Annotated in this window: 56 protein-coding genes and 6 tRNA genes (2 of these 62 only partly in view); 40 read left to right on the top strand and 22 right to left on the bottom strand. The window is 63.2% G+C overall.

Translation table 11 applies throughout. The features are described 5' to 3' along the window. Positions 1-770, top strand: the 3' portion of a protein-coding gene (locus ACJRPG_RS14000) for a response regulator (protein WP_408000706.1). Its footprint begins 829 nt before the window's first position; only the last 770 of its 1,599 coding nucleotides appear in the window; the start codon falls outside the window, past its left edge; the stop codon is at positions 768-770. Here the strand turns inward: ACJRPG_RS14000 and ACJRPG_RS14005 are convergent. The 6 genes from ACJRPG_RS14005 to kynU are packed head-to-tail and all read right to left on the bottom strand — an operon-like array spanning position 767 to position 8,582. Further along, positions 767-1,222, bottom strand: a complete 456-nt coding sequence (locus ACJRPG_RS14005; protein WP_408000707.1) for a response regulator — start codon at positions 1,220-1,222, stop codon at positions 767-769. The two genes, ACJRPG_RS14000 and ACJRPG_RS14005, sit on opposite strands and share 4 nt — an antisense overlap. Before the next feature lie 11 nt (positions 1,223-1,233). After that, on the bottom strand, positions 1,234-3,471 hold the full coding sequence (locus ACJRPG_RS14010; protein ID WP_408000708.1) for an ATP-binding protein: 2,238 nt from the start codon (positions 3,469-3,471) through the stop codon (positions 1,234-1,236). Between the two features lie 48 nt (positions 3,472-3,519). Then, the gene (locus ACJRPG_RS14015) at positions 3,520-4,170 is read right to left on the bottom strand and encodes a ribonuclease T2 family protein (protein ID WP_408000709.1); all 651 of its coding nucleotides are present in this window, start codon (positions 4,168-4,170) and stop codon (positions 3,520-3,522) included. A gap of 1 nt (position 4,171) precedes the next feature. Continuing rightward, positions 4,172-6,472 carry a GH92 family glycosyl hydrolase gene (locus ACJRPG_RS14020; RefSeq protein ID WP_408000710.1) on the bottom strand — a complete coding sequence of 767 codons (2,301 nt, stop codon included), beginning with the start codon at positions 6,470-6,472 and terminating at the stop codon, positions 4,172-4,174. Between the two features lie 17 nt (positions 6,473-6,489). After that, entirely contained in the window at positions 6,490-7,332 is an 843-nt protein-coding gene (kynA, locus tag ACJRPG_RS14025; protein WP_408000711.1) for a tryptophan 2,3-dioxygenase, read from the bottom strand. An 8-nt stretch (positions 7,333-7,340) separates the two neighbouring features. After that, complete coding sequence (gene kynU, locus ACJRPG_RS14030) at positions 7,341-8,582, bottom strand: kynureninase (protein WP_408000712.1); 1,242 nt, start codon at positions 8,580-8,582, stop codon at positions 7,341-7,343. Positions 8,583-9,136: 554 nt separating this feature from the next. Between kynU and flhD the strand changes: the two genes are divergently transcribed. From flhD to ACJRPG_RS14110, 16 genes are all read left to right on the top strand, one after another. Further along, positions 9,137-9,454 carry a flagellar transcriptional regulator FlhD gene (gene flhD, locus ACJRPG_RS14035; RefSeq protein ID WP_231765577.1) on the top strand — a complete coding sequence of 106 codons (318 nt, stop codon included), beginning with the start codon at positions 9,137-9,139 and terminating at the stop codon, positions 9,452-9,454. Positions 9,455-9,472: 18 nt separating this feature from the next. After that, positions 9,473-10,015 carry a flagellar transcriptional regulator FlhC gene (gene flhC / locus ACJRPG_RS14040; protein WP_408000713.1) on the top strand — a complete coding sequence of 181 codons (543 nt, stop codon included), beginning with the start codon at positions 9,473-9,475 and terminating at the stop codon, positions 10,013-10,015. Between the two features lie 50 nt (positions 10,016-10,065). Then, entirely contained in the window at positions 10,066-10,812 is a 747-nt protein-coding gene (locus ACJRPG_RS14045) for an SAM-dependent methyltransferase (RefSeq protein ID WP_408000714.1), read from the top strand. Positions 10,813-10,906: 94 nt separating this feature from the next. Beyond that, positions 10,907-11,767, top strand: coding sequence for a flagellar motor stator protein MotA (motA, locus tag ACJRPG_RS14050; RefSeq protein ID WP_408000715.1), 861 nt, complete (start codon positions 10,907-10,909; stop codon positions 11,765-11,767). 15 nt (positions 11,768-11,782) lie between these two features. Further along, complete coding sequence (motB, locus tag ACJRPG_RS14055; protein ID WP_408000716.1) at positions 11,783-12,715, top strand: flagellar motor protein MotB; 933 nt, start codon at positions 11,783-11,785, stop codon at positions 12,713-12,715. Positions 12,716-12,756: 41 nt separating this feature from the next. Further along, on the top strand, positions 12,757-13,305 hold the full coding sequence (locus tag ACJRPG_RS14060; RefSeq protein WP_408000717.1) for a chemotaxis protein: 549 nt from the start codon (positions 12,757-12,759) through the stop codon (positions 13,303-13,305). 56 nt (positions 13,306-13,361) lie between these two features. Next, entirely contained in the window at positions 13,362-13,727 is a 366-nt protein-coding gene (locus ACJRPG_RS14065) for a response regulator (protein WP_231765572.1), read from the top strand. 41 nt (positions 13,728-13,768) lie between these two features. Then, on the top strand, positions 13,769-15,991 hold the full coding sequence (cheA, locus tag ACJRPG_RS14070; RefSeq protein ID WP_408000718.1) for a chemotaxis protein CheA: 2,223 nt from the start codon (positions 13,769-13,771) through the stop codon (positions 15,989-15,991). 22 nt (positions 15,992-16,013) lie between these two features. Further along, the gene (locus ACJRPG_RS14075; RefSeq protein ID WP_408000719.1) at positions 16,014-16,502 is read left to right on the top strand and encodes a chemotaxis protein CheW; all 489 of its coding nucleotides are present in this window, start codon (positions 16,014-16,016) and stop codon (positions 16,500-16,502) included. Between the two features lie 40 nt (positions 16,503-16,542). Then, positions 16,543-18,243 carry a methyl-accepting chemotaxis protein gene (locus ACJRPG_RS14080; RefSeq protein WP_408000720.1) on the top strand — a complete coding sequence of 567 codons (1,701 nt, stop codon included), beginning with the start codon at positions 16,543-16,545 and terminating at the stop codon, positions 18,241-18,243. Positions 18,244-18,287: 44 nt separating this feature from the next. Next, the gene (locus ACJRPG_RS14085; RefSeq protein WP_408000721.1) at positions 18,288-19,160 is read left to right on the top strand and encodes a CheR family methyltransferase; all 873 of its coding nucleotides are present in this window, start codon (positions 18,288-18,290) and stop codon (positions 19,158-19,160) included. 11 nt (positions 19,161-19,171) lie between these two features. Then, the gene (cheD, locus tag ACJRPG_RS14090) at positions 19,172-19,771 is read left to right on the top strand and encodes a chemoreceptor glutamine deamidase CheD (protein WP_408000722.1); all 600 of its coding nucleotides are present in this window, start codon (positions 19,172-19,174) and stop codon (positions 19,769-19,771) included. 20 nt (positions 19,772-19,791) lie between these two features. After that, positions 19,792-20,862, top strand: coding sequence for a protein-glutamate methylesterase/protein-glutamine glutaminase (locus tag ACJRPG_RS14095; protein ID WP_408000723.1), 1,071 nt, complete (start codon positions 19,792-19,794; stop codon positions 20,860-20,862). Positions 20,863-20,995: 133 nt separating this feature from the next. Then, positions 20,996-21,385, top strand: coding sequence for a chemotaxis response regulator CheY (gene cheY, locus ACJRPG_RS14100; protein ID WP_028104141.1), 390 nt, complete (start codon positions 20,996-20,998; stop codon positions 21,383-21,385). A 3-nt stretch (positions 21,386-21,388) separates the two neighbouring features. Then, positions 21,389-22,033: a protein phosphatase CheZ gene (gene cheZ / locus ACJRPG_RS14105; RefSeq protein ID WP_408000724.1), complete on the top strand. Its 645-nt coding sequence runs from the start codon at positions 21,389-21,391 to the stop codon at positions 22,031-22,033. A gap of 44 nt (positions 22,034-22,077) precedes the next feature. Further along, the gene (locus ACJRPG_RS14110; protein ID WP_408000725.1) at positions 22,078-23,286 is read left to right on the top strand and encodes an EAL and HDOD domain-containing protein; all 1,209 of its coding nucleotides are present in this window, start codon (positions 22,078-22,080) and stop codon (positions 23,284-23,286) included. Positions 23,287-23,365: 79 nt separating this feature from the next. On the opposite strand, the gene panC is transcribed toward ACJRPG_RS14110, so the two are convergent. The 3 genes from panC to ACJRPG_RS14125 all read right to left on the bottom strand — a co-directional run bounded on the left by panC (position 23,366) and on the right by ACJRPG_RS14125 (position 25,349). Continuing rightward, the gene (gene panC, locus ACJRPG_RS14115) at positions 23,366-24,205 is read right to left on the bottom strand and encodes a pantoate--beta-alanine ligase (protein ID WP_408000726.1); all 840 of its coding nucleotides are present in this window, start codon (positions 24,203-24,205) and stop codon (positions 23,366-23,368) included. A gap of 12 nt (positions 24,206-24,217) precedes the next feature. Next, positions 24,218-25,096, bottom strand: coding sequence for a segregation and condensation protein A (locus ACJRPG_RS14120; RefSeq protein WP_408000807.1), 879 nt, complete (start codon positions 25,094-25,096; stop codon positions 24,218-24,220). Positions 25,097-25,163: 67 nt separating this feature from the next. Next, positions 25,164-25,349 carry a DUF3460 family protein gene (locus ACJRPG_RS14125; protein ID WP_408000727.1) on the bottom strand — a complete coding sequence of 62 codons (186 nt, stop codon included), beginning with the start codon at positions 25,347-25,349 and terminating at the stop codon, positions 25,164-25,166. A 141-nt stretch (positions 25,350-25,490) separates the two neighbouring features. Between ACJRPG_RS14125 and ACJRPG_RS14130 the strand changes: the two genes are divergently transcribed. Then, entirely contained in the window at positions 25,491-26,390 is a 900-nt protein-coding gene (locus ACJRPG_RS14130; RefSeq protein ID WP_408000728.1) for a DMT family transporter, read from the top strand. A gap of 179 nt (positions 26,391-26,569) precedes the next feature. Next, entirely contained in the window at positions 26,570-27,115 is a 546-nt protein-coding gene (locus tag ACJRPG_RS14135; protein WP_408000729.1) for a hypothetical protein, read from the top strand. A 52-nt stretch (positions 27,116-27,167) separates the two neighbouring features. Here the strand turns inward: ACJRPG_RS14135 and ACJRPG_RS14140 are convergent, their stop codons facing one another. Together ACJRPG_RS14140 and metG are read right to left on the bottom strand one after the other, a co-directional pair. Further along, complete coding sequence (locus ACJRPG_RS14140; RefSeq protein WP_408000730.1) at positions 27,168-27,647, bottom strand: GNAT family N-acetyltransferase; 480 nt, start codon at positions 27,645-27,647, stop codon at positions 27,168-27,170. Positions 27,648-27,657: 10 nt separating this feature from the next. Beyond that, positions 27,658-29,790 carry a methionine--tRNA ligase gene (gene metG, locus ACJRPG_RS14145; RefSeq protein ID WP_408000731.1) on the bottom strand — a complete coding sequence of 711 codons (2,133 nt, stop codon included), beginning with the start codon at positions 29,788-29,790 and terminating at the stop codon, positions 27,658-27,660. A 112-nt stretch (positions 29,791-29,902) separates the two neighbouring features. On the opposite strand from metG, the gene apbC reads away from it, so the two are divergent. Beyond that, entirely contained in the window at positions 29,903-30,991 is a 1,089-nt protein-coding gene (gene apbC / locus ACJRPG_RS14150; protein ID WP_408000732.1) for an iron-sulfur cluster carrier protein ApbC, read from the top strand. On the opposite strand, the gene ACJRPG_RS14155 is transcribed toward apbC, so the two are convergent. Next, on the bottom strand, positions 30,988-31,308 hold the full coding sequence (locus ACJRPG_RS14155) for a helix-turn-helix domain-containing protein (protein ID WP_408000733.1): 321 nt from the start codon (positions 31,306-31,308) through the stop codon (positions 30,988-30,990). The two genes, apbC and ACJRPG_RS14155, sit on opposite strands and share 4 nt — an antisense overlap. Positions 31,309-31,392: 84 nt before the next feature. On the opposite strand from ACJRPG_RS14155, the gene ACJRPG_RS14160 reads away from it, so the two are divergent. From ACJRPG_RS14160 to ACJRPG_RS14170, 3 genes are all read left to right on the top strand, one after another. Then, positions 31,393-31,758 carry a VOC family protein gene (locus ACJRPG_RS14160; protein ID WP_408000734.1) on the top strand — a complete coding sequence of 122 codons (366 nt, stop codon included), beginning with the start codon at positions 31,393-31,395 and terminating at the stop codon, positions 31,756-31,758. A gap of 40 nt (positions 31,759-31,798) precedes the next feature. Further along, entirely contained in the window at positions 31,799-32,830 is a 1,032-nt protein-coding gene (locus tag ACJRPG_RS14165; RefSeq protein WP_408000735.1) for a WD40/YVTN/BNR-like repeat-containing protein, read from the top strand. Between the two features lie 86 nt (positions 32,831-32,916). Next, complete coding sequence (locus ACJRPG_RS14170; protein ID WP_408000736.1) at positions 32,917-33,906, top strand: alpha/beta fold hydrolase; 990 nt, start codon at positions 32,917-32,919, stop codon at positions 33,904-33,906. A gap of 133 nt (positions 33,907-34,039) precedes the next feature. Here ACJRPG_RS14170 and ACJRPG_RS14175 read toward each other — a convergent pair whose 3' ends face one another. Further along, positions 34,040-35,485, bottom strand: coding sequence for a serine hydrolase domain-containing protein (locus ACJRPG_RS14175; protein ID WP_408000737.1), 1,446 nt, complete (start codon positions 35,483-35,485; stop codon positions 34,040-34,042). Between the two features lie 85 nt (positions 35,486-35,570). On the opposite strand from ACJRPG_RS14175, the gene gltX reads away from it, so the two are divergent. The 14 genes from gltX (at position 35,571) to ACJRPG_RS14245 (ending at position 44,531) form a co-directional block, all read left to right on the top strand. Continuing rightward, positions 35,571-36,980 carry a glutamate--tRNA ligase gene (gene gltX, locus ACJRPG_RS14180; RefSeq protein ID WP_408000738.1) on the top strand — a complete coding sequence of 470 codons (1,410 nt, stop codon included), beginning with the start codon at positions 35,571-35,573 and terminating at the stop codon, positions 36,978-36,980. Between the two features lie 62 nt (positions 36,981-37,042). After that, positions 37,043-37,118 (top strand) — tRNA-Ala (locus ACJRPG_RS14185). A gap of 26 nt (positions 37,119-37,144) precedes the next feature. Further along, positions 37,145-37,220 (top strand) — tRNA-Glu (locus tag ACJRPG_RS14190). A 33-nt stretch (positions 37,221-37,253) separates the two neighbouring features. Then, positions 37,254-37,329: transfer RNA gene (locus ACJRPG_RS14195), tRNA-Ala, on the top strand. 20 nt (positions 37,330-37,349) lie between these two features. Then, positions 37,350-37,425: transfer RNA gene (locus tag ACJRPG_RS14200), tRNA-Glu, on the top strand. A 124-nt stretch (positions 37,426-37,549) separates the two neighbouring features. After that, positions 37,550-38,050, top strand: coding sequence for a hypothetical protein (locus ACJRPG_RS14205; RefSeq protein WP_408000739.1), 501 nt, complete (start codon positions 37,550-37,552; stop codon positions 38,048-38,050). 1 nt (position 38,051) lies between these two features. Further along, entirely contained in the window at positions 38,052-39,152 is a 1,101-nt protein-coding gene (locus ACJRPG_RS14210; RefSeq protein WP_408000740.1) for a cytochrome c oxidase subunit II, read from the top strand. Positions 39,153-39,174: 22 nt separating this feature from the next. Further along, entirely contained in the window at positions 39,175-40,941 is a 1,767-nt protein-coding gene (gene ctaD / locus ACJRPG_RS14215; RefSeq protein WP_408000741.1) for a cytochrome c oxidase subunit I, read from the top strand. Further along, positions 40,938-41,603, top strand: coding sequence for a cytochrome c oxidase subunit 3 family protein (locus ACJRPG_RS14220; RefSeq protein WP_408000742.1), 666 nt, complete (start codon positions 40,938-40,940; stop codon positions 41,601-41,603). Before ctaD ends, ACJRPG_RS14220 begins: the two co-directional genes overlap by 4 nt. A 2-nt stretch (positions 41,604-41,605) precedes the next feature. Continuing rightward, positions 41,606-42,265 (top strand): heme-copper oxidase subunit III family protein, encoded by a 660-nt coding sequence (locus ACJRPG_RS14225; protein WP_408000743.1) that lies wholly within the window; start codon positions 41,606-41,608, stop codon positions 42,263-42,265. Positions 42,266-42,276: 11 nt separating this feature from the next. Continuing rightward, complete coding sequence (locus ACJRPG_RS14230; protein WP_408000744.1) at positions 42,277-42,576, top strand: cytochrome C oxidase subunit IV family protein; 300 nt, start codon at positions 42,277-42,279, stop codon at positions 42,574-42,576. Between the two features lie 56 nt (positions 42,577-42,632). Further along, positions 42,633-42,708, top strand: a tRNA-Glu gene (locus tag ACJRPG_RS14235). A gap of 53 nt (positions 42,709-42,761) precedes the next feature. Further along, positions 42,762-43,889: an elongation factor P maturation arginine rhamnosyltransferase EarP gene (gene earP / locus ACJRPG_RS14240; RefSeq protein ID WP_408000745.1), complete on the top strand. Its 1,128-nt coding sequence runs from the start codon at positions 42,762-42,764 to the stop codon at positions 43,887-43,889. A gap of 66 nt (positions 43,890-43,955) precedes the next feature. Beyond that, positions 43,956-44,531 (top strand): elongation factor P, encoded by a 576-nt coding sequence (locus ACJRPG_RS14245; protein WP_408000746.1) that lies wholly within the window; start codon positions 43,956-43,958, stop codon positions 44,529-44,531. A 65-nt stretch (positions 44,532-44,596) separates the two neighbouring features. On the opposite strand, the gene ACJRPG_RS14250 is transcribed toward ACJRPG_RS14245, so the two are convergent. Next, the gene (locus ACJRPG_RS14250) at positions 44,597-46,405 is read right to left on the bottom strand and encodes a DUF4214 domain-containing protein (RefSeq protein ID WP_408000747.1); all 1,809 of its coding nucleotides are present in this window, start codon (positions 46,403-46,405) and stop codon (positions 44,597-44,599) included. Positions 46,406-46,645: 240 nt separating this feature from the next. Between ACJRPG_RS14250 and ACJRPG_RS14255 the strand changes: the two genes are divergently transcribed. Beyond that, positions 46,646-48,247: an amidase gene (locus ACJRPG_RS14255; protein WP_408000748.1), complete on the top strand. Its 1,602-nt coding sequence runs from the start codon at positions 46,646-46,648 to the stop codon at positions 48,245-48,247. 1 nt (position 48,248) lies between these two features. Here the strand turns inward: ACJRPG_RS14255 and dbpA are convergent, their stop codons facing one another. The 3 genes from dbpA to ACJRPG_RS14270 form a co-directional block, all read right to left on the bottom strand. Continuing rightward, positions 48,249-49,655, bottom strand: coding sequence for an ATP-dependent RNA helicase DbpA (gene dbpA / locus ACJRPG_RS14260; protein ID WP_408000749.1), 1,407 nt, complete (start codon positions 49,653-49,655; stop codon positions 48,249-48,251). Between the two features lie 71 nt (positions 49,656-49,726). After that, positions 49,727-49,891: a hypothetical protein gene (locus tag ACJRPG_RS14265; protein WP_408000750.1), complete on the bottom strand. Its 165-nt coding sequence runs from the start codon at positions 49,889-49,891 to the stop codon at positions 49,727-49,729. Positions 49,892-50,036: 145 nt separating this feature from the next. Next, complete coding sequence (locus tag ACJRPG_RS14270) at positions 50,037-51,671, bottom strand: acid phosphatase (protein WP_408000751.1); 1,635 nt, start codon at positions 51,669-51,671, stop codon at positions 50,037-50,039. A gap of 135 nt (positions 51,672-51,806) precedes the next feature. Between ACJRPG_RS14270 and ACJRPG_RS14275 the strand changes: the two genes are divergently transcribed. Together ACJRPG_RS14275 and ACJRPG_RS14280 are read left to right on the top strand one after the other, a co-directional pair. Continuing rightward, positions 51,807-52,073 (top strand): hypothetical protein, encoded by a 267-nt coding sequence (locus tag ACJRPG_RS14275; RefSeq protein ID WP_408000752.1) that lies wholly within the window; start codon positions 51,807-51,809, stop codon positions 52,071-52,073. After that, positions 52,070-52,468, top strand: coding sequence for a DUF7684 family protein (locus ACJRPG_RS14280; RefSeq protein WP_408000753.1), 399 nt, complete (start codon positions 52,070-52,072; stop codon positions 52,466-52,468). Before ACJRPG_RS14275 ends, ACJRPG_RS14280 begins: the two co-directional genes overlap by 4 nt. A gap of 45 nt (positions 52,469-52,513) precedes the next feature. Here the strand turns inward: ACJRPG_RS14280 and ACJRPG_RS14285 are convergent. The 5 genes from ACJRPG_RS14285 to ACJRPG_RS14305 all read right to left on the bottom strand — a co-directional run. Continuing rightward, positions 52,514-52,590: transfer RNA gene (locus ACJRPG_RS14285), tRNA-Met, on the bottom strand. A 47-nt stretch (positions 52,591-52,637) separates the two neighbouring features. Then, a complete protein-coding gene (locus ACJRPG_RS14290) occupies positions 52,638-53,789 on the bottom strand; it encodes a methyltransferase (protein WP_408000754.1) in 1,152 nt (383 codons plus the stop codon). A gap of 83 nt (positions 53,790-53,872) precedes the next feature. Further along, positions 53,873-54,724 (bottom strand): hypothetical protein, encoded by an 852-nt coding sequence (locus ACJRPG_RS14295; protein ID WP_408000755.1) that lies wholly within the window; start codon positions 54,722-54,724, stop codon positions 53,873-53,875. 62 nt (positions 54,725-54,786) lie between these two features. Beyond that, positions 54,787-54,996 (bottom strand): hypothetical protein, encoded by a 210-nt coding sequence (locus ACJRPG_RS14300; protein ID WP_408000756.1) that lies wholly within the window; start codon positions 54,994-54,996, stop codon positions 54,787-54,789. A 34-nt stretch (positions 54,997-55,030) separates the two neighbouring features. Continuing rightward, positions 55,031-55,250, bottom strand: partial view of a putative metalloprotease CJM1_0395 family protein gene (locus ACJRPG_RS14305; RefSeq protein WP_408000757.1) — the end only. Its footprint extends 260 nt past the window's final position; the window shows 220 of its 480 coding nt (coding positions 261-480); its start codon lies beyond the right edge, outside the window — the gene reads right to left on this strand; it ends in the stop codon at positions 55,031-55,033.

Raw genomic sequence — 55,250 nt, forward strand, 5'->3', positions numbered from 1 at the left:
TTGTGCTGAACCTCGTCATCAACGCGCGTGACGCCATGCCGGGCGGCGGCAAGCTGACCATCCGCGCCGCCAATTGCTGCGCCGGTGCGCCGGAACTGCGTGAAGTCGGCGAAGGCGAGTATGTGATGCTGGAAGTGGCCGATACCGGCAAGGGCATGCCGCAGGACGTGCTGCAGCGCGCCTTCGAACCCTTCTTCACCACCAAGCCCACCGGCCAGGGCACGGGCCTCGGCCTGTCGATGGCCTATGGCTTCGTCAAGCAGTCCGGCGGCGAGATCGTGCTGAACAGCGTGCCGGGCCAGGGCACCAGCGTCCGCATCTTCCTGCGCCGCTGCGCGGCCGAACCGGTGCCGGAAGAGGAGCCGGGCAGCAGCGCGCTGTACGGCGGCGTGGAAACCATACTGGTGGTGGAGGACGAGGAGGATGTGCGCAGCGCCACGTCGGAACTGCTGTCGGCGCTGGGCTACCGCATCCTGGAAGCGCGCGACGCCGACCACGCGCTGGCGGTGATGGAAAATGCGCCGCCGATTGACCTGCTGTTTACCGATGTGATCATGCCGGGCAAGACCAGCAGCCTGGAACTGGCGGAACAGCTGCGCCGCAAATACCCGGAGGCGCAGGTGCTGTTCACGTCTGGGTATGCGGAAGGGGTGCTGGTACACCAGGGCAAGCTGGATCCTTCCATCAGCCTGCTGCATAAACCCTATAACGCCGATGTGCTCAGCGCGCGCATCCGGCACCTGATGCGCCGCCGCAGCAAGGCCGCTTAGTTGGGGCGCACGTAGCGCTGCGAACCTGGAGGCGGTTCGTTCAGTACCGCCCAGAAGATGCCCAGGTCCGAAATCGCGCGCACGAATTCCTTGAAGTCCACCGGTTTCACCACATAGGCATTCACGCCCAGTTCATAGCTGCGCACCAGGTCCTGCTCTTCGCGGGAGGAGGTGAGCATCACTACCGGCAGCGAGCGCAGCTCCTGCGTTGCACGGACTTCGCGCAGCACTTCCAGGCCGTCTACCTTCGGCAGCTTCAGGTCCAGCAGGATGACCGCGGGATTGCCTTTTTGCCGGCGCGCGTATTCGCCGCGGCAATGCAGGTAGTCCAGCGCCTCGGCGCCGTCGCGGACCACGATTACTTCATTGGCGAGCTGGCTTTTCTCCAGGGCGACAAGAGTCAGTTCCAGGTCGTTGGGATTATCTTCAACGAGCAGAATTGGCTTTAACATTTCTATCCTTCTTAAACAGGTGGCAGCACATCGGGAATACTGAAATAGAACACCGCTCCCTGGTCGGGATGCGATTCGGCCCAGACCCGGCCGCCATGGCGCTCGACGATGCGGCGCACATTGGCCAGGCCGATGCCGGTGCCCTGGAAATCTTCCATGCGGTGCAGGCGCTGGAACACGCCGAACAGCTTGTGCACATAATCCATATTGAAGCCGACGCCGTTGTCGGCCACGCTGAATATCTGCTCGCCGCCGCGGTGTACGGCGCTGACGCGGATGATGGCCGGGTCCCTCGGCGCCGTGAATTTGAGGGCATTCGAGAGCAGGTTGAACACGGCCAGGTGCAGGAACGCCGGATCGGCATGCACCACGGGCAGTTCGCCCACCTGCCATTGCACATTGCGCTGGCCGCTGTCGAGCGCCAGCTTCTCGACGCAGCCCTGCACCAGCTCGCGCATATTCACCTGCACCGGGCGCAGCGAGGCACGCCCCATCTGCGAAAAGCTGAGCAGGTCGTCCACCAGCTTGCCCGCCAGCCGCGCGGATTCCTTGATATTTTTGAGGAAGCGCTGGCGCTTCTCCGGCGTGGCCGCGGAATCGGCCTCCATCAGCAGGTCGCTGAAGCCCACGATATGGCGCAGCGGCGCGCGCAGGTCGTGCGACACCGAATACGAGAATGCTTCCAGTTCCTTGTTGGCGCGGCCCAGCTCTTCGGCCAGTTCCGCCATCTGCTCGGCGCGCTCCAGCGCGATGCCCAGCAGCGCGGTACGGAATTCCAGCGCCATTTCGATCTCGCCGGGATGCCAGGGCTGGCTGGCGCCATGAATGGTTTCGCGCCAGGAGGCAAAGCTGGTGCGGGGGCTGAGCTGCAGCGGCTCGCCCGGCGCCGCCGCCTTGGCGTGAGGATTGCCGGCCCAGTCGATGTTCTGCACCAGCTCCGGCCGGAACCACAGCAGGTAATGCTTGTGGATACGCGAAATCGGCATCGCCATCAGGCCGCTGGCGTTATGCAGCCATTCGGCCGCGGGAGGGTAAACTTCGCTCAGGCGGTCGGTATGGAAAAGGTCTTCATGGGCATGCTGCTCCAGCCATGACACCAGGGGACGCACGAAATCTTCCGGCGGAGTGTCCCCATAGAGGCGAACCTGTTCATCGAGGAAAATGGCGCCGCCGCCGGCGCGCGCGAACTGCAGCAGCTGCGGGAAAACGCCGCTCATATTGTCGATGAAGTCCGGTCCCTTGGTCAGGCCGGCCAGCACGGATACCATCACGCGCCGCGCCTCGAGCCGGAATTTCAGGTCGTCCGCATCCTCGCGGCTTTCCACCCGCAGCGCAAGAATCTGTCCCAGCTGCTCACAGGCGCTGCGCTTCTCGAACGGGATATGGCAGGGCTTCGCATTGTGGCAGGAGATCAGGCCCCACAAGCGTCCCTTCACCACAAGCGATACCGACATCGAAGCCATGGTGCCCATATTCCGCATGTACTGGAGGTGGATGGGCGATACGCTGCGCAGCGCGGCAAAGGACAGGTCGTTCGGCTTGCCGGTCAGCGGATTCAGCGCGGGCTCCAGCCGCGCAGCCTCGTAGTTCGCATCGGGAATCAGGCGGATGCGGTTCAGCAGATACAGTTCGCGCGCCTGGCGCGGAATGTCGGAAGCAGGGAAGTACTGGCCCAGGCAGGACGGCAGGCTGCCGTCGTTGCTTTCGGCCAGAACGTGGCCATTGCCCTCGGCGTCGAAGGAATACACCAGTACCCGGCCGAAGCCGGTCGCCTGGTGGACTTGCACCGCCGCCGCCGCGCACATCTGCTGCACCGAGTCGGCATCGTCCAGGGATTGCAGGAAGCGGGCGACCAGCGGGTAGAGGTGGCGGAAGTCCGCCGCCGAGTGCGTGACTGCCTCGAACTCCAGCATCAGCAGCCCGTCGTAGCTGTGTGCGAGCACGTCGTAATGCCGGCCGCTGGCCAGTGCCACCGTCGCGGCAAATACCGGGCGGGAGCTTAGTTTTTCCGGCGTGATTTCGCCCGCCAGCGCGCGCATCGCTTCTTCACCGACCAGTGCCGCCAGCGGCTGGCCCAGCAGCGCCGGGACCGCCTGATCCAGGTGCTGTAAAACATTGTTGCTGGCCTGGACTACTTTTAGTTGCGGCGTAAGCGAGAGCACAAAACCGTGCGGCTGCACGCTGCCTGGAGTCCTGATCGGTTCCTGTTCACAACTGCTCAGGTCGAGGATGGGCGCCGGTTTTGTCATACACAGGATTTTAGCGGAAATGCCCGCGCTACAAACCTCGAATATTAATTAGCGCACACTTTGAAGTAAGAAAGTTTCCTGACCACAGCTTTTTCGCGAGCGGCGCACTTCAGGCGAGCTGCAGCTGCGCGAACTGCCGTCGCGCGCATAGCAGACACGCAGTTCACGCAGGAAGCGGCCGCTGCCGCTGCAGAAGGGCAATACCGAGCTCGGCTGCATACCCGGATTGGCCGCCTGGAAGGCCTGCACGAGGCCTGCGGTATCGACCCGCAGCGGTTTCACCGGCCGCTGGTAGGGCGCCGGAATCTTGAGTCCATCATGCAGTTTTGCCGACAGCGCCAGGTAGCCTTCCGGACCGAGGCCGGAGCAGGTGCCGTGTTTTTCCCATTCATGCCCGATCAGCTTGGGCGAGGGGTACATGCCGGCGTAGCGTTTGCGCAGCGCATCCGGCAGCTTCTCCTCCGAGCAGTTGGACGGGAATTTCTTGTAATCGTACTGCGGCCACAGGCCGTGCAGCACGAAGCCCAGCCGCCTGCCGGCCGCGCATTGCGCCGGGTCGCTGTCGCCGCGGCTCGCGCAATAGTCCGGCGACCAGCTCAGGGACAGGATGTAATAGTCGAAGTCGCCCGGCCGGCTTGGCTGCGCCGCGGCTGGCAGTGCGGCGCCCAGGGCAAAGAGCAGGGGCATGAGTCGGCGCATCTCAGTTGCCCTCCGTGCGCGGCGTATCGCGCATGAAGAATTCCAGCGTGCCACCCGCCGCGATATCGCGGTGGTGCAGGAAAGGCTGCTTCAGGGGCTTGCCGTTCAGGAGCATGCGGTCCACGTAGAAAGCCTTGGCGCTCAGGCCGTGCGCCACCATCGTGAAGCGCTTGCCGCCTGCCAGCTTCAGCACCGCGCGGTCCAGGCGCGGTGTGCCGATGGCATACACCTGGTCGTTCGGCGAGACGGGATAGAAGCCAAGCGCGCTGAAGATATACCAGGCCGACATCTGGCCCAGGTCGTCGTTGCCCGGCAGGCCGTCGGGGCGCGCGAAATACATGGCGTCCATCACCTGGTGCACGCGCTGCTGCGTCTTCCATGGCTGGCCGGCGTAGTTGTACAGGTAGGCGATGTGGTGGCTCGGCTCATTGCCCGCCACGTACTGGCCCACCAGGCCGGCGATGTCTTCGTGCTCCTTGATCTTGTCCTTGCTGACTTCCGTGTCGAACAGGTGGTCCAGGCCCTGCACGAACTTGTCCTTGCCGCCCTTGATGGCGATCAGGCCCGGCACGTCGTGCGGCACGTACCAGGAATACTGCATCGAGCTGCCTTCGGTGAAGGCGCTGCGCTTCTGCGCCAGCTCGGGGTCGAAAGGTTCTTCCCAGCTGCCGTCCGCATTGCGGCCGCGCATGAAGCCGATGCGGGTGTCGAAGGTGTTGCGGTAATTCTGCGAGCGCTTCAGGTAGTGCTGGTAGTCGGCCTGCTTGCCCATGGCCTTCGCCAGCTGGGCGATGGCGTAGTCGTCGTAGGCATATTCCGCAGTCTTCGAGGCGGCTTCGTTCTGCTTGTCGTGCGCCACCCAGCCCTTGTCGATGTAGTGGTCCAGGCCCGCGAAGTCGCGCCGGTTGGCGGTGTCGGTCACGGCTTTCCAGGCCAGCGCCGTATCGTAGTTGCGAATGCCTTTCGCGTAGGCGTCGGCGATCACCGATACGGCGTGGTAGCCGATCATGGTGCCGGTCTCGTTGCCGTGGAAGCTCCAGATCGGCAGCATGTTGACAGGGCTCTGCTGGTAGTGCGCCAGCATCGACGTCACCATATCGCCCACGCGCTCCGGCTGCGTGTAGGTAAACAGCGGATGCAGCGCGCGGTAGGTATCCCACAGCGAGAAGATGCTGTAGTTGGTGGTCTTGGTGCTGTGGATGTTCTGGTCCAGGCCACGGTATTTGCCGTCCACGTCGTTGAAGACCACGGGGCCCAGCACCGTGTGGTAGAGGGAGCTGTAGAACATCTTCTTGTTCTCTTCGCTGCCCTGTACGTCGAACTTGTTCAGCTCCGCCACCCATTTTTTCTTCGCATCGGCGCGCACCTTGTCGAAGTCCCAGTGCGGCACCTCGGCCTTCAGGTTCTTCATCGCGCCTTCCGGGCTCACGAAGGATATGCCGACCTTCAGCAGCACCTGCTCGCCTTCATTCGTTTTGAAATCGACGAAGGCTTTCAGCGAACGGCCCTGCAGCTCGGGCAGGGTGAGGATTTCGGCGGCTCCTTCCGCTTTGGTGCGGGCCGGGCGGCCGTAGCGTTTCTCGTCCTCGCGCACCATGCCGAACTTGTCGAAGGGTTTGGAGAACTGCATGGCGAAGTAGATGGGCTTGAACTTGGCCCAGCCGGTGGTCATGCGGTAGCCCACGATGGTCTTGTTGTCCACCACGCGCAGCTGGCTCCACAGCACCTTCTCTTCGGTGTTGTAGATGGCATGGCTCATGTCGATCAGCACGTGGGCGCTGTCCGATTTGGGGAAGGTGTAGCGGTGCATGCCCACGCGCTCGGTGGCCGTCAGCTCGGCGCGGATGCCGTAATCCTTCAGGCCCACGGCGTAGTAGCCCGGCTGCGCCACTTCATCATCGTGGCTGTAGAAGGAGCGGTAGCCCGCTTCGCCGGCGCTGCCCGGCTGCAGGTTCACCTTGCCGGTGATCGGCATCACCAGGATGTCGCCCAGGTCGGAGTGGCCGGTGCCGCTGAAATGGGTGTGGCTGAAGCCAAGGATCACCTTGTCCTCATGCCGGTAGCCGGCGGCCCAGGCGTAGCAGCATTCGGTGAAATTGCCCTTGAAGACGCCGTTCTTCGTGTCCGGGCTCAGTTGCACCAGGCCGAAGGGGACGGTGGCGCCGGGATAGGTATGGCCCTCGCCGCCGGTGCCGATCATGGGATCGGCATAGTCATACGGCGTTTTCGGCTTGTCGGCGGCGTGGGAGGAAGCGCTGAGAACCAGCAGCGCTGCGGTGATGAGGGGTTTGAAGCCTGGCATGGTTCTCCTTGAGTTTTTTAGAGTGCGGTCCTCAATGCGAAAAGTTCGGGGAACAGCACAACGTCCAGCATTTTGCGCAGATAGCTTACACCGGCTGTGCCGCCGGTGCCAGTCTTGAAGCCAATGATGCGCTCCACCGTCGTCACATGGCGGAAGCGCCAGAAGCGGAAGGCCGTTTCGAGGTCGACCAGTTTTTCGGCCAGCTCGTACAGCGCCCAGTGGTGTTCGGGATCCTTGTAGACTTCCAGCCAGGCCGCTTTTACCGATTCGTCGGCCACCGTCGGCTGTGTGGGATCGGCGTTCAGGCGCGCTTCCGAGACTGGCAGGCCGTTGCGGGCCAGCAGGCGGATCGCCTCATCGTAGACCGAAGGCTCGTTCAGCGCCTTCTCCAGGATGGCATAGGTCTCGGGCGTAGTGTTGTGCACCGAGAGCAGCCTGGCGTTCTTGTTACCGAGGATGAATTCGATCTCGCGGTACTGGTAGGACTGGAAGCCGGAGGACGCGCCGAGGTAGGGGCGGATCGCCGTGTATTCCGGCGGCGTCATCGTCGCCAGCACATCCCAGGCGTGCACCAGCTGGTCCATGATGCGCGCCACGCGGGCCAGCATCTTGAAAGCCGGGGGCAGGTCGCCGCTGCGCAGGTGCTCGCGCACCGCGTGCATCTCGTGCAGCATCAGCTTCATCCACAATTCGCTGGTCTGGTGCTGCACGATGAACAGCAGCTCATTGTGGTTCGGCGACAGCGGGTGCTGGGCCGTGAGGATCTTATCCAGCGCCAGGTAGTCGCCATAGCTCATGGACTTCGAGAAATCCATCTGTGCGCCGTGCCACTGGCCGGCCGGTTCTTTGTCGTCGCTCATAAAAGTACTCAGGTGACTGCGCCGCGTTCCGCGGCAATATCGTAGGCCTTGTTGTCGAGGATCTGCTTCAGGATCTCGACCGCGTCCCACACATCGGCAAAGCTGGTGTACAGCGGCGTGAAGCCGAAGCGCATGATATGCGGTTCGCGGTAATCGCCGATCACGCCGCGTGCAATCAGGGCCGCCATCACCGCATAGCCATGCGGATGGGCGAAGCTGACCTGGCTGCCGCGCCGCGCATGCTCGCGCGGCGTCACCAGCTCCAGCGGATGGCCGGCGCAGCGCGCCTCCACCAGCGCGATGAACAGGTCGGTCAGGGCCAGCGATTTCTCGCGGATGGCGGCCATGCTGGTCTGCGCGAAAATCTCCAGCCCGCATTCCACCATGGCCAGCGACACGATGGGCTGGGTGCCGCACAGGGCGCGGCCGATGCCGTCGGTGGGGGCGAAGTGGGGCGCCATGGCAAATGGCGCGGCGTGGCCCCACCAGCCGGACAGGGGCTGGCGGAACTGCGCCTGGTGGCGCTGCGGGACCCAGATGAAGGCCGGGGCGCCGGGGCCGCCGTTCAGGTATTTGTAGGTGCAGCCGATGGCGAAATCGGCGCCGTCGCGGTTCAGGTCCACCGGCACCGCGCCTGCCGAATGCGCCAGGTCCCATACCGTCACTGCGCCGTGCTGGCGGGCGAGGGCGGAGAGGGCGGCCATATCGTGCTGGTAGCCGCTGCGGTAGTTCACGTGGGTGAGCATCAGCACGGCGGTATCGGCGCCCAGCGCGCCTGGAATCTCCTCCGGCGTATCGACCAGGCGGAGCTGGTAGCCACGGTCCAGCCAGGAGGCCAGGCCCTGCGCCATATAGATATCGGTGGGGAAATTGCTGCGTTCGGTCACGATGACCTTGCGCTGCGCGTCGCCCGCCTGCAGCTGCAGGGCGCCGGCCAGGGCCTTGAACAGGTTGACCGAGGTGGTATCGGTGACAACGACCTCGGATGCCTCGGCGCCGACCAGCGGCGCCAGCAGGTCGCCGAGGCGGCGCGGCATCTGGAACCAGCCTGCCGAATTCCAGCTGGTGATCAGGTCCTTGCCCCATTCCTGGGCGATCACGGCGGTGGCGCGGGTGAGGGCGGCTTTGGGGCGGGCGCCCAAAGAGTTGCCATCCAGATAAATCACGCCGGCGGGGAGGTCGAACAGCTCGCGCAGCGGGGCCAGCGGGTCGCCTGCGTCGCGGTCCAGGCAGTCGGATCGGGTCAGCATAAAATTAGTTGAAGCTTGAAGAAAATGGCAGTCTAGCATGCTTTGGCGGCCCTTCCATGCGCCAGAACTGGCCGCAAACCCGCATGGATACTGGGTTTGGCGGCATTTTCAAAAAATTTTAAAAAATTTTGAAAAAACCCTAAAGTTCCCGAAATGGCTGCCGTTACCGTTCTTAGATGTCCGGGAAAAGGCCTGCTGTTCGGCACTTTGGATTGGCGAAAAAAATTTTAAAATTTTTTCGTTAAAACCCTAAAGTTCCTCAAAACGCTGCCGTTACCGGTGTAGATGTCGCAAAAAAGTCGCACCGCGTCATTTATTTTCAGCCCCCGAATCTGCATTTTTGGCAGGGGCGTCAAAAATTGGAAAGCCGCGCCATTGCTGGCGTGCAAGCCTATTGTTCAGCTTTTGTCAGACAAATGCTGACATGGGCCTTTCCGTATTCTCCGACCGCAAATACAGAAGCTCCCCTCTTCTCGCAGCCAACTTGCTCCAGCAGAATGTATCTCAACGGAAACGCAAATGCGTTCCAAGACAGAATTCAACTGGAGATGGACATGACTGCAAACGACATGATGGCTGAGATCCGCGATGCAAACCTGAGCTACCTGATGCTGGCTCAGCAAATGATCCGCGCGGACAAAGTAACCGCCATCTTCCGTCTGGGCATTTCGGCCGACATCGCCGACCTGATCGAAGGCATGAGCAACGCCCAGATCCTGAAGCTGGCAGGCGGCAATATGATGCTGGCCCGTTTCCGCTTCGACGATGGCGCGATTCTCTCCATGCTGACCAATTACAATAAGGACCGTGGCCTGGCCCAGTCGCACGCCGCCATCCTGATGGCCGGCCAGCCAGCAGAAGAAATCGTTTAAGCCACCGGAGCCCGCACCATGAGCAAGAAGAGCGTTGTCACCGAAGCCCAGGAAATCCAGCTGGCGATCGAACTGATCAACCTGGGCGCCCGCCTGCAGCTGCTGGAATCGGAAGTGTCGCTGTCGCGCGAGCGCCTGCTCAAGCTGTACAAGGAGCTGAAGGGCGTGTCGCCGCCGAAAGGCATGCTGCCATTCTCTACCGACTGGTTCCTGACCTGGCAGCCGAACATCCACTCTTCGCTGTTCATTAATATTCACAGCTTCCTCACCCAGCACGCCGGCGCCACCGGCATCCAGGCGGTGATGAAGGCCTACCAGCTCTACCTGGAGCAGATGCCGCCCGAGCCGGGTGAGGAGCCGGTGCTGTCGCTGACCCGTGCCTGGACCCTGGTGCGCTTCTTCAGCAGCAAGATGCTGGAACTGAAGCACTGCGAAAAGTGCCAGGGCAAGTTCGTCGTCAACGGCATGGACCTGAACGGCGGCTACCACTGCGGCCTGTGCCATATGCCTTCCCGCGCCGGCAAGACCCGTAAAGCGAAGGAAGAGGCGCTGGCCGCCTGAGCGTGACGGAACAACGCCGCTCCGCTGCAAAGCCGCCCGCGAGGCGGCTTTTGCGCATTCCGGCCCTGCGCGCGCTGGCCGCCCAGTGCGCCGCGCTGCTGCCAACGGCGCTGGCCGCCGCCGCCTTCGATGCGGCGGGCGCCGGGCTCACCCTCTTCACTGCCGCCTTGCTGCAGGGACTGTTCGCCATGCTGGCCGGATGGCGCCTGCGGCTGGCCGTCTGGTGGTGGCCGATGCTGCTGCTGTTCCCGCTGGCCCTGCTGAGCGCCGCGGCGCTCGGCCTGCCTTCCTGGATCTACCTGCTGGTATTCGCGGCGCTGCTGCTGGTCTACTGGTCCACTTTCCGTACCCAGGTGCCTTACTATCCCTCCGGCCCGGCGGTGTGGCGGGCGGTGGCAGCCTTGCTGCCGCAGGACAGGGCGGCGCGCGTGATCGATATCGGCAGCGGCCTGGGCGGCATGACCCTGCACCTGGCGCGGGCGCGGCCGGACTGCGACTGCCTCGGCATCGAGCTGGCGCCCCTGCCGTGGCTGCTGTCCTGGCTGCGCGCGAAGCTGGGCCGCAGCCGTGCCCGTTTTTTGCGCGGCGACTACCAGCACCTCGATTTCAGCCAGTTCGACCTGGTATTCGCCTACCTGTCGCCGGCCGCCATGGATTCGCTAATGCGCAAGTGCCGCGCCGAGATGAAAAGCGGTAGTTTGCTCATTAGCTACGAGTTCAGTCACAGCGCTTGCGAACCCGTCAAGACCATCCTTACCACAGAGGGGCGGCCCCCTCTCTATATATGGGCGTTTTAGCCGCCTTTTGCTTGCCCGTTGGGTGCATCTCACGTTATTGTAGTTCCCTGAGGAATTTATCGATTTTTGACGAATTTATGGGGAGTTGGCAGGCTTGCTAGTCATTATTGGTTATGTCGTTGTGATGGCCTCCGTTTTCGGGGGCTTCGCACTGTCAGGCGGACACCTGGCAGCGCTGTTCCAGCCGTTGGAACTGCTGATGATTGGCGGCGCCGCTGTCGGCGCCTTCTTCGTCGGTAATAGCGGCAAAGCCATCAAGGCTACCCTGGCTGCATTGCCAACCCTGTTCAAGGGCTCGCGCTATACCAAGGACCTGTACATGGAGCTGATGTCCTTGCAGTTCGACGTGCTGTCGAAGGTGCGCAAGGAAGGACTGATGTCGATCGAAGGCGATATTGAGGCGCCCGGGGAGAGTCCGCTGTTCAGCAAGTATCCGGCCGTGCTGCAAGATCATCACATCATCGAATTCATGACCGACTACCTGCGCCTGATGGTGTCCGGGAATATGGATGCCTTCCAGATCGAGAACCTGATGGATAACGAGATCGAAACCCATCATAGTGAAGGCGCGGTGCCGGGGCACGTCATTGCCAAGATGGGCGACGGCTTGCCGGCTTTCGGTATTGTGGCGGCGGTGATGGGCGTGGTGCACACCATGGAATCGGTGGGCATTCCGCCGTCCGAGCTGGGCATGCTGATTGCGCACGCGCTGGTCGGCACCTTCCTCGGCATCCTGCTGTCCTACGGCTTCGTCAGTCCCCTGGCGTCCCTGCTGGAGCAGAAGCTGGAGGAGTCGACCAAGATGTACCAGTGCGTGAAAGTCACGCTGCTGGCCAGCCTGAACGGCTATGCGCCGGCGCTGGCTGTGGAATTCGGCCGCAAGGTGCTGTACTCGACCGAGCGCCCGAGCTTCGCCGAACTGGAAGACCATATCAAGAAAGCGAAGTCCAAGTAATGATGGGGAATCACCATGGCTGAAGAAGGCCTGCGGCCGATTATCGTCAAGCGCGTCAAGAAACACGGCGGCGGCCACCATGGCGGCGCGTGGAAGATCGCCTATGCCGACTTCGTGACGGCGATGATGGCTTTCTTCCTGCTGATGTGGCTCCTGGGTTCGACCACCAAGGGCGACCTGAATGGCATTTCCGAATACTTCAAGACCCCGCTCAAGGTGGCCATGCAGGGCGGGGCCGGTTCCGGCGACAGCTCCTCCATCGTCACCGGCGGCGGCAAGGACCTCACGCGCAAGGACGGCCAGGTGAAGGGCGGCGACGATCCGCAGCTGAAGAAGACCTATAACCTCACTGCCGCCAAGGCCCAGCTGGAAAGGGAAGAGAAGGAGCGCCTGCAGCAGCTCAAGACGCGCATCTCGGCCACCATCGACGCCAATCCCAACCTGAAAAAATTCAAGGACCAGCTGCTGCTGGACTTCACCAGCGAAGGCCTGCGCATCCAGATCGTGGATGAGCAGAACCGGCCCATGTTCGCGCTGGCCAAGGCCGACCTGCAGCCCTATACGCGCGAGATCCTGCAGGCCATCGGCCCGGTGCTGAACGATGTGCCGAACAAGATCGGCCTGTCCGGCCACACCGATTCTACGCCGTATTTCACCGAGACCGGGTATTCGAACTGGGAGCTGTCGGCCGACCGTGCCGCCGCATCGCGCCGTGCGCTGGTGCAGGGCGGAATGGCCGACAATAAGGTGCTGCGCGTGGTGGGCCTGGCCTCGGTGGCGAACCTCGACCGCAAAGACCCCTTCAACCCGATCAACCGCCGCATCAGCATCATCGTCATGAACAAGAAGACGGAAGAAAACCTGATGCGCGATTACGGAAAAATGGAAGTCGGTACCGGAACCGAAGCCACCCTGGAGGCCGCCGCGGCCGCCGAGGCGAAAAAATAAGAGCAGAAAAACAGCAACACCTCCGCCAAGACGAGATTGTTATGACGAGAAAAAAAATCCTCGGCTCCCACGTCAAGCGCCTGTTATCGGGCGTGTCGGACCATGGCAAGCGCCACCTGACCGAAGTGGAAACCGACCTGCTGCAGACGAACCTGCTGCTGGAGGAAGCGATCGACAAGCTGACCCGCAATTTCATGGCGATCCATGAAGCGGTCAATGCACAGCAGGCCACGATCAGCCTGCTGCTGGAAGGCGGCACGCCAACGCCGGAACAGAAGGCGCAGCTGGCTGCGCTGAGCGCGGAGGTGGGCGGCTATGTGAACGCGGCCATCACCAGCATGCAGTTCCAGGACATGACTAGCCAGCTGATCGACCGTACCCTCAAGCGCGTGACCGGCCTGCGCGATTTCCTCGGCACCCTGGGCGCCCACGGCGCCGAGATGGTGGCGGAAAGCGACAACGAGGAAATCGTGGCCCTGCTCGGGAAAGTCAGCATGGCGCTGGCGATCCAGAGCCTGGAGCTGCGCAGCGTGCTGCGCAAGGCCGTCAGCCAGAAGCATCTTGAAAGCGGCGACATCGAGTTGTTCTGACGCCCCTCCAAAACCCCATACAACACCTGCACCAAACTTTTAAGTGAGATAAGAAGATGGCTAAAACAATTCTTGCAGTTGACGATTCGAGCTCCCTGCGCCAGATGGTGGCGTTCAGCCTGAAGGCCGCCGGCTATCAGGTGGTGGAAGCCGTCGACGGCCAGGACGGCCTGGAAAAGGCGAAGCTGCAAACCGTGGACCTGGTGCTGACCGACCAGAACATGCCGCGCATGGACGGCCTGACCCTGATCAAGCTGCTGCGCGAGCAGCCGGCCTACGCCAAGGTGCCTATCCTGATGCTGACCACCGAGTCCTCCGACGAAATGAAGTCCAAGGGCCGTGCCGCCGGCGCCAATGGCTGGCTGGTCAAGCCTTTCGACCCGCAGCGCCTGATCGAAGTAGTGAAGAAGGTCATCGGCTGATAAAGGTGAGCCCATGTGTTTTTTCTTGACGGAGTCTCGCCATGACCATCGACATTAGCCAGTTCTTCCAGGTCTTCTTCGACGAAGCCGAAGAGCTGCTGGCCGAAATGGAAAGGCTGCTGCTGGGCGTCGACCTGGAGGCCGCCACGGAAGAGGACCTGAACGCGATCTTCCGTACCGCCCACTCGGTGAAGGGCGGCGCGTCCACCTTCGGCCTGTCCGATATGACGGAAGTCACGCATATCCTGGAAACCCTGCTGGACCGCATCCGCAAGGGTGAAATGGCGCTGACCGCCGAGCACGTGGACGCCTTCCTCGCCGCCAAGGATATCCTCAAGATGCAGCTGGACGGCCATCGCCTCGGTTCCGACGTGGACCAGGATGCCGTCGGCGACGTGCGCATGATGCTGCAGCACCTGGCGCAGGACGTGCAGATGGCCGCGCTGGCGCCGGTGGCGCCGGCCTTCCACAATGTGGCCGGCGATGCCGCGGTGGACCACAGCGGCGGCAAGCGCTACCGCCTGGAACTGCCGAAGATGGCGCACCGCGAGGTGACGGCGCTGGCGGCGGAACTGGGCCTGATGGCGCAGGTGGAAATCATTCCGCTGGACGCCGAGCGCAATGCCATGGTCGTCACCACGCATGAGAGCCTGGATGACATCATCGCCATCTGCTCCTTCGTGCTGAACACCGAAGAAATGACGATCTCCGAACTGCCGGCGCTGACGCCGACGCAGGCCGCGCGCGAGCATGCCGAGCGCTCGAAGGTGGAGAACGCGCTGGGCTACGGCTTCTTCGACAACGTTGTCCCGGTCCCGGCGCCGGGTGCGCCGGCGCAGGGCGGCAAGGATGGCGACCCGGGCTACGGCTTCTTCCAGCCGCTGGACGAGATCCGTTCCAATGCTTCGGCGGCGGCGGACGATCAGCGCGGCTATGGCTTCTTCCAGCCGGTGGAGCAGATCCGCGCGGCGGCGGGCATCACGGAGCCGCCGGCAGCCGACAAGCCGGCCGAGGAAGAGAAGAAGGCAGTCAAGAAGGAAGCGGCGGAGAAGGCGGCGCCTGCCGCGGCCGGCGCCGAATCGTCCTCCATCCGCGTGTCGGTGGAGAAGGTGGACCAGCTGATCAACCTGGTCGGCGAACTGGTGATCACGCAGGCCATGATCGAGCAGCGCGCCAGCCAGCTCGACCCCATGCTGTATGAGCGCCTGCTGAACGGCGTGTCCCAGCTCACGCGCAATACGCGCGACCTGCAGGAAGCGGTGATGTCGATCCGCATGATGCCGATGGACTTCGTGTTCTCGCGCTTCCCGCGCATGGTGCGCGACCTGGCGGGCAAGCTTGGCAAGAAGGTGGACTTCGTCACCAGCGGCGCCGCCACGGAGCTGGACAAGGGCCTGATCGAACGCATCGTCGACCCGCTGACCCACCTGGTGCGCAACTCGATCGACCACGGCATCGAAACGCCGGAAGTGCGCCGCGCCGCCGGCAAGACCGACGCGGGGCGCCTGTTCCTGTCGGCCACCCACCAGGGCGGCAATATCATCATCGAAGTGTCGGACGACGGCGGTGGCCTGAACCGCGAGCGCATCCTGGCCAAGGCCAGGCAGAACGGCCTGGCCGTGCCGGACAATATGTCCGATGCCGATGTGTGGCAGCTGATCTTCGCGCCAGGCTTCTCCACCGCCGAACAGGTAACGGACGTTTCCGGCCGCGGCGTGGGCATGGACGTGGTCAAGCGCAATATCACGGCACTGGGCGGCACCGTCGATATCCGTTCCGCCAAGGGCTTCGGCACCACGATCTCGATTTCGCTGCCGCTGACGCTGGCGATCCTGGACGGCATGTCGATCCGCGTGGGCGAGGAAGTGTATATCCTGCCGCTCGGCTTCGTGATCGAATCGCTGCAGCCTTCGCCGGAAGACGTGCGCGAGATCAGCGGCAAGGGCCGCGTGATCAAGGTGCGCGGCGAATACCTGCCGCTGATTCCGCTGTACCAGATGTTCGAGATCACGCCGCGCTATACGGATCCATCCGAAGGCATCCTCGTGATCCTGGAGACGGAAGGCCGCAAGGCCTGCCTGTTCGTGGATGAACTGGTGGGCCAGCAGCAGGTGGTGGTGAAGAACCTGGAGTCGAATTACCGCAAGGTGGCCGGCATTTCGGGCGCCACCATCCTGGGCGACGGCGGCGTGTCGCTGATTCTCGACGTCGCAGCACTCATTCGTTCGTCGCGCCAGTTGGCGGATGAATCCATTTTTTCGTAAGACGCTTTAAAAGGACACCATCATGGCAGACGCACTCCAGAATGCCGGCGATCTCAACGCAGGCCAGGAATTCCTCGCCTTCAAACTGGGCTCGGAAGAATACGGCATCGATATCCTGAAAGTCCAGGAGATCCGCGGCTACGAGGCGGTGACGCGCATCGCCAACGCGCCCGAATTCATCAAGGGCGTGATCAACCTGCGCGGCATCATCATCCCGGTGGTGGACATGCGCATCAAGTTCCGCCTGGGCGAGCCGGTGTACGACCAGTTCACGGTCGTCATCATCCTGAACATCGGCGGCCGCGTGGTCGGCATGGTGGTGGACAGTGTGTCCGACGTGACCACGCTGACGCCGGACCAGGTCAAGCCCGCGCCGGAAATGGGCACGGCCTTCAGCACCGAATACATGATCGGCCTCGGCACCATCGATGAGCGCATGCTGATCCTGGTGGACATCAACAAGCTGATGTCCAGCCCGGAAATGGGCCTGATCGAAAAACTGGCAGCATAAGCCGGACGACACCTACAACAGGGCCACAGGGAGACTTCAGATGAATGTTCGCGACTATAAAATCGGCACACGGCTTGGCATCGGCTTCGGCATCATCCTGCTGATCCTTGTCGCGGTGGTGCTGTCGGCCAATGTGCTGAACAACCGTAACAAGGCCGCGCTGACGGAGGGGCTGGAGCTGATCACGGCACAGATTGCGCAGGCCCAGGCCATGAAGAGCGCGATGCTGGAAACCGGCATCGCCATGCGCAATATCGGCCTGCAGTCCGACGTGGCGCAAATGCAGGCGGAAGAAGCCAAGGTCAAGCAGCAGCGCGCGCGCTACGACGCGGCGCGCGTGAAGCTGCAGGCGACCGGCCTGAATGACAGCGAGAAGAAGGTGCTGACCGATATCGCCGCGCTGGACGCGGAAGTGGACGCCGCCTTCAAGGAAGCCATCGGCCAGGTGCTGGCCTTTAATAGCGAAGGCGCGGCCAAGGTCATCGCCAGCCGCATCGACCCGCTGAACCAGCGCGCGCTGGCCTTGCTGAACAAGCTGGTCGACATGCAGAACACGGAAGTGGTGGAGAACAAGAAGGAGTCCGCCGAAGCCGACAGCAAGGTCATGATGCTGACCATCGGCTTGTGCGTGCTGGGCGTGGCAGTCGGCGCGGGCTGCGCCGTCTTCATTACCCGTTCGATTACCGGACCGCTGCATGGTGCGGTGGAAGTGGCGCAGCGCGTGGCGGCCGGCGAACTGACGTCGCAGGTCTATGTGGAAGGCCGCGATGAAACCTCCGAGCTGCTGCAGGCGCTGAAGGACATGAACGACAGCCTGGTGAAAACCGTGAGCGAAGTGCGCAGCGGCACCGAGACCATTACCGTGGCGTCCGAAGAAATCGCCTCGGGCAATGCCGACCTGTCGGCGCGCACCGAATCGCAGGCCAGCTCGCTGGAAGAAACCGCCAGCTCGATGGAAGAACTGACGTCCACCGTGAAGCAGAATGCGGACAATGCGCGCCAGGCCAACCAACTTGCAGTTTCCGCATCCTCGATTGCGATCAAGGGCGGCAGCGTGGTGGAGCAGGTGGTGGATACCATGGGCTCCATCAAGGAATCCTCGCGCAAGATCGTGGACATTATCGGCGTGATCGACGGCATCGCCTTCCAGACCAATATCCTGGCGCTGAATGCGGCGGTGGAAGCGGCGCGTGCGGGCGAGCAGGGCCGCGGCTTCGCCGTGGTGGCCTCCGAGGTGCGCAACCTGGCCCAGCGCTCCGCCAGCGCGGCCAAGGAAATCAAGTCCCTGATCGACGACTCTGTCACCAAGGTGGATACGGGCGGCCGCCTGGTGGATGAAGCCGGCCAGACCATGGGCCTGATCGTGACCTCGATCAAGCAGGTGGCCGACATCATGGGCGAAATCACTGCCGCGACGCAGGAGCAGAGCCATGGCATCGAAGAGGTGAACCAGGCCATCACCCAGATGGACGAGATGACGCAGCAGAACGCGGCATTGGTGGAAGAGGCCGCGGCCGCCGCTGAAAGCATGAAGGAGCAGTCGCAGAAGCTGGCGGCCGCCGTGAGCATCTTCAAGCTGGCGGGCGACGAGCTGAAACGCGCCGCGCCGCGTCCGGCCCCGGTGGCAGCGCCCAAGCCTGCTGCGCCGAAGCCGGCGCCGCGCGTGGCCGCCGCCAAGCCCGCCGCACCGAAGAAGCTGGCCCCCGCCGCCACTTCGGGCGACGACTGGGAAGAGTTTTAATTTCGGCGCGGGGCTGAGGCTCCGCCGCCTGGCAGGAATGGGATATGTCCAGAGACACCGTCAAAGAGTTTGATTTCAACAGCAAGGACTTTGAACGGGTCCGCGCGATGATCTACAAACGGGCCGGCATTGCGCTGGCCGATAGCAAGCAGGAGATGGTGTACAGCCGCCTCGCGCGCCGTTTGCGCGCGACCGGCATCAATTCTTTCGTTAAATACCTGGACGACCTGGAAGCAGGGCGCCTGGGCGACGAGTGGGAATCGTTCACCAACGCGCTGACCACCAACCTTACTTCCTTCTTCCGCGAGGCGCACCACTTCCCGCTGCTGGCGGAACATGTGAAGGCGCGCCGCGGCGAGCACCTGAACATCTGGTGCTCGGCCAGCTCCACCGGCGAGGAACCGTATTCGATCGCGATCACCTGCTGCGAGGCCTTCAATACGCTGACGCCGCCGGTGAACATCATCGCCACCGATATCGACACCAATGTGCTGGCCACGGCCGCCAACGGCATCTACCCGATCGAGCGCATCGAGAAGATGGAGGCCGACCGCCAGCGCCGCTTCTTCCTGCGCGGGAAGGGCGACAAGGCGGGCATGGTGCGGGTGCGCCCCGAGCTGCGCCAGCTGATCACCTACCGCCAGCTCAACCTGCTGGAAGACAAATGGGACATCCGCGGCCCCTTCGACGTGATCTTCTGCCGCAATGTGATGATCTATTTCGACAAGAACACGCAGCGCCAGATCCTGGCGCGCTTTGTGCCGCTGATGAAGCCGGACGCGCTGCTGTTTGCCGGCCACTCCGAGAACTTCCTGTACGTGTCGGACTCGCTGAAGCTGCGCGGGAAAACGGTGTATGAGCTGGACGAGCGGCGTGGCGCCGTCGGCCGGATTGCATCGGCCACGCAACGTGCGTAAGAAAGAAGATCATGGATAAAGAACAATTCGCCACGAACGTCTACTTCGACCGCACCTTCGACTGCGACGCCGCCAAGATTCTGCCGGGCGAGTACTACTTCACCAGCAAGGACATGCTGATCGTGACCGTGCTCGGTTCCTGCGTATCGGCCTGCATCCGCGACCGCATGACGGGCCTGGGCGGCATGAACCACTTCATGCTGCCGGACGGCGGTTCGGACGCCAACAGCCCGGTGTCCGCATCGGCGCGCTACGGCACCTATGCGATGGAGGTGCTGATCAACGACCTGCTGAAGGCAGGGGCCCGGCGCGAGAACCTGGAAGCCAAGGTGTTCGGCGGCGGCGCCGTGCTGAAAGGCTTCACGGCCATGAATGTGGGCGAGCGCAATGCGGCCTTCGTGCAGACTTTCCTGAAGAACGAGAAGATCCGCATCGTGGCCGAGGACCTGAACGATATCTATCCGCGCAAGGTCTATTTCTTCCCGCGCACCGGCAAGGTGCTGGTGAAGAAGCTGATGCAGACCCATAACGACACGCTGGCGAAACGCGAAATCGAATATGCAAGCCGCCTCAAAGTGCAGCCGGTGGCTGGCGAGGTTGAGCTGTTCTAAAAATAAAATAGGGATGTACCATGAAGATCAAAGTCCTGATCGTTGATGACTCTGCGCTGATCCGCAGCGTCATGAGCGAGATTATCAACAGCCAGCCCGACATGCAGGTGGTGGCCACCGCGCCCGATCCCCTGGTGGCCCGCGAGCTGATCAAGCAGCACAACCCCGATGTGCTGACGCTGGACGTCGAGATGCCGAAGATGGACGGCCTCGATTTCCTGGAAAAACTGATGCGCCTGCGCCCGATGCCGGTGGTCATGGTGTCCTCGCTGACCGAGCGCGGCTCCGAAATCACGATGCGCGCGCTGGAACTGGGCGCGGTCGATTTCGTGACCAAGCCCAAGATTTCGATCCAGGCCGGCATGCGCGAGTATACTGACCTGATCGCCGACAAGATCCGGGCCGCGTCCAAGGCCCGCATCCGGGCCCGCACGCTGCCCCAGCCGGGCGCCGCCGGCCAGGTCCCGCTGCCGCAACTGCGCAATCCGCTCATGTCCTCCGAAAAACTGATCATCATCGGCGCCTCCACCGGCGGCACCGAGGCCATCCGCGAGTTCCTGATGCAGATGCCGTCCGACTGCCCGGGCATCCTGATTACCCAGCACATGCCGGAAGGCTTTACCTCCTCCTTCGCCAAGCGCCTGGACTCGCTGTGCAAGATTTCGGTGCGGGAGGCGGCCGGCAACGAGCGGGTGCTGCCGGGCCACGCGTATATTGCTCCAGGGCATTCCCATTTGCTGCTGGCCCGTTCCGGCGCCAACTACATGACCCAGCTGGACCAGGGCGAACCGGTCAACCGCCACCGCCCCTCGGTGGATGTGCTGTTCCGTTCCGCCGCACAGAACGCGGGTAAAAACGCGGTTGGGGTTATCCTGACCGGCATGGGCAAGGACGGCGCGGCCGGCATGCTGGAGATGAAGAACGCCGGGGCGTATAATTTTGCCCAGGATGAAGCAAGCTGTGTGGTGTTCGGCATGCCCCGCGAGGCCATTGCCGTGGGCGCCACGCATGAAGTAGGCGCTTTGCAGGCGCTGCCGGGCATGGTACTGGGCTATCTGGCGCAACACGGATCGCGCGCTTTGCGCGTTTGATACGGTATTGCCGATTTGCCGGGGTTTTGGGGGCTGTTTGTTCCCTATGGAGCAACATAAATGCTATCCTTCAACTTGCTGGTGCCAACCAACAACTATTAATAACCGCGTAAGAGCAACAACGGAGTAATTCATGGCTGATCCGAAGATGAAATTTTTGGTGGTAGACGACTTCTCGACGATGCGCCGCATTGTCCGGAATCTGTTGAAAGAACTGGGTTATGCCAATGTGGACGAAGCAGAAGATGGCGTGATGGCGCTGGCCAAGCTGCGTGCCGAGCAGTTCGATTTCGTGGTCTCCGACTGGAATATGCCGAATATGGACGGCCTGACCATGCTGCAGAACATCCGTGCCGACCCCGCGCTGGCCAAGCTGCCGGTGCTGATGGTGACTGCGGAAGCGAAAAAGGAAAACATCATCGCGGCGGCGCAAGCCGGCGCCAACGGCTATGTGGTGAAGCCTTTCACCGCGGCCACGCTGGACGAGAAGCTGAACAAGATCTTCGAAAAGCTCGGAGCCTGATCGATGGGTGAGCAACACGCTGAGGCCGGAGCGGTTCCGGCCGTGGCCAACGAAGAGTTTCTGTCGCGTATCGGTCACATGACCCGTGCGCTGCACGAGAATTTGCGCGGCCTGGGACTGGACAAGCTGATTGAAAAAGCAGCGGAAGACATTCCCGATGCCCGCGACCGGCTTGATTATGTGGCGCGCCTGAGCGAAAACGCGGCGCAGAAGGTGCTGAATGCCACCGACGAAGCCGGTCCGCTGCAGGACCAGATCAGCAACGACGCCAAGGCCCTGAAAGGCTCCTGGCAGGCGCTGCTGGATGGCGGGGCGAGCGAAGAGCAGTGGCGCGCGCTGGCCCAGCAGACCATGGCCAAACTGGACATGGCGGCGATTTCCGCTTCCAGCACCAAGATGCACCTGATGGACATCATGATGGCCCAGGACTTCCAGGACCTGACGGGCCAGGTGATCAAGAAAGTGACCGCCATTGCGCAGAACCTCGAACAGCAGCTGGTACAGACGCTGATCGACTTCGCGCCCGAACAGTTGAAGAAAGAGATCGACAACGGCCTGCTGAACGGCCCGCAGATCGACACCACCAAGGAAGGCGTCGTGGCCGACCAGAGCCAGGTCGATGACCTGCTTGACAGCCTCGGCTTCTGACGAGCGCCCGCTGCGGCGCCCCTCCAGCCTCACACAAGACAGCCATGCATCAGACCCAATTTCTTGTCCGTGAGCCGCTGCTGGATCCACAGCAGCGTGTCGTCGGTTATGAACTTTGCTGGCAGCACCTGGACGCTGCCGCCTACACCCAGGCCGAGCTGGAAGACCTGGTGAGCTTCGTCGCTGCGGAAGTGTGCGACGAAGAGCGCGGCTGGCTGCTGCGCGACAAAAAGCTCTTCATGCAGGCGGTGCCCGCCATGCTGTCGATCGACGCCCTGTATTCACTGCCGCCGGAGCACACGGTGCTCTCGATCCGCACCTCCGAACTGGCGAATGCCGACACCCTGGCCGCCGTGCAAGCCTTGCGCGCGGGCGGCGTAGGCATCCTGCTGCGCGAGGCCGACCTGCCGCGCGTGGGCAGCCGCCTTGGCACCATCGCCTCCTATGTGGAAGTGCGCTTTTCGGGCGCCGATGTGGCCTCGCAGGCGCGCACCTATGCAGCGCTGAAGCAGGCCAACCTGCGCATGGTGGGCCGTCCTGTCACCACCTGGGCCGATTTCGACGCCTGCGCGGCGCTGGGCCTGGACGCCTTCGTCGGCAAGCTGCACCTCACGCCGCGTCCCGGCACCGATGGCGCGGGCCTGAATCCGGCGCAGACCATCATCCTGCAGCTGATGCAGATGGTGAATGCGAATGCCGATATCGCCCAGCTGGAAAGCGTGCTGAAACGCGACGCCGCGCTGTCCTACAAGCTGCTGCGCTACATTAATTCGGCCGGTTTCGGTGTCGGGCGCGAAATCCAGTCGCTGAAGCAGGCCATCACGCTGCTGGGCTACCAGCCGCTGTACCGCTGGCTCACGCTGCTGCTGGCCACGGCCAGCACGAGCGGCTACTCGCCGGTGCTGCTGGAAACGGCCGTGGTGCGTGGCCGCCTGGCCGAGCTGCTGGGGCAGGCCGCACTGGGCAAGGCGGAAGCGGAAAACATCTTCGTGGCCGGCATGTTCTCGCTGCTGGACCGGCTGCTGGGCATTTCGATGAAGGAAGTGCTGGAGACCATCCAGCTGTCGGAAGAAGTGCAGCAGGCGCTGCTGACGCGCGGCGGCAAGTACGGCCCGTATCTCGCGCTGGCCGAAGCCTGCGAGCTGAACTCCAACCTGGTCGCCTCGCTGGCGGCCTCGCTGAACCTGTCCCCGGCCGAGATCAACAAGGCCCACCTCTCGGCGCTGGCCTGGACCCAGAACATCGCCACCTGAAAAAAAAGTTGCCTGAAAATTGGGGACAGACCCGGATTATACGATTCGTATAATCCGGGTCTGTCCCCAATTTTATGCATCAGATTTCGAGGTTATCGATCAGGCGGGTGGTGCCGAGTTTGGCGGCGGCCAGCACCACCAGCGGCGTGCCTTGCGCCAGGTCGCCCGCGTTCGGCGCCTGCAGGTCGCCGCGCTTGCGGATGGAGATGTAGTCCGGTTTCCAGCCGCGCTTGGCCAGGTCGTCCATCGCCTTGCGTTCCAGCTGGGTTACGTCCAGGTGGCCGCCGCGCATTTCATTGGCCACGAAGTTCAGGCTCTGGAACAGGGCTGGCGCTTCGGCGCGTTCATCGGCCGACAAATACATATTGCGCGAGGACAGGGCCAGGCCATCTTCCGCGCGGTAGGTTTCGGCGCCGATGATTTCGGTCGGCAGCGCGAACTGGCGCGTCATGTTCCGCACGATCATCAGCTGCTGGTAGTCCTTCTTGCCGAACACCGCCACGCGCGGCTGCACGCAGGAGAACAGCTTGGTCACCACCGTGCACACCCCGGTGAAGAAGCCGGGGCGGAATTCGCCTTCCAGCGTATTGCCCAGGCCATCCGGCGGCGTTACGCGGTATTCCTGCGGCTCGGGGTACATATCCTTCTCGGTCGGCGCGAACAGCACGTAGACGCCTTCCTTCTCCAGCTTCTCCACGTCGGCCTGGAAGGTGCGAGGGTATTTGTCGAAGTCCTCGTTCGGGCCGAACTGCAGGCGGTTGACGAAGATGGAGGCAACCACCGGGTCGCCGTGCTTGCGCGCCAGGCGCATCAGCGACAGGTGGCCTTCATGCAGGTTGCCCATGGTGGGAACGAAGGCGGTGCGCAGCTGACCGCTCAACTGGTCGCGCAGTTCCTGGACGGAGGTGATGATTTTCATGTTGTTGTAGTTTCAGGCAGGAGAGTAGGCCAAGCGCACATAAATCGGTGCAAAGGGCTCGGCCTGGGTAATTTCGATCAGCGTTTCCTTCGCCAGCTCCAGCATGGCGACGAAGTTCACCACCACCACGGGCGGGCCGCCGTCCGTGTCGAACAGGTCGGCGAACTCCACGAAGCGGCTGGACTGCAGCTTGCGCAGGATGATGGTCATGTGCTCGCGCACGGAGAGTTCTTCGCGCGTGATCTTGTGGTGCTGCTTGAGCGTGGCCTTCTTCATCAGGTCGCGCCATGCGGCCTGCAGGTCGTCCACGTTCACGTTCGGCCACACCGGGGTGAGGCTTTGCTCGATATAGATCTGGGTGCGCACGAAGTCGCGGTCCAGCTGCGGAATCGAGTTCAGGTCATAGGCGGCCAGCTTGATCTGCTCGTATTCGAGCAGGCGGCGCACCAGTTCCGCACGCGGGTCTTCCGCCTCGGCTTCGATATCGTGCTGGCGCTGCGGCAGCAGCATGCGCGACTTGATCTCGATGAGCATGGCTGCCATCAGCAGGTACTCGGCCGCCAGCTCCAGGTTGGACAGGCGGATCTGGTCCACATACTTCAGGTATTGCAGCGTAACCTGCGCCATCGGGATGTCGAGGATATTGAAGTTCTGCTTGCGGATCAGGTAGAGCAGCAGGTCCAGCGGGCCTTCGAAGGCGTCGAGGAAGACCTCCAGCGCATCGGGCGGGATATACAGGTCGGTCGGCATCCGCAGCAGCGGTTCGCCGTACAGGCGCGCCAGTGCGGCGACTTCGGCCTCGGCCGCCGCGCTGTTTTCATCCTGGGGAGAGGCCGCCGCATCGGCAGCAGGGGAATCGGAGGCCGGTACGTCATCCTGCGGCACGCTCATTGCGGCCGCATCCTCGGCTGCGCCTTCCGCGGCGTCTTCTGGCAGCATCGGGTGCCGTCCTGGCGTATCAGAGCTTGGTCTGGTACACGTAAGCTTGCTGCTTGATCGCGGACTCCTTGGCGCGCGCGATCTCTTCCAGCGAGGCTGGTGCTTTGTCCCACAGCAGGGCGCGGCCTTGCTGCTGGCCGGCTTCCAGCGCCGGATTCTGTTCCTTCAGCGATTTGATGAACTTGGTGTGATCCGACTCGTACATGCGGTGCTGCTTAAAGAAGAGTTTCATATCGTGAAAAAGTGGTGAGAACCAAGGGCCTATTTTACCGCGCCGCAGCGTGCCGATGGGAATTTCTGTCTCCCGCCAGCGACGATGCGCCGATTCGGTTATGCTCTGTTGCCAATGAATTCACGACTCTCGCCCCGTACCGCTTTCCTCCTCACGCTGCCGCCTGTGCTCTGGGCGGGCAACGCCATTGTGGGCCGCATGGTGCACGACATGGTGCCGCCCATCATGCTCAATTTCCTGCGCTGGGCACTGGCCTTTGTGATCCTGCTGGCGCTGGCCGGCCCGGTGTTCCGGCGCGACAGCGGCTTGTGGCAGCACTGGCGCCGTTTCGCGCTGCTGGGGCTGCTTGGCATCGGCATGTATAACGCGCTGCAATATATGGCGCTGCAGACCTCCACGCCGATCAATGTGACGCTGGTCGCGGCCGGGATGCCGGTGTGGATGATGCTCACCGGCTGGCTGTTTTTCGGCGCGGGCGTGAAGCGGCAGCAGGTCATTGGCGCCGTGCTGTCGATTGGCGGCGTGCTGGTAGTGCTGGCGCGGGGCGAGCTGGCGCACCTGCTGGAGCTGCGGCTGGTGGCGGGCGATATATTCATGATCCTGGCCACGATTGCGTGGTCTTTATATAGCTGGCTGCTGATCCGCACGACGGAGCCGGCGGGACTGCGGGCCGACTGGGCCGGGTTCCTGCTGGCGCAGGTAGCGTTCGGCGTGCTGTGGTCGGGCGGCTTTGCGGTGGGCGAACTGGCGCTGAGCGATGCCGCCATCCACTGGAACTGGCAGCTGGGTGTGGCGCTGGTCTATGTGGCCGTAGGGCCGGCCGTGATTGCTTTCCGTTGCTGGGGCGAAGGGGTGCGCCAGGCCGGTCCGGCAATTGCCGCATTCTTCAGCAACCTGACACCGCTGTTCGCAGCCCTGATGTCGTCTTTGATCCTGGGCGAAGCGCCGCACCTCTACCATGCCGCCGCTTTCCTGCTGATTGTTGGCGGCATCATCGTCTCCTCCCGCCGCTGAGTCCGTGTCCACCCTGGGGTCAGGCACCATTGTGGACACGAGCTCAAGCGCTACACGGTCCAGGTCGTGTCCACTAAGGTGCCTGACCCCAAGGTGGACACGGACTCGGCCGTTAGGCGTGCGCCCAGGGGATTGTGTTTCTGCTATTGTGGATTCATTGCGTCGAAAGGGAGTTTGTTATGCGTAAGCTTGTCCTTGCGGCAGGCGTGGCCGTCTTGTTTCTGACGGCTTGCGATAAGGCGCCGCCTAAACCACCGACACCCATTGCAGCAGTTGAACAGCCGGCAGCGCAAGCGCCGGCTGTTTTATTGTCGGCGTCCGGTGTCGGGCCGGTGGTATTCGGTATGACGCTGAAAGATGCGGAGCGGGCTTTAAATGCGAATGCGCAGCAATTGGGCGCCGCCGATCCGAATTGCAGTTCAGTGCGTTTTGAATCGATCCCGAATGTCCGCTTTATGGTGGAGAAGGGCGTTATTACCCGCGCCGATGCGGAACAGGGCGTGCCCAATATTCTCGGCATCGATATCGGCGCCACCCCGGAGCAGGTAAAAGCCAAATTCCCCAATGTGCAAATAGGCCCGCATAAATACCTGCACAACGGCCATTACCTCACCATTCCTGGCGATGGCAATACAGCTTTTGTTCTCGAAGATAACGGCCGCAGCATTCTCAAGCTGCGCGCGGGCATGCAGCCTTCCGTCGCTTACGTTGAGGGCTGCCTTTAAGCCAGCTTCTGGCGCGATCGCGTCAGAAGCTGGCTCGGCGAGGGCAAAAAAATCAGCCGCGCAGCAGGCGGCGCATCACCAGGGGCGCGGGTTCCAGCGGGTTGGCGTGGGTGTACTCAAGCTCGGGAGCAAGTTCGAATTCGAAGGCGGAGTAGAAGTCGATCAGGCGCGGCTGGTCGGCCCGCACCGCAAGGCGCAGCTCTTCCACATCGCAGGTGAGGCTGTGGTGAATCACGGCTTCCAGTAAATGCTGGGATAAATTACTACCCCTGTATTCGGCAATAACGCCCATGCGGAGTATTTCCCAGATCTGCTGTTCCGAATCAAGGGGCAGCCAGCGTACAGAGCCTACCGGAATATCATCGGCCAATAAAACAAAACCGCCGCCGTTGCGCAAATCATCTGCGCAGCGGACGGCGGTTTCACGGTGGCCACTGGAGGTAACGGCCACTTTATTGGACCATGCAGCGCGGGTTAAATCGGCCAGTAATTGAGCATCTTCGCTGGTCGCTTCCCGCACTACGATATTCATATGCAGGCCTTTAACGGATTCGCATGCCCGGTTCAGCGCCCGGCCACGGATTCAGAATATAAATGCCCGGATTGGCTTTTTCGTCGGCTGCCGAAGCGGCCAATACCATGCCTTCCGAGACGCCGAACTTCATCTTGCGCGGCGCCAGGTTGGCCACCAGCACCGTCAGCCTGCCGACCAGGTCTTCCGGCTTGTACATCGATTTGATGCCGGAGAAGACGTTACGGTGGCGGCCTTCGCCCACGTCCAGTGTGAGGCGCAGCAGCTTGTCCGAGCCTTCCACGTGCTCGCAGTTGACGATTCTGGCGATGCGCAGGTCGATCTTCACGAAATCGTCGATCTTGATTTCGGGCGCCAGTTCCTCGATGCCGGCGGCCGCAGGAGCTTCCACGGCAGCCGGGGCAGTTTTCGCTGCGGCAGCCTGCTGCGAAGGGGCATCGAACAGATCTTCGATCATCTTGGCGTCAACGCGCGTCATCAGGTGCGAATAGGCGCAGATCGTGCGGCCCAGCATCGTGTTATACACCGCGCCGGTGGACAGCTCGGTATCGGCCCACACCAGCTGGTCGTCGTTCAGGAAGTTCTTCACCTGGCCGGCCACACCTGGCAGCACCGGCGACAGCAGGATGGTCAGCTGGCGGAACAGGATCAGGGCGGTGGTGCAGACATCATGCAGTTCGGCGGTCTTTTCCGCATCCTTGGCCAGCACCCACGGCTTGTTCTCGTCCACGTACTGGTTGGTGACGTCGGCGATCTCCATGATCTCGCGCAGCGCCTTGCCGAACTCACGGTTCTCGAAGTTGGCGGCGATCGACAGCTGGCGCTCGGCGCCGTCCGCGTTCAGCAGCGCGCGCTTGATCCATTCCTGTGCCGTCGGCGACAGTTCGGAGGCCAGCTTGCCGTCGAATTTCTTGGCGATGAAGCCTGCGCAGCGGCTGGCGATGTTCACGTATTTGCCGATCAGGTCCGAATTCACGCGCGCCACAAAGTCTTCGCCGGTGAAGTCCAGGTCTTCCACCTTGGAGTTCAGCTTGAAGGCGATGTAGTAGCGCAGCCATTCCGGATTCATGCCCAGGTTCAGGTAGCGCAGCGGCGAAATGCCGGTGCCGCGCGACTTGGACATCTTCTCGTTGTTCACGGTGAGGTGGCCGTGCACGTTCACTTTCAGCTTGTCGATCACCGGATGGCCGGAGAAGTTCAGCATCGCAGGCCAGAACAGCAGGTGGAAGGAGACGATGTCCTTGCCGATGAAGTGCACCTGCTCGGTGCCCGGATCGCGCAGCAGGGCGTCGTAATCCATGCCGGTTTTGGCGCAGTAGTTCTTCAGCGAGGCCAGGTAGCCTACCGGCGCGTCCAGCCACACGTAGAAGAATTTGCCCGGCGCGTCCGGAATCGGGATGCCGAAGTAGGGCGCATCGCGCGAAATATCCCAGTCGGCCAGCTTTTCGCCGGCTTCGCCCAGCCATTCGCTGACTTTGTTGACCATTTCCGGCTGCAGGCGGCCCGGCGTGTTCAGCCAGTCGCGCAGGAACTCGAAGCAGCGCGGGTCCGACAGCTTGAAGAAGTACTGTTCCGAAGGCTTCAGCACCGGCGTGGCGTTGGTGAACACCGAATACGGGTTCACCAGGTCGGTCGGCTGGTAGGCCGCGCCGCACACTTCGCAGTTGTCGCCGTACTGGTCCTTGGCGCCGCATTTCGGGCATTCGCCCTTGATGTTACGGTCGGCCAGGAACATGCCTTTCACCGGGTCGAAGAAGCGGTCCACGGTCTTGGTCTGGATCAGGCCATTGTCGCGCAGCTTGCGGTAGATGCCCTGGGACAGCTCCACGTTTTCCGGCGAATCGGTCGAATACCAGTTGTCGAAGGCGATGTGGAAGCCGTCCAGGTACTGGGCGCGGCCGGCGGCGATCTTGGCCACGAATTCCTGCGGCGTGATGCCTTCTTTTTCAGCAGCGATCATGATCGGGGTGCCGTGCGTGTCGTCGGCGCCCACGAAGTGGACTTCGCGCAGGCCGGCGCCTTCGCGCTGCATTCGCTGGAAACGGACCCAGATGTCGGCCTGGATGTACTCCATCATGTGGCCGATGTGGAAGGCAGCGTTTGCGTAAGGCAGGGCGGTGGTGACGAACAGCTTGCGAGTCATAGTGATTGATGCGCTGGTTAAGTGGTCAAAACAAGCATTTTACCAGCGGATGCGGTGGGTGCGCATTCTGCCGGTTTTGCGCTAGACTGCGGCATCGCACACGGAGAACACTATGAGCACCACGGCAGAAGATGTGAAAGCAGCGTTATCGAAGGTGATTGACCCTAACACGGGCAAGGATTTCGTCAGCACCAAGTCGGTGCGCAACCTGAAAGTTGAAGGCGGCGACATTTCGCTGGACATTGAACTGGGCTATCCGGCCCGCAGCCAGATCGACGCGCTGCGCAGCGCCGTGCTGGCCGCCCTGCAGCCGCTGGCGGGCGGCGGCAAGATCCATCTCAACGTTTACAGCAAGATCATTTCGCACACGGTGCAGCGCGGCCTGAAGCCCCTGCCCAATGTGAAGAATATTATTGCGGTTGCTTCCGGCAAGGGCGGCGTGGGCAAATCCACCACGGCGGTCAACCTGGCGCTGGCGCTGGCGGCCGAAGGCGCGAACGTCGGCATCCTGGATGCGGATATCTACGGGCCGTCGCAGCCGATGATGCTGGGCGTGAGCGGCCGCCCGATGTCGAATGACGGCAAGACCATGGAACCGATGGAAGGCCACGGCATCCAGGTGTCCTCGATCGGCTTCCTGATCGACCCGGACGAGCCGATGGTGTGGCGCGGCCCGATGGTCACGCAGGCCTTGCAGCAGCTGCTGGACCAGACCAACTGGCGCGATGTGGATTACCTGATCGTCGATATGCCGCCGGGCACCGGCGATATCCAGCTCACGCTGTCGCAGAAGGTGCCTGTTACCGGCGCCGTGATCGTGACCACGCCGCAGGATATCGCGCTGCTGGATGCCCGCAAGGGCTTCAAGATGTTCGAAAAGGTCGGCATTCCTATCCTGGGCGTGGTGGAGAACATGAGCACCCATATCTGCTCGAACTGTGGCCATACCGAAGAGATCTTCGGCGCGGGCGGCGGCGAGAAGATGTGCGCCGACTTCGGCACCACGCTGCTGGGCAAGCTGCCGCTGAAGATGGCGATCCGCGAACAGACCGATTCCGGCAAGCCGACCGTGGTGGCCGATCCGGACGGCGCAGTGACTGCGATCTACAAGGATATCGCGCGCAAGGTTGCCATCAGCGTGGCCGAAAAAGCGAAGGACATGAGCAGCAAGTTCCCGAGCATCGTCATCAAGCACGATTAAGCCGTCGTATTGCGACCGTGCTGCAGCCGTTGCCACGGCTGCAGCACGCGCCGCAAAGGCTCGGTGACGGTGGCCTCCACCGCCGCATCGAGCAGGCCGCGCCGCTTCAGGCGGCGTAACGCAATCTGCACGGCCGATTTGGACAGTCCCGTCTCGGTGGCGATGGTCTGCAGGCTGGCCGACACCGTGTCGCGCTTCGCGCGGTTCGCCTTCCCCAGTAAATACAGATAGACGACGAAAGCTGCAGGACTGCGGTCATGCCCCACGAGGTCGGGCATCAGCACGTTCAGCACATAGGGATCGAAATGGTCGTTCATGGTAATAAATACTATAGCACCAATTACCACGTGGGCCGGCGCAGCGGCGCTAGAATGGCTGCCATCGGAATATGAGGAGACATCATGATCACCATGGTCAAATTCGTTGGCATTCCCGTCAGCGACCAGGATCGCGCGCTGCGCTTCTACCACGAGCAGCTGGGCTTTGAAATCGCCACCGACCAGCCGATGGGCCCCGGCCAGCGCTGGATCGAACTGCGCATCGCGCATTCGCAAACCCGCGTGGTGCTGTTCACGCCGGATGGCCACGAAGACCGCATCGGCACCTTCTTCAACGGCTCGCTGGCCTGCGACAACGTGGAAGCCACGTACCGCCAGCTGAGCGCACGCGGCGTGGAGTTTGTCGAGCCGCCGACCAGCCAGCCCTGGGGCACTTTCGCCAAGTTCCGCGACCCGGACGGCAATACGTTTGTGCTCTCGTCGAGCTAATGCATAATGGGTGCCGCCTTAATGCACAGGAGACGACACCTTGAAAACAGCAGTATTGATGATAGCGCTGGCGGCCTCGCCGGCCATGGCCGAATCGTGGCAGCCGCAGTCCAGCGGCATCGACAGCGAGTTGCGCGGCCTGTCGGTCGTGAGCGAGAGCGTGGCCTGGGCCAGCGGCGCCAAGGGACGCGTGCTGCGCACGGTCGACGGCAAGACGTGGAAAGCGATGACGGTGCCCGGCGCCGAGAAGCTCGACTTCCGTGACATCCACGCCGTGGACGCAAATACCGCCGTCATCATGAGCGCGGGGCCGGGCGATGCATCGCGCATCTACCGCACCACGGACGGCGGCGAAACGTGGAAACTTGCCCTTACCAATCCTGATCCTGCCGGGTTCTGGGATGCGATTGCGTTCTGGGATTCGCGCAACGGCATCATGTTCGGCGACGCGGTAAACGGCGCCTTCCAGGTGCTCGTCACGGCCGACGGCGGCGCAAGCTGGCAGCCGGTGAGCGATCCGGGCCTGGCCGCGCTGGCGAATGAAGGCGCGTTTGCGGCAAGCGGCACCTGCCTTACCGTCTCCGGCAACAACGATGCATGGTTCGCCACGGGCGGCGCCGCCAATGCGCGTGTTTTCCATTCCGCTGACCGCGGCCGCACCTGGCGCGTGAGCACCGCGCCGATTCCTGCCGGGGCGCCGGCGCGGGGCATCTTCTCGGTCGGCTTCCGCGACGGCCGCCACGGCATTGCGGCGGGCGGCGACTACAAGGAAACGGCGCTGGCCGAGGTGAATGGCGCGCGCACGGAAGACGGCGGCGCCACATGGAGCGCCGCGCCAATCCTGCCGGCGGGGTATATGTCGGTGGTGGTGCCGGTCAAAGGCACCGTGCAAAGCTATGTGGCCGCAGGACTGGCCGGTTCCGGCTACAGCAACGATGACGGCAAAAGCTGGACGGTGCTGGACCGCACGCCGATGAACACCGTCGGCTTCGCGTCACCGTCGGTGGGCTGGGCGGTGGGGCCGAAGGGGCTGCTGATGAAGTACGCCGGCCCGGTGTTGGGCAAGAAGTAGGGCGCATCCATACTTCGGCCACGGCCGAATTGTTGAATGGTGTCGCGCGTTAGCATGGGCTTTTCCACTGCCGGGGCGCCGACACCATGCACAAATTTTTTCTCCTGTTGACCGTTCTTGCAGGCTGCGCCAGCGCCATGCCTGCATCTGCCGCCGCCGTGAGCGAAGTGCTCACGGCGCAGGGGCACCGCGAGCGGCTGAAGCTCGGCATCCGCCATAAAAAGACCGATGTGAAGGCCGGCACGGATCCCGTGCTGTTCCTGCACGGCTCTTCGTTCCCGTCCGCGCTGGCCTTCGACTTCCAGATGGAAGGTGGTTCGTGGATGGACCGGTTGGCCACGCAGGGCTTCGACGTGTACGCGCTGGATTTCCCGGGCTATGGCTTGTCTGGCCGCTATCCCGAAATGTCATCGGGCGCCGCGCATCCGGTGGGGCAGGCGAGCCAGGTCGCCGATGATGTCGGCCGCGCGGTGGATCTTATCCTGCGCATGACCGGAAAGCGCCGCGTTATCCTGGTCGGCCATTCCTGGGGCGGTTCCGTGGCCGCGCGCTATGCCGGCCTGCATCCGGAGCGGGTGTCGAAGCTGGTGCTGTTCGCGGCGATCACCGCCCGCAGCGGCGGGACACCGGAGGCCGTGACAAGCGCCTACGAGGAGCTGACGCCAGAGCAGCGCATCACGGGCATGAACAGCCTTGCGCCGCAGGCCGAACGCCCGCAGCTGGCGCCTGAAGTATTCAGCCGCTGGGGCGCAGAATGGCTCGCGTCGGATAAAGCGGGCGTCAACGGCAGCAAGGACAAAGTGCGCTTTCCTTCAGGGCCAAGCCAGGACGTTGCGGACCTGTCGCAAGGCCGCAGCTACTACGACCCGGCCGCGATCCGCGCCCAGGTACTGCTGGTTCGCGGCGAATGGGACACCTGGCCGAGCCACGACGACTACACCGCGCTGCTCGGCAGCCTGCGCAACGCCGCCGGCAAGGACTACCGCGTGATCCGCAAAGGCTCGCACGTGGCGCACCTCGAAGCCTCCCGCCACGAACTCTACGCCGAAGTGCTGCGCTTCCTCGCCGCCCCCTGAGTTGCCGCAGACGCATGACACCATGGGGTCAGGCACTGCGGTGTCAGTAATGGCTGAGTCAGCGACAGCAGGGGCCTGGCCCCAGGGTGTCGCAGACTCAGCCATTGACACCATGGTGCCTGACCCCAGGGTGTCAGGGTTGTTTGATGCGGGTGAAGGGGGCGTTGAAGCTGCCGGCGGTGAGGCGGCCGCTGTTGTTGGGGCCGTCGAAGCGGAGCTCGGCGTCCATCGAGGTGACGAAATAAACACCGCCCGGGCCTGCGTACAGCGGCTCGGTGGCGCCTTTTTTCAGGGCCACGCGCAGGCCGTCGCCGGCGCGCTCGATGGTGAAGTCGCCCAGGCCGGCGATGCCGTAGGTGCCGGGCAGGGCGTCCAGTGCCGCTGCGCTCACCGGCACGGATTCGCGCACCCTGGTGCGCTGGGTCGGCCAGTTGTATTCGGCCGCTACCGCGCGCACCATCGCGCCCGCCAGTTCGCCGCCGCGGTCGCCGTTCGTCATCACTACCACGCCATCGCCGCGCTCGGTATAGGCGACCATCATGTTCTGGTAGCCCGCATTCGAGCCGCCGTGGCTGAAGCTTTGCTGCTGGCCGCTGCCATCAATCTGCAGGCCGAGGCCGAAATTGTTCATGACGGGCGTGAGCATCAGGTTGGTCATCGACTGCGACAGCACTACGTTGGACTGGCCGGCCGCCGAGCGCCGCGTTTCGATGGCGAAGCGGGCCAGGTCGGACGGCGTGGTCCACAGGCCTGCCGCCGCCTGCTCGGGATAGGTGTGCGGGCCGCCCGCGATCGGCTTGCCCGCCGCATCGTGCGGCAGGGCGGCGCGCGGCAGCAGCTCGGCAGGGAGGGGCTGGGCGAAGGTGCTGTCCTTCATGCCCAGCGGCGTCAGGACGGTGTCGCGCAGCAGCTGGGTGAAGCCGATGCCGCTGCGTTCGGCCAGCACATACTGGATCACTTCGTAGCCGCCGCCCGAATATTGCCACTTCGTGCCGGGCTTGCCGCGCGACTGCACGCCGCGGGTATTGGCGGGCGCCGCGCCGTTCAGGATCTGCACCAGCGTCGGCACCGGCTTGCCGGCCGCATAGCCGGGGAACCCGTGCACCGTCACGCCGCCCGTGTGCGACAGCAGCTGGCGCAGCGTCACCGGCTGGTCGTCGTACTGGCGCGGCAGTTTCCATAGTCTGGTGTAGCTGTTGATGTCGCGGTCCAGCGCAAGGGCGCCGTTTTCCACCATCTTGAGCGCGGCCATCGCCGTGACCGGCTTGCTGATGGAGGCTGCCTGGAACAGGGTGGCGGGCGTTACCGCCGCGCCGCCCGGCGTCACCACGCCGTAGCCTTTGGTCCATTCGATCTCGCCCGCGTGAATCACGGCGATGCTGGCGCCGGGCACGCCCAGCCGCGCCATTTCATCGGCCAGCTTCTTGCGCTGCAGCGGCGCACCCTGGACGACGACGGCGGGTTCCAGCCCTTGCTCGATGTTGGCGATGCGTTGCGCCAGCGCGTCGTCCGCCGCAAAGGCGGTGCTGCTCGTGGCGAGGAGGGTGGCGATGGCCAGCAGGCGGGCATTCGTTCTCAAGAGGCGGCTCCCTTATTGTTGTGACATCCGAGTATATGCCAGATACGGGTAAAATATCGCCTTTACCCTATTGCTTTGTACTGAGATGACCACTGCTCCAGCAACTCCCGTCCGTACCCGGTTCGCGCCCAGCCCGACCGGTTTCCTGCACCTCGGCGGCGCGCGCACCGCGCTTTATTCCTGGGCCTTCGCACGCCATTTCGGCGGCACTTTCGTGCTGCGAATCGAGGATACCGACCTGGAACGTTCGACGCCGGAAGCGGTGCAGGCCATCCTCGACGGCATGAAATGGCTGGGCCTGGACCACGACGAGGGCCCGTTCTACCAGATGCAGCGCATGGACCGCTACCGTGAAGTGGTGGCCCAGATGCTGAAGGAAGGCACGGCCTACCACTGCTATTCCTCGCCGGAGGAAGTGGAAGCGATGCGCGAGCGCATGCGCGCCGCCGGCGAGAAGCCGCGCTATGACGGCACCTGGCGTCCGGAAGAGGGCAAGACCCTGCCGCCGGTGCCGGCCGGCCGCAAGCCGGTGGTGCGCTTCAGGAACCCGCTGGATGGCGACGTGACCTGGCATGACGTGGTGAAGGGCGAGATCACCATCTCCAACAAGGAGCTGGACGACCTGGTCATCGCGCGCCCGGACGGCACCCCCACCTATAACTTCTGCGTGGCGGTGGACGACTGGGACATGCGCATCACCCACGTGCTGCGCGGCGACGACCACGTGAACAACACCCCGCGCCAGATCAATATCCTGCGCGCCATCGGGGCGCCGCTGCCGCAATACGGCCATCTGCCGATGATTCTCGGTTCCGATGGCCAGAAGCTGTCCAAGCGCCACGGCGCCGTCAGCGTGATGGAATATCCGGCCCAGGGCTACCTGCCGGAAGCCATGCTGAACTACCTGGCCCGCCTGGGCTGGAGCCACGGCGACGACGAAGTGTTCTCGATGGCGCAGTTCTGCGAGTGGTTCAACCTGGAGCACCTGACCGCATCGGCCGCCCAGTTCAACAACGAAAAACTGGCCTGGCTGAACAACTACTGGATCAAGCAGGCCGACAACAACCGCCTGGCCGGGCTCGCCAAGCCGAAGCTGGAAGCCGACGGCGCCGATTTCAACGGCGCGCCGGAGCTGCCGGTGGTGCTGGCCCTGCTGAAGGAGCGCACCAACACCATCAACGAGCTGGCCGATGCCGCCATGCTGTTCTATCGCCAGCCGCAGCCGGACGCAGCCCTGATGGCCCAGCACTTCACGGATGCGGTGAAACCGGCCCTGGCCGCATTCGCCGAGCGCATCAAGACCGTGGAATGGAGCAAGGAAGCGATCGCCGCCATGATCAAGGAAGTGCTGGCGGCCCATGGCCTGAAGATGCCGCAAATCGCCATGCCGCTGCGCCTGATTATCACCGGCCAGCTGCAGACGCCGGCCATCGACGCCGTGCTGCAGGTGTTCGGCCGTGACACGGTGAGCGCACGTCTCGCAAAATATCTCTGAAACTTGCAAATGTGCATTTGCATTTCCCGGAAGAGCTGCTATACTTCTGTCTCTTCGCAAACGGGGGTATAGCTCAGCTGGGAGAGCGCTTGCATGGCATGCAAGAGGTCAGCGGTTCGATCCCGCTTACCTCCACCAGTTTGCAGAAGGAAAAGCAGTCCGCGGTCCCCATCGTCTAGAGGCCTAGGACATCACCCTTTCACGGTGAGTACCGGGGTTCGAATCCCCGTGGGGACGCCAGAGTGCGAAGCAGTAAAGCTTGTTTGTATGCGAGGGGGTATAGCTCAGCTGGGAGAGCGCTTGCATGGCATGCAAGAGGTCAGCGGTTCGATCCCGCTTACCTCCACCAGCTACAAACAATCGTCCAGGGTCCCCATCGTCTAGAGGCCTAGGACATCACCCTTTCACGGTGAGTACCGGGGTTCGAATCCCCGTGGGGACGCCAGAATTCGAATGAAAAAGCCGCCTTGTGCGGCTTTTTTATTTTTATTTTCAGTTTTCATTTGACGGAACTCCAAGCGTGACCTACGTTCTAAAGAGGACGCAGGTAAACACCTGAGGAGGCGCAAATGGAACTTCGACTGCATTCGCATCGCTGGATCCCGCGTCAGGCGGACATGGTTGTGGCTGCTATCGCCGGCTTCGGCGCGGGCGGCATCCTGATGCTGGCTGAACTCGCCTTTTCCGCGGCCATGGGCCTCGACCCCTGGCGAGCGCCGCGCCTGATCGCCGCGCTGCTGATGGGGCATGAGGTGCTGCAGGACGGCGGCTACAGCCTCAGCGTACTGACCTCGGCGCTCATCGTGCACTACCTGCTGGGCATGGCCTTCGCCATGGTGCTGGCCGCCGTGATTGCGCCGTTCCGGCTCGATTCGAGCCTGGGCATGGTGCTGATGGCGGGCTTCATGTTCGGCCTGCTGCTTTACCTGTTCAATTTTTACCTGATGACGAGTGTGCTGCCGTGGTTCGTGGAACTGCGCGGCGGCTACACGCTGCTGGGCCATGTGGTGTTCGGCATGGCGGCGGCCTTCATCTACCGGATGCTCGAACGGCCAGGACGGCAGGCCTGAAATGGCCACCGCACTGGCGCTGGCGCTGGTGGCCATTGCCATCGGCGCGCTGGCCTTCCATTTCGCCAGCCCCTGGTGGCTCACGCCCATCGCCTCCAACTGGCATGCGATGGACGATGCCCTCATGCTCACGCTGGTCGTGACCGGCGTGGTGTTTATCGTCCTGCACCTGTTCATTGCCTGGGCCGTGCTGCGCTACCGCCACCGGGCAGGCCGCATTGCGTCGCCCGAACATGGCAACCGCAAGCTGGAATGGTGGCTGATCGGGCTCACCACCGCCGGCATCATCGGCCTGCTGGCGCCGGGGCTGACCGTATATGCGCGCCTGATCGACCCGCCGCCGGATGCCATGGTGTTCGAGGTCATGGGCCAGCAGTGGCAATGGCATTACCGCCTGCCGGGCAAGGATGGCAAGCTGGGTGTTACCGATGTGCGCTTCATGCAGCTCGCCAATCCCTTCGGCATCAACCCGGAAGACCCGAACGGCCAGGACGACGTGCTGGTGGACGGCCAGGAGCTGCACCTGCCGCTGCACCGTCCCGCGCTGGCGCAGCTGCGCGCGCAGGACGTGCTGCACGACTTCTATGTGCCCCAGTTCCGCACCCGCATGAATATGGTGCCGGGCATGGTCACGCATTTCTGGTTCACGCCCACGCGCGCCGGCCGTTTCGAGGTGCTGTGCGCGCAGCTGTGCGGGGTGGGGCATTCGAATATGCGCAGCGCAGTGGTGGTGGAGGAAATGGCGGCCTATGAGGCCTGGCTGGCGCGCCAGCCGACCTTCGGCGGCGGCACTCCGGCGGGTATGGGCGGTCCGCCCGAACCGGGCAAGCAGGGGCGGCTGCTGGCGCAGGCCAAAGGCTGCATCGCCTGCCACAGCGTGGACGGCAGCCCGGGCGTGGGGCCGAGCTGGAAGGGGCTGTACGGTCGCAGCGAAACCATGGCGGACGGCGCCCAGCTCAAGGTGGACGATGCCTACCTGCAGGAGGCGATCGCGCAGCCGCAGGCCCGCATCGTCAAGGGCTATGCGCCGGTGATGCCGCCGGCCGAGCTGAGCGAGGCGGAGCTGGCCGCGCTGGTCGATTACATCAAGTCGGTGCATTGAGGACGGATGCGAAGGAGGGGCGATGGCATACGGCAGCCACACGCATGCGGAGCACGGCGCTCCGGCCAGCTTCTGGACGCGCTATGTCTGGAGCCAGGACCATAAGGTCATCGCCGTCCAGTACACGCTGACCGCGCTGGTGGTGGGCGTGATCGGCATTATCCTGTCCGACCTGATGCGGCTGCAGCTGGGCTATCCCGGCAAGTTCTCCTTCATCGACCCGGCCAGCTATTACCAGTTCATCACCATGCACGGCATGATCATGGTGATCTACCTGCTCACGGCCATCTTCCTCGGCGGCTTCGGCAATTACCTGATTCCGCTGATGGTGGGCGCGCGCGACATGGTGTTCCCCTTCCTCAACATGCTGAGCTATTGGTTCTACCTGCTGGCCGTGCTGATCCTGATCGGCAGCTTCTTCGTGCCCGGCGGCCCCACCGGCGCAGGCTGGACCCTGTACCCGCCGCAGGCCATCCTGCCCGGCACCCCGGGCGTCGAAATGGGCATCATCGTCATGCTGGTCTCGCTGCTGGTGTTCATTGCGGCGGCCACCATGGGCGGCCTCAATTACGTGACCACCATCCTGCAGGCGCGCACGCGCGGCATGACGCTGATGCGCATGCCGCTGACGGTATGGGGCATCTTCATCGCCACCATCCTCGCGCTGCTGGCTTTCCCGGCCCTGTTCGTGAGCGGCGTGATGATGCTGCTGGACCGCACCCTGCACACCAGCTTCTTCATGCCCGCGCTGCTGTCGATGGGGCAGGCCTTGCCCTACAAGGGCGGCAGCCCGCTGCTGTTCCAGCACCTGTTCTGGTTCTTCGGCCATCCGGAAGTGTATATCGTGGCGCTGCCGGCCTTCGGCATCATCTCCGACCTGATCAGCGTGCACGCGCGCAAATGCATCTTCGGCTACCGCATGATGGTGTGGGCGATCGTGGTGATCGGCGCGCTCAGCTTCGTGGTCTGGGCCCACCATATGTATGTCAGCGGCATGCATCCCTGGTTCGGCTTCTTCTTCGCCGTTTCCACGCTGGTGATCGCGGTGCCCACCGCCATCAAGGTGTATAACTGGACGCTGACCCTGTGGCGCGGCGATATCCACATGACGGTGCCGATGCTGTTTGCGCTGGGCTTCATCAGCACCTTCCTGATCGGCGGCCTGACCGGGCTGTTCCTGGGCAACGTGAGCGTCGATATCCCGCTGTCGAACACCTATTTCGTGGTGGCCCACTTCCACATGGTGATGGGCGTGTCGCCGGTGCTGGCCGTGTTCGGCGGGCTGTATCACTGGTTCCCCAAAGTGAGCGGACGCATGTACAGCGAACGCATGGGGCAGGTGCACTTCTGGATCACCTTCCTCGGTTCCTACGCCATCTTCTTCCCCATGCATTATCTCGGCCTGCTCGGCATGCCGCGCCGCTACTACGCCTACGAGAACTACCAGTTCATTCCGCCCTCGGCGCAGTGGATGAATGAATTCATCACGGTGGCCGCCCTGGTGGTGGGGCTGGCCCAGCTGCTGTTCCTGTTCAACCTGGGCTGGAGCAGTTTCCGCGGCCGTGCCGCGGGCGGCAACCCCTGGCGTGCGGCCAGCCTCGAATGGCACACGCCGCAGACCCCGCCCGCGCACGGCAACTGGGGCCCGGAGCTGCCCGTGGTCTACCGTGGCGCCTACAGCTACGGCCGCAGCGGCGAGCAGGGGGATTATGTGCCGCAGAATGTGGGCCCGGAAGAGGACGATGAGGAAGCTTATGCGGCGGCGCCGGGCAAGGGAGCGCCATCGTGAGCTGGCTGCCGCCCCTCGCCCCGCTGGCGCCGCATTTCCGCGCGGAGCCGGATTACCGGCCGCCGGCACGGCCGGCGCGGCCCGGCGCCGCGCAGATCGGCCTGTGGGTCTTCATGGCCGTGATGTGCTCCTTGTTCCTGCTGTTCGGCCTTGCCTATGTGATGCGCATTACTTACGCGGACTGGCGCATGATGCCGTCCGTGCCCTGGCAGCTCTGGTTTTCCACCGCGCTGCTGGCGGCGGGCAGCATCGGCTGGCAGCGCGCCGCGGCGCATGCCCGCAGCGGACGGCGCGGTGCAGCCGGCTACTGGAGCGTGCTGGCGCTGCTGTCCGCGCTCGCCTTCATCGCCAGCCAGCTGGCGGCATGGCAGATGCTGTCGCAGGCTGGCCATCTGGTCGCGGCGCATCCGGGCAGCAGCTTTTTCTACCTGCTGACGGCCATGCATGGCCTGCACCTGCTGGGCGGCATCGCAGCCGCTGCCTGGGTGCTGCTGCGGCTGCGGCACGGTCCCGCGCAATATGCGGCACAGGCGCTGGGCCTGTGCGCCCAGTACTGGCACCTGCTGCTGGTGCTGTGGATCTATCTGTTCCTGTTGCTGTTTGCGCTGACGCCGCAGCTGGTGGTGGACTTGTGCCGCAGCGTGGGCATTACCCTGAGGTAGCCATGGACTCTGTACAGCAAGGCTGGCGCGGCGCAGCCGAGGATCTCGCCGGCGACCGCGAGGCATTCCGTGTCCCCTGGGGCAAGGCGATGATGTGGATTTTCCTGCTGAGCGACACCTTCATCTTCGGCACCTTCCTCACCGGCTATATGTCGGTGCGCATGGCGAGCACCACGCAGTGGCCCAATCCCAGCGAAGTGTTCGCGCTGACCATCGGCGGCGTCAACCTGCCCCTGATCCTGATCGCCATCATGACCTTTGTGCTGATCAGCAGCAGCGGCACCATGGCCATGGCCGTCAACTTCGGCTACCGCCATGCAAGGCGCCAGTGCGCCATGCTGATGTTCGTGACCGCAGCCTTTGGCGCCATGTTCGTGAGCATGCAGGCCTTCGAGTGGAGCAAGCTGATTGCGGAGGGCGTGCGGCCCTGGGGCAATCCCATGGGATCGCCGCAGTTCGGCGCCTGCTTCTTCATGATTACCGGCTTCCACGGCCTGCACGTGTCGGCCGGCGTGATCTACCTGTGCATCATCGCGCGCGGCGTGCTGGCCGGGCGCTACGAGAAGAGCGGCGACTACGGCATCGTCGAAATCGCGGGGCTGTACTGGCACTTCGTGGACCTGGTCTGGGTGTTCATCTTTGCGCTGTTCTACCTGTGGTGAGGGGAGGGCCTATGCAAACCTCGAATCTGGGCATCTACTTCAAGGTGTGGGGACTGCTGTTCCTGCTGAGCGCCTTGTCCTACCTGGTGGATTTTTTCCATGTGCAGAGCTACCTGCGCTGGAGCCTGATCCTGATCCTGATGATGGCCAAGGCGGGCCTGATCGTCGCCATCTTCATGCACCTGCGCTGGGAGCGGCTGGCGCTGATCTGCGTGGTGCTGGTGCCGCCCGCCGCGCTGCTGGTGCTGGCGGGGATGATGGTGGCCGAATCGGACTATGTGTTCCTCACGCGCAGCCTGTATTTCCGCTAGCCTGCCCTTGTAAGGAAAAAATGCCCTGTGCTATAATTCGCGCACGCTTTTACGACGTCCCCATCGTCTAGAGGCCTAGGACATCACCCTTTCACGGTGAGTACCGGGGTTCGAATCCCCGTGGGGACGCCAACAGAATTCATCGCAGACGAGCCGCCTAGTGCGGCTTTTTTGTTCTGGCGCCCATGACTTTTCCCCGCACCCTTACCATTTTCTGCCGCGTGGTCGACAACTTCGGCGATATCGGCATCTGCTGGCGCCTGGCGCGGCAGCTGCAGTCGGAGCACGGCATTGCCGTCACCCTGTGGGTGGACGACCTGGCCAGCTTCCGCCGCATCTGCCACGAAGTCGATGTGGCCGCCGCCCGGCAACAGGTGCAGGGCGTGCAGGTGCGGCACTGGGCGTCCATGGACGGCGTGTTCACGCCGGCCGATGTCAGCGATGTGGTGATCGAGTTCTTTGCCGTCGATATTCCGCCTTCCTATGTGGAGGCGATGGCGCAGTGCGAACCGCGTCCCGTATGGCTGAATCTCGAAGGCCTGACGGCGGAGGAATGGGTGGAGGGCTGCCACAAGCTGCCCTCGATGCATCCGCGCCTGCCGCTGACCAAGCATTTCTTCTTCCCCGGCTTCACGGACAAAACCGGCGGCCTGCTGCGCGAAACCGGACTGCTGGAAGAGCGTGCGCGCTTTGCCCCGGCTGCATTCCTGCGCGGCCTGGGCCTGGGCGAAGGCGAGATCGCGATGCAGAAGGTATCGCTGTTCTGCTATCCCCATGCCCCGGTGGCGCCGCTGCTGCAGGCCTGGCAGGAGGGCGGCCGGCCCGTGTGCTGCCTGGTGCCGGAAGGCGTGGCGGCGGACGCCGTGCAGGCCTTCCTTGGCGCCGCGCCGCAGGCGGGCGCCGTGGCCACGCGCGGCGCGCTCACCCTGCGCGTGCTGCCTTTCGTGCCGCAGCCGGACTATGACCGCCTGCTGTGGTCCTGCGATCTCAATTTCGTGCGCGGCGAAGACTCCTTCGTGCGTGCCCAATGGGCGGGCAAGCCCTTCATCTGGCATATCTATCCGCAGGACGAAAACCTGCACCACAAGAAGCTGCGCGCCTTCCTGCAGCGCTATGCGGGCGGCCTGGATTCGCTGTGGGCCTTCGCCCTGGCCTGGAACGGCGCCCAGGCTGGCGATATGGGCAAGTTATGGCCGGCCCTGCAAGCAAGCCTGCCCGCAGCAGCGGCGCGTGCCGTGCAGTGGGAGTGCGATATGTTGGAAATTGGCGATCTGGCCGCGAATATGCTCACATTCTGCCGCGCCATCCGGTAGGCGGCAGGCCATAAACATGTTATGATGAGCGGTTACTGCAACCCTCTTTAAAACCGTACACTCTCTATGAAACCCGCAAAAGAAATTCGTGTTGGCAATATCATCATGGTTGATGCCAAGCCATTCATCGTGCTGCGTTCCGACGTCAATGGCTCGAGCCGCACGGGCTTCACCTACAAGTGGAAGATGAAGAATCTTCTGACGAACGCTCCGCTGGAAAACGTGTTCCGCGGCGATGACAAGTTCGACGTCGTCGTGCTGGACAAGAAGCCGGTAACTTACTCCTACTTCGCTGATCCACTGTATGTGTTCATGGACGAAGAGTACAACCAGTACGAAATCGAAGAAGAAAACCTGGGCGAAGCCATCAACTACCTGAAAGACGGCATGGAATGCGAAGCCGTCTTCTACGAAGGCAAGGCTATTTCCGTCGAACTGCCAACCACCATCGCTCGCCAGGTTGTTTACACCGAGCCTGCAGTGAAGGGCAACACCTCCGGCAACGTGCTGAAAGAAGCCAAGCTGGAAAACGCCATCGAAGGCAAGCAGTTCACCATCCAGGTGCCGCTGTTCGTGAGCAATGACGACGTGATCGAAATCGACACCCGTACCCACGAGTACAAGAAAATCGTCCGTAACTGATCGTTCCGCGACCAATAAAAAAAACGCTGCCTTCCGGGCAGCGTTTTTTTTCGCCTGAAGCGCGTTCAGAACGGCGTATAGGCGAAGCCGTTCTCCATCACGCCCACCAGGGCGGTGCGGTTCTCGATACTTTCGCTGAACTCCACCAGCATGCCTTCCGCCTTGAGGCCACCGATCAGGCGAGCCTGCCAGTAGGCGGCGCCGCTGATGTCCGGCGTGCGGTGCAGGACGTTGTCGTACATGGCCGTGATCAGCGTGTTGGCGTCCGGGTTTGCGCCATATTGGGCCTGCGCTTCAGGGGAGGCGAAGAACTGGCGTGCCACTTCGTTCAGCGTCATGCCATTGTCCATCTGCGCGATCCAGTAACCCAGTCCGCCGGTGTCCGGCGTGCGGTCGAAAGCGGCCTGGTAAAGACGGTACACCTTGCCCGCCGTGCCGTCGATGTCCAGCGATACATTGAAGTCCGCGAAACGCAGCAGCTCCACATTGCCCACTGTGTCCACACCGTCCGTGCCGCGCGCGTCGGTGATGACCATGCCGGCCTCGGTTTTCCTGATGGTGTAGTCCGACAGCCTGCCGCTGTAGATGGCAACGTCCTTGCCTGCGCCGCCGTCGATCAGGTCATTGCCGCCGTTGCCGGTAAAGGTGTCGCTGCCTGCTGCGCCGAGCAGCGTGTTGCGGCCTGCATCGCCCTTGTAGGTGGCGTTGGCCGTGCTGGCAAAGCCTTCGCCCAGGGCGCTGTGGATGACGTCCACACCGCTGGCGCCGGTGCCCAGGAAGATGGCATCCATGCTGCTGCGTGCGAAGCCGCTGTAGCCGATGCCGGTGTCCTGCGTTGCGCCGGCGGACAGGCGGGTGATCGAGCCGGTAACAGTGTCCTTGAGGAAGATGTCGTTCTTGCCGTCGCCGTCGCCGGGCGTCAGGTTGGACGTCGATTCGAACATCACGTAGCGGCCGTCGGAAGAAATGACGGCCATGTCCGAGTTGCCCTTGCCTGAGTGGCCGCTGGCGTCCGTGGAGATCAGCATGATGGCGCCCGTTTGCATGTCCTTGCGGTAGATGCTGGAGGCCAGGATGGGCGCGTCGGGCGCGAGATTGAATGCCTTGCTGGTGAATACCACATAGCGCCCGTTGTCGGACACGGAGGCGTGGTAGCTGGCGCCGTTCGCCAGTTCGCCGCTGGCCGAGGTGGACGCGATGGCCAGCGCCCCGGTGGCGGCGTTCTTCACATACACGCGTTCCTGCACAATCTTGGAGCTGCTCAGGTTCGTGGCGGTGGAGGTGAATACGACGGCGCTGCCGTCGCCCGACACCGCAATATCGGTGGTGGCGCGGTCGGCCTGGGTGCCATCGGCGAGCATCGAAACGTTGATGACATCGCCCGTGGCCAGGTTCTTGAGGAAGCCGTCCTTGACATCGTTTTCGTCCAGCGTCGCCAGGTTGGTGCCTGCACTGAGGAAGGCCAGGTACTGGCCGTTGGCCGACAGGGAAGCATTGGAACTGGCGCCATCGGCTGCGGCGCCTGAGGCGTCGGTCGACGCCTCGACCAGAGTGCCGGTCGTGGTGTTCTTGATCATTATGCGGCTTACGCCGCCGGCCTGGATGTTCTCGAAGGCGATGATGCCGCCGGTGTCCGACAGCACCGGGCGCAGGTTGGCGCCAGTGGCGGCAACATCGTTCTCGTCGATGTTGACGTGCGTGAGCTCGCCCGTCTCCAGGTTGCGCAGATAAATATCTTCCGTTCCCGTGGTGGTGTCGGTAGCGAGCAGGCGCTTGGTGGTGGCAAAGGCAATCATCTGGCCATCGCCGGAAATGGCCGGCGCGGCGCTGGTCAGCGCCTCGCTCTGGATCAGTGTGAGTCGATTCGGATTCATGTGGCAGGTGGTCGGAGCAGAATCCACAGTGTCGCCCCCACCAATGATGCTGTCAAGAAATAAAGTAATTCTGTGGCGCGGGCCGGCAGGGCCCACCGAATCTTCGACGCTTTCGATATTTGTCGTATTTCTGCAATAAACCGCCGGAAGGACATGATTTTATTGATACTTTTGGTGTAAGGCACTATTCTGAACAATTGCATTGTGGCACCAATTCCAATATTAAAGCCGGGGTTGCACATGGATCGCAGGGATTTCGTTCGGATGGGACTCGCCGCTGGCGGGGTGGCCTCGCTCGCTCGCGCCTCGGCGGCCACGCCGCCGGCCAAGGTCGGGCCGGGAAATATTCTCGACGCGGGCGTGGCGGAGCAGCAGGAGTGGATGGCGGCAAACAAGCTGACGTCGCACTCGCTGACCTCGCAGTACCTGCACCGCATCAAGAGCATTGACAAATCCGGCCCCCGCATCAATTCCATCATCGAGATCAATCCGGAAGCGCTGAAGATTGCGCGCGAGATGGACCGCGAGCGCATGGCGCGCAAGGTGCGCGGCCCGCTGCACGGCATCCCAGTCCTGCTGAAGGACAATATCGCCACCGGCGACCGCATGAGCACCAGTGCCGGTTCGCTGGCGCTGGCCGGCGTGCGCGCTGAGCGCGACGCCCATGTGGTGGCGCAGCTGCGCGCCGCGGGCGCTGTCATCATCGGCAAAACGAATCTGAGCGAGTGGGCGAATATGCGCTCCACGCATTCGGTAAGCGGCTGGAGCGCGCGCGGCGGCCTGACCCGCAATCCCTATGCACTGGACCGCAACTGCAGCGGCTCCAGCTCAGGTTCCGGCGCGGCGATTGCCGCCAGCCTGGCCACGCTGGCCGTGGGCACCGAGACCGACGGCTCCATCGTGTCGCCGGCCTCCGTGTGCGGCCTGGTCGGCATCAAGCCCACGATCGGCCTGGTAAGCCGCAGCGGCATCATTCCGATTGCCCATTCGCAGGATACGGCAGGCCCGATGGCCCGCAGCGTTTCCGATGCGGCGCTGATGCTGAGCGCCATGGTGGGCGTGGACGCCAACGATGAAGCGACCAAGGCCGGTGCGGACAAAGCGGCCGACTATGCGAAGGCACTGGACAAAGGCGCCCTGAAAGGCAAGCGCCTCGGCGTGGCGCGCAACTTCTTCGGCTCCAACGACGACCTGGATGAGGCCATCGAGAAATCGCTGGCCGTGCTGAAGGCGCAGGGCGCCGAACTGGTGGACGTGAAGCTGCCGAACACCGACAAATACAATGACAGCGAGCTGCAGGTGCTGCTGTACGAATTCAAGGCCGACCTGGAGGCCTACCTGAAGCAGTATGCGCCGAGTGCGAAGATCGCCAATATGGCGGACCTGATTGCCTTCAACCGCCAGAATGCATCGACCGAGCTGCGCTACTTCGGCCAGGAGCACCTGGAAGCATCGCAGGCGAAAGCAGGGCTGGACAGCGAGGAATACCGCAACGCGCTGTCGAACAACCACCGCTACTCGCGTTCGGAAGGCATCGACCAGATCCTCAAGGAACAGAAGCTGGACGGCCTGGTGGCGCCGACCGGCGGCCCGGCGTGGCTGACGGACTTCATCAACGGCGACCATTACGGCGGCAGCTTCTCCTCGCCTGCAGCGGTGGCGGGCTATCCGCACATCACGGTGCCGGCGGGTTATGTGCACGGCCTGCCGGTGGGCCTGTCCTTCGTTGGCACGGCCTTCAGCGAAGCCTCGCTGATCGGCATGGCCTACGCTTACGAACAGGCCACGCAGCACCGCCGCGCGCCGCAGTTCCCTGCCAGCGTGTCGCTGGCTGTGCGCTGAATCAGACCTCGATAAAACGCATCTTGAAGTTGCGGCCCTTGAAGCTGCCGAACTCGGGGCCAAGGCCGCTGGCGTCGTTCAGGCGCTGGAAGGCGTCGTAGGCGTAGCGGCGGTCCAGCGCCACATAGGTCTGGAACTCCGTCACGTTGATCTTGCCCACCTGTTCCTTGGTCAGGCCGCCGTCGCCGGTCAGCGCGCCCAATACGTCGCCGGGGCGCAGCTTGTCCTTCTTGCCGCCCGAAATACAGAGCGTCATCATCGGCGCCGGGTCGCCCTGCGCGTACTCGTCGTTGTCCAGCTCCTTCAGGTCATGCCACTCGGCAGGCGCGTTCTGGTATTCCTCGATCAGCTTGACCCACTTCTTCTCGTTCGGCGCGCACAGGGTCAGCGAAAGGCCTTTCTCGCCCGCGCGGCCGGTGCGGCCGATACGGTGGGTGTGCACCTCGGTGTCCTTCGATACGTCGGCATTGATCACGGCTTCCAGGTTCTGGATATCGAGGCCGCGCGCCGCCACGTCGGTGGCGATGAGGATGGAGCAGCTGCGGTTCGAGAACAGCACCAGGATCTCGTCGCGTTCGCGCTGTTCCAGTTCGCCATACAGGGCCAGCGCCGAGAAGCCCTGTGAGCGCAGCAGGTCCGCCAGTTCGCGGCAATGCACCTTGGTGTTGCAGAAGATGATGGCGGAAGCGGGGCGGTAGTGCTTGAGCAGGCGCGCCACCGCTTCGTCACGCTCGTCGAAGCCGATTTCGTAGAAGCGCTGCTCGATCTGGCCGCTCGCGTGCTGCGCTTCCACCGTGATTTCAACGGGATCGGCCAGGAAGGCTTCCGTGGCCTGGCGGATGTCGTCCGGGTAGGTGGCGGAGAACAGCAGGGTCTGGCGGCGTTTCGGGCAGGCGCTGACAATGCCCGCGATCTCGTCGTAGAAGCCCATGTCCGTCATGCGGTCCGCTTCGTCCAGCACCAGCACCTGCACGGTGGAGAGGTCGATGGTCTGGCGGCCGATATGGTCGCGGATGCGGCCCGGCGTGCCAACCACAATGTGGGCGCCATGTTCCAGCGACGCGATCTGGGGGCGCATCGGCGCGCCGCCGGTCAGCACCAGGATTTTTACATTGCCCACGCTGCGCGCGAGGCGGCGCAGCTCATTCGCCACCTGGTCGGCCAGCTCGCGGGTAGGGCAGAGCACCAGCCCCTGCGTCGCGAACCATGCCGGATTGATCTTCTGCAGCATGCCGATGCCGAAGGCCGCCGTCTTGCCGCTGCCGGTTTTCGCCTGCGCGATCAGGTCGCGTCCTTCCAGCACCGGCGGCAGGCTTTGCGCCTGGATCGCCGTCATCTCGTGATAGCCAAGCGAGGTGAGGTTGGCGAGGAATTCTTGTGTGAGCGGCAGGCTGGCGAACGAGGTCATGGCGGTCTTCTGAAAGGGAATGGGAACAGTCTAGCAAACTCGCGCTGCGTGCGGCGCGGTGCGAGCCTGCCTCAATCGGGCTGCCAGATCGGCAGGCCAGTCAGGTCGAGGTTCTCGTCGCGCTGCCACAGCGGCAGGCCCGTGGTATCGGTCGGCTCCAGCAATTCCAGCTGCTCCTGCTTCAGGGCAGGCTTGCGCACGCGCGGTGGAGGTGGTCGCTTGGGTTCTGGTTCCATTGGCGCTGCCGGGCCGAAGCCGGGCAGGTCGAATGTCGCATGATCTTTTCTGTCTCTCATTGTCCCAATGCGCCGTACAAAACAAAAGCCCGGCTGAAACAGTCGGGCTTCGATATCTAAAGCGGGGCGCAGTGTACCACAACCATCAACGGAACACGAGGGCGCCGGTGAGATCGCCCGGCGGCAGCGCCCTGTTTTCCGCAAAAGCCTTGTTGCGCACGGCGAGGCCTTCCAGCAGCGGCAGGCCATGCAGGCGCGTGATCAGGCGCAGGATGGAGGTGGTGTCGTAGAAGCTGTGGTCCACGGCGCCTTTCTTCGCGAACGGCGATACCACGATGGCGGGAATGCGGCTGCCCGGGCCCCAGCGGTCGCCTTTCGGCGGCGCCACGTGGTCCCACCAGCCGCCGTTCTCGTCGAAGGTGACAACCACCACCATGTTCGGCCATTGCGGCGAGTGCTTCAGGTGCTCCAGCACGTTGACGATGTGCTGGTCGCCGGATTCGATGTCCGAATAACCCGCGTGCAGGTTCAGGTTGCCCTGCGGCTTGTAGAAGCTGACGGCGGGCAGCTTGCCTGCCACTGCGTCGGCCAGGAATTTGTTGGAGATCGGGCTGTCGCCAAGGCCGCCGTCGCGCAGGTGCTTCTCGCGTTGCGCGGTGCCGGGCGCAAAGCTGGCGAAGTAATTGAATGGCTGGTGGTGCGACTGGAAATTCGGCTTGTTGCCTGCACCCTTGTCATCCAGTGCGGCCTGCCATGCGGCGCCATACCAGGCCCAACTTACGCCTTTGCGCGACAGCAGGTCGCCGATGGTGTCGTAGGTTTGTGGAGGCAAGGTCGAGGCATCGGCCGGATCGGCATAGCGCGGATCGCCGCCCGGAGCAGGGCGCACATAGCTCGGCTGGTAAGGCGTGGCCATGGTGTTGACGGCATAGCCGTCGGGCGTGATGGCGCCATCGTTGACGAATTTCGGCTTGCCCTGGAGTGCGGACTTGGGACTGTCGGCGGTGACGGCGAGCCTGGTGCCCTGCGGGCCGTCCACCGTCTGCGCGATCTTGCGCTTCGCCGCGGTGGAAGCGGCGTTGAAGTATTCCGGTGTGCGGCCGCTGATCAGGAACTGGTGGTTCAGGTAGGATCCGCCGAAGGCCGCCATGAAGAAGTTATCGCACAGCGTGTACTGGCGCGCGATCTGCCACAGGCCGAGGTTCTTGTGCATCTCGCCGTAGTGGCCCATCACCATCGCGCCGGTATCGCCCCAGGCCACGAAACCATCGTTCTTGCCGCCGTTGATCTGCATCTGGTTCTGGTAGAAGCGGTGCGTGAGGTCGCGCGTGATGACCGCTTCCGGCAGCGGTTTGCCGGCGCCGTCCTTCAGGGCGAAGGGCGCGTTCGGCAGGTTCTGGATGGCGTCTTCCTTGATCTCATAGCGCTTGCCGCCAATGTCCTGCGGTTCCGGCACCATGCCGCCCCAGATCTTCGGCAGCGAGGGCAGCACGCTGCCGTCATGGTCGCGCTGCAGATACTGTTCCGGCTTCAGTTGCGACAGCGGGGAAGCAAGGCCGGGGAAATCGGCGAAGAGGTTGTTGAAGCTGCGGTTTTCCAGATAGATGACCACCACGTTCTTCACGTTGGCCTTGAGCTTCTCATCCAGCGAGCCCTTGGCGGGCTTAGTTGCCGAAGTAGCTGCAACGGGCAATGCGGTCGCGATGCCGGCAGCAGTCGCCGCCTGAAAAATCTTGCGCCGCGACGGATTGTTCGGCTGCTCGGTCTTCTGTTCTTTCACACGCATCTCCAGAGTTAGGGCGCAAAAATTGTAACACCCGGCAATACCCGCCGCCATTATTTCCGCTTGCGGCCGCTCATCGCAGGGCACGCACGACGACGATAAAGTGAGGAATCAGCTTATCGCCTGCCTATAATGAATAATCAGGAAAACGACGATGCCGGACTGCCGGCAAATGATCGGAGGGCGATCCGTTCGTTTCGCAAGCTGATTGATGCCCATGAGAAGAAGCTCGAAGAGTTCATTTCGCGCCCAACAGTTCGCCCTGGCATGGAAGATCTGGCGTCTGACCTAGTCCGGTCGCAGCAGGAGGCGAGAGCAAAACGGCTTATCCGGGAAATCCGGAAATTTGAGAATGAAATTGCGCGCCGCCGGGCGGGTGCAGGGAAGGACGTACGATGAACAGTTGCGAGTTGAGGATATTTCTGGACGGTGCAATGCCAGATTGGGCTGCAATCGGAACAGCACGGACAATCTGCCTGATGGATTCCACGCATCAGTTAGAGAAGCTCGTGTTGAATGCCGTGGATGCGGGAGCTTTCGCTTTCGTTTGCTGCGGCGAACAGGCGGACCAGGTGGAAGACTCAATTGATGAAGCGCTGGAACGGTCAGAGGACATGTTCGACATCATGACGACCGCGCATAACGGTGAAACGGTTGATGACATCGCATTTTTCATTGCTGTCGCGCTGGGCGGCGATGAACCCTTCCGCGTACTGGCCTTTGTGCAATCCGACGATAAGCAGGCCTTGGCGGTATGCGAGGCGCTGAAAGGCTACGCCGCTGTGCCCGCATAGTAAAAAACCGCTGGCTCCTTGTGGAAACCAGCGGTTTTCTGAATTTGGTTGCGGGGACAGGATTTGAACCTGTGACCTTCGGGTTATGAGCCCGACGAGCTGCCAGACTGCTCCACCCCGCGTCTGAGGCAAGCATTATATACCGTGCAGCCCGAAACCGCAAGGACCGTTACGCGGCCGCCAGCCGCCACAGCGAAGTCACTTCCGCGGCGCGGGCGGCGTGCAGCGGGTCTGAGGCGTCGGCAGCACGCGGATGCACCGGGCGCACGTCCTGGCGGCCCAGTACCTTGAGGCCGGCCGCCGTAATCCATTCCATCAGCTGCTCGCGCGGGCGCAGGCCGAGGTGCTCGGCCAGGTCGGACAGGATCAGCCAGCCTTCGCCGCCGGGCGCCAGGTGGTCCTTCAGGCCGCACAGGAAGCCGCGCAGCATGCGGCTGTCCGGGTCGTACACGGCATGCTCGATCGAGGAGTTCGGCCGCGCCGGCACCCAGGGCGGATTGCAGACCACCAGCGTCGCGCGGCCCGGCGGGAACAGGTCGGCCTCCAGCAGTTCGACGCGGTCGTCCACATCCAGCCGCGCCAGGTTCTCGCGTGCACAGCTCAGGGCGCGCTGGTCCATGTCGGTGGCCACCACGCGCGCAATGCCGCGCCTTGCCAGCAGTGCGGACAGGACGCCCGTGCCGGCGCCGATGTCGAAGGCCAGCGAGGTATCGCGCGGCAGCGGCGCGTCGGCCACCAGCTGCACGTATTCGCCGCGTACCGGCGAGAACACGCCGTAATGCGGATGAATGCGCGCGCCCAGCGCAGGAATCTCGACCCCGGCCTTGCGCCATTCGTGTGCTCCGATCAGGCCAAGCAGTTCGCGCAGCGAGATCACGAAGGCGTCCTCGCCGCGCCCATAGGCTTCGTTGCAGGCCAGCTTCACGTCCGGCGCGCGGCGCAGCGGAATCGTGTAGCCGGGGTCGAAAGGAATCAGCAGCATGGCCAGCGTGCGTGCGCGCTGCGACTGGGCCTGGCGGTGCAGGTGGAAGGCTTCGGTGGGGCTGGCTGGCGTTTTCGCAGCCTTGGCCTTCTTGCCCTTGCCCTTATGGTCGGTGCGGCGGGCCAGCGCCTGCAGCAGCTGGCGCGCGTTCTGGTAGTCGCCGCGCCACAGCAGGGCGGTGCCTTCGCAGGCCAGGCGGTAGGCCACATCGGCATTGGTGCGGTCGTCGGCGATGATGACGCGCTTGGGCGGCGGCATGCCTGCTTCCGAATGCCAGCGCGCCGAACGGTGCTCGCCGTTTTCGGTCCAGTGAATGAGTTGTGGCGCGCCAGCTTGCATACGAATGTCCGGTCAGGAGTAAACGGCGAAACCGCCTGCACAGGGCAAGCGGTTTCGGTGAGCTGGGTATTATACGCGGCGCGTCAGGCGGCGTCGCCTTTGCCGTCCGGCTGGTAGGTTTCGACGATTTCCGGTGCGGCCATGGAAACCGGCGTTTTCTCCGGCTCAGGAGCAGGTACAGCAGGCGCTGCGCCGTAGGCATCGGCCACGCTCCTGGCCTTGCCGTCGGCCGGGCCATACAGGCCTGCATCCGGCTGGCTGTTGACCAGCTTGAGCAGGCGCAGCGACAGGCTGCCCAGCGAGTTGTCGTCTTTCTTGACGTCGCCGCCGATGGGTTTCTCGAACAGCTTGAACAGGTCGGCCAGGCTGCCGGGGAAGTCGATATCCGGGAATTCCACGGCGGGCAGCGGCATGGCCGGGTTCTGGTCGGCCAGCTCCTCGCGGCGCGACGGCGCGCTGCTGGCGGCACCTGCCTGCAGAGACGCTTCGTAGCTTACTTCGATCTCGAAGTCGTATTTCTGGCCATCGGCCAGCGTGATCGTGCCCTTGCCGATGAAATGGGAACTGTCCTTCAGGCTGAAGGCGGCCGCGTTGAACACGCCATCCGCGCCCTCGCTGCTCATCACGCCTGCCGCAAAGCTCGATGCGCTTTCCAGGCTGACGGAGTCGAAATCGATGCTGGCGCCGTCCATGGCGTCGCCGAACATGTCCCTGGCGAAGCTGTTGAGCAGGTTCTGCGCCAAATCCACCGTGGCATGGCCCAGCGCGCCGACACGCTGTTGCAGGTCGAGGCCGGTGCGCGACAGCGAGACCGGATTGGCGTTCCCGGCTTGCTTGACCTCGTTCGCGCCATTGCCGCGTGCGGATGCCGGCAGATTGCTGCCGGGGCCGGTGTTCTGGTAGCCGCGCGGGCCAAGTGGATGAATGGAAGCCATGGTGCTCGCCTTTGATGTTGTTACCCCTGTAACGGCATTTTCTCGCCCTTACTTGAGGCAGATCAGTGGTGATGGGTCCACAAACCGTTGGAATCGAGGTAGGACTTGACGGCGTCCGCCTGGCCGATGGCATGCAGTTTCACCTCGCCACAGGAGCACACGCCGGAATAGGGCGTGATATGGGAACAGGCGGAAACTTTTTGAACGGAAACTTTGACCGCCTTGGCGCATTTTGCGCACTTGAAGGTGAGGGTGCGTGGTGCTTTCAACATGATTTCGGAAGCTGCTGGCAAAAGCAGGATTTTATCAGGCAAACAGGTCGAGGAGGCGCGCTGCCGGTTCCTGCTGGCCATAGGCGCGGCTGACTTGCTGCCGACGCGCAGCGATTTCGGCCCGGGCTTCCTGTTCCATCTGGCTGGCGCGGGCGGCCACGGCCCGGTCGGCGCCGCTGGGATTGGCCGGGGCCAGGGCGGCGGCCTGGATGGTCTGGGCCCGGCTCAGGGTCTCTTCCGGCGTGCCGCCGGGC

Source organism: Pseudoduganella rhizocola (assembly GCF_045984285.3).
Taxonomy (GTDB): domain Bacteria; phylum Pseudomonadota; class Gammaproteobacteria; order Burkholderiales; family Burkholderiaceae_D; genus Rugamonas.

Bases quoted from the DNA above. Each gene is read 5' to 3' on its own strand.
- ACJRPG_RS14205 (WP_408000739.1), top strand. From the start codon at position 37,550: ATGGAACTTCGACTGCATTCGCATCGCTGGATCCCGCGTCAGGCGGAC.
- ACJRPG_RS14275 (WP_408000752.1), top strand. From the start codon at position 51,807: ATGAATAATCAGGAAAACGACGATGCCGGACTGCCGGCAAATGATCGG.
- ACJRPG_RS14230 (WP_408000744.1), top strand. From the start codon at position 42,277: ATGCAAACCTCGAATCTGGGCATCTACTTCAAGGTGTGGGGACTGCTG.
- apbC (WP_408000732.1), top strand. From the start codon at position 29,903: ATGAGCACCACGGCAGAAGATGTGAAAGCAGCGTTATCGAAGGTGATT.
- panC (WP_408000726.1), bottom strand. From the start codon at position 24,205: ATGAAAATCATCACCTCCGTCCAGGAACTGCGCGACCAGTTGAGCGGT.
- ACJRPG_RS14130 (WP_408000728.1), top strand. From the start codon at position 25,491: ATGAATTCACGACTCTCGCCCCGTACCGCTTTCCTCCTCACGCTGCCG.
- motB (WP_408000716.1), top strand. From the start codon at position 11,783: ATGGCTGAAGAAGGCCTGCGGCCGATTATCGTCAAGCGCGTCAAGAAA.
- ACJRPG_RS14245 (WP_408000746.1), top strand. From the start codon at position 43,956: ATGAAACCCGCAAAAGAAATTCGTGTTGGCAATATCATCATGGTTGAT.
- gltX (WP_408000738.1), top strand. From the start codon at position 35,571: ATGACCACTGCTCCAGCAACTCCCGTCCGTACCCGGTTCGCGCCCAGC.
- ACJRPG_RS14080 (WP_408000720.1), top strand. From the start codon at position 16,543: ATGAATGTTCGCGACTATAAAATCGGCACACGGCTTGGCATCGGCTTC.
- ACJRPG_RS14170 (WP_408000736.1), top strand. From the start codon at position 32,917: ATGCACAAATTTTTTCTCCTGTTGACCGTTCTTGCAGGCTGCGCCAGC.
- ACJRPG_RS14280 (WP_408000753.1), top strand. From the start codon at position 52,070: ATGAACAGTTGCGAGTTGAGGATATTTCTGGACGGTGCAATGCCAGAT.
- metG (WP_408000731.1), bottom strand. From the start codon at position 29,790: ATGACTCGCAAGCTGTTCGTCACCACCGCCCTGCCTTACGCAAACGCT.
- ACJRPG_RS14020 (WP_408000710.1), bottom strand. From the start codon at position 6,472: ATGCCAGGCTTCAAACCCCTCATCACCGCAGCGCTGCTGGTTCTCAGC.
- kynA (WP_408000711.1), bottom strand. From the start codon at position 7,332: ATGAGCGACGACAAAGAACCGGCCGGCCAGTGGCACGGCGCACAGATG.
- ACJRPG_RS14095 (WP_408000723.1), top strand. From the start codon at position 19,792: ATGAAGATCAAAGTCCTGATCGTTGATGACTCTGCGCTGATCCGCAGC.
- ctaD (WP_408000741.1), top strand. From the start codon at position 39,175: ATGGCATACGGCAGCCACACGCATGCGGAGCACGGCGCTCCGGCCAGC.
- flhC (WP_408000713.1), top strand. From the start codon at position 9,473: ATGAGCAAGAAGAGCGTTGTCACCGAAGCCCAGGAAATCCAGCTGGCG.
- ACJRPG_RS14255 (WP_408000748.1), top strand. From the start codon at position 46,646: ATGGATCGCAGGGATTTCGTTCGGATGGGACTCGCCGCTGGCGGGGTG.
- ACJRPG_RS14300 (WP_408000756.1), bottom strand. From the start codon at position 54,996: ATGTTGAAAGCACCACGCACCCTCACCTTCAAGTGCGCAAAATGCGCC.
- ACJRPG_RS14295 (WP_408000755.1), bottom strand. From the start codon at position 54,724: ATGGCTTCCATTCATCCACTTGGCCCGCGCGGCTACCAGAACACCGGC.
- ACJRPG_RS14060 (WP_408000717.1), top strand. From the start codon at position 12,757: ATGACGAGAAAAAAAATCCTCGGCTCCCACGTCAAGCGCCTGTTATCG.
- ACJRPG_RS14125 (WP_408000727.1), bottom strand. From the start codon at position 25,349: ATGTACGAGTCGGATCACACCAAGTTCATCAAATCGCTGAAGGAACAG.
- ACJRPG_RS14250 (WP_408000747.1), bottom strand. From the start codon at position 46,405: ATGAATCCGAATCGACTCACACTGATCCAGAGCGAGGCGCTGACCAGC.
- ACJRPG_RS14085 (WP_408000721.1), top strand. From the start codon at position 18,288: ATGTCCAGAGACACCGTCAAAGAGTTTGATTTCAACAGCAAGGACTTT.
- ACJRPG_RS14010 (WP_408000708.1), bottom strand. From the start codon at position 3,471: ATGACAAAACCGGCGCCCATCCTCGACCTGAGCAGTTGTGAACAGGAA.
- ACJRPG_RS14140 (WP_408000730.1), bottom strand. From the start codon at position 27,647: ATGAATATCGTAGTGCGGGAAGCGACCAGCGAAGATGCTCAATTACTG.
- ACJRPG_RS14290 (WP_408000754.1), bottom strand. From the start codon at position 53,789: ATGCAAGCTGGCGCGCCACAACTCATTCACTGGACCGAAAACGGCGAG.
- earP (WP_408000745.1), top strand. From the start codon at position 42,762: ATGACTTTTCCCCGCACCCTTACCATTTTCTGCCGCGTGGTCGACAAC.
- cheA (WP_408000718.1), top strand. From the start codon at position 13,769: ATGACCATCGACATTAGCCAGTTCTTCCAGGTCTTCTTCGACGAAGCC.
- ACJRPG_RS14015 (WP_408000709.1), bottom strand. From the start codon at position 4,170: ATGCGCCGACTCATGCCCCTGCTCTTTGCCCTGGGCGCCGCACTGCCA.
- cheY (WP_028104141.1), top strand. From the start codon at position 20,996: ATGGCTGATCCGAAGATGAAATTTTTGGTGGTAGACGACTTCTCGACG.
- ACJRPG_RS14120 (WP_408000807.1), bottom strand. From the start codon at position 25,096: ATGAGCGTGCCGCAGGATGACGTACCGGCCTCCGATTCCCCTGCTGCC.
- dbpA (WP_408000749.1), bottom strand. From the start codon at position 49,655: ATGACCTCGTTCGCCAGCCTGCCGCTCACACAAGAATTCCTCGCCAAC.
- ACJRPG_RS14210 (WP_408000740.1), top strand. From the start codon at position 38,052: ATGGCCACCGCACTGGCGCTGGCGCTGGTGGCCATTGCCATCGGCGCG.
- flhD (WP_231765577.1), top strand. From the start codon at position 9,137: ATGACTGCAAACGACATGATGGCTGAGATCCGCGATGCAAACCTGAGC.
- ACJRPG_RS14110 (WP_408000725.1), top strand. From the start codon at position 22,078: ATGCATCAGACCCAATTTCTTGTCCGTGAGCCGCTGCTGGATCCACAG.
- ACJRPG_RS14225 (WP_408000743.1), top strand. From the start codon at position 41,606: ATGGACTCTGTACAGCAAGGCTGGCGCGGCGCAGCCGAGGATCTCGCC.
- cheD (WP_408000722.1), top strand. From the start codon at position 19,172: ATGGATAAAGAACAATTCGCCACGAACGTCTACTTCGACCGCACCTTC.
- ACJRPG_RS14065 (WP_231765572.1), top strand. From the start codon at position 13,362: ATGGCTAAAACAATTCTTGCAGTTGACGATTCGAGCTCCCTGCGCCAG.
- cheZ (WP_408000724.1), top strand. From the start codon at position 21,389: ATGGGTGAGCAACACGCTGAGGCCGGAGCGGTTCCGGCCGTGGCCAAC.
- ACJRPG_RS14075 (WP_408000719.1), top strand. From the start codon at position 16,014: ATGGCAGACGCACTCCAGAATGCCGGCGATCTCAACGCAGGCCAGGAA.
- ACJRPG_RS14135 (WP_408000729.1), top strand. From the start codon at position 26,570: ATGCGTAAGCTTGTCCTTGCGGCAGGCGTGGCCGTCTTGTTTCTGACG.
- kynU (WP_408000712.1), bottom strand. From the start codon at position 8,582: ATGCTGACCCGATCCGACTGCCTGGACCGCGACGCAGGCGACCCGCTG.
- ACJRPG_RS14265 (WP_408000750.1), bottom strand. From the start codon at position 49,891: ATGGAACCAGAACCCAAGCGACCACCTCCACCGCGCGTGCGCAAGCCT.
- ACJRPG_RS14155 (WP_408000733.1), bottom strand. From the start codon at position 31,308: ATGAACGACCATTTCGATCCCTATGTGCTGAACGTGCTGATGCCCGAC.
- ACJRPG_RS14160 (WP_408000734.1), top strand. From the start codon at position 31,393: ATGATCACCATGGTCAAATTCGTTGGCATTCCCGTCAGCGACCAGGAT.
- ACJRPG_RS14005 (WP_408000707.1), bottom strand. From the start codon at position 1,222: ATGTTAAAGCCAATTCTGCTCGTTGAAGATAATCCCAACGACCTGGAA.